40 protein-coding genes (2 of these 40 running past the window's edge) are annotated in these 57,671 nt (G+C 67.8%); 20 read left to right on the top strand and 20 right to left on the bottom strand.

Going from position 1 to position 57,671, the window contains the following annotated elements:
- The 4 genes from ACFFGN_RS05275 to ACFFGN_RS05260 all read right to left on the bottom strand — a co-directional run.
- Nucleotides 1-316, bottom strand: the beginning of a protein-coding gene (locus ACFFGN_RS05275) for an enoyl-CoA hydratase/isomerase family protein (RefSeq protein ID WP_380044161.1). It extends 452 nt beyond the left edge of the window; 316 of the gene's 768 nt are visible here — the first part of the coding sequence; it begins with the start codon at nucleotides 314-316; its stop codon lies off the left edge, out of view.
- Between the two features lie 10 nt (nucleotides 317-326).
- Complete coding sequence (locus ACFFGN_RS05270) at nucleotides 327-1,520, bottom strand: FNR domain-containing protein (RefSeq protein ID WP_380044160.1); 1,194 nt, start codon at nucleotides 1,518-1,520, stop codon at nucleotides 327-329.
- Nucleotides 1,517-3,067: an amino acid adenylation domain-containing protein gene (locus ACFFGN_RS05265; protein ID WP_380044159.1), complete on the bottom strand. Its 1,551-nt coding sequence runs from the start codon at nucleotides 3,065-3,067 to the stop codon at nucleotides 1,517-1,519. The genes ACFFGN_RS05270 and ACFFGN_RS05265 overlap by 4 nt, the downstream gene beginning before the upstream one ends.
- Before the next feature lie 645 nt (nucleotides 3,068-3,712).
- Entirely contained in the window at nucleotides 3,713-4,807 is a 1,095-nt protein-coding gene (locus tag ACFFGN_RS05260; protein WP_380044158.1) for a glycoside hydrolase family 5 protein, read from the bottom strand.
- A 588-nt stretch (nucleotides 4,808-5,395) separates the two neighbouring features.
- Between ACFFGN_RS05260 and ACFFGN_RS05255 the strand changes: the two genes are divergently transcribed.
- The 5 genes from ACFFGN_RS05255 to ACFFGN_RS05235 all read left to right on the top strand — a co-directional run bounded on the left by ACFFGN_RS05255 (nucleotide 5,396) and on the right by ACFFGN_RS05235 (nucleotide 14,495).
- Nucleotides 5,396-6,892, top strand: a complete 1,497-nt coding sequence (locus tag ACFFGN_RS05255) for a glycoside hydrolase family 10 protein (RefSeq protein WP_380044157.1) — start codon at nucleotides 5,396-5,398, stop codon at nucleotides 6,890-6,892.
- A 15-nt stretch (nucleotides 6,893-6,907) separates the two neighbouring features.
- Complete coding sequence (locus ACFFGN_RS05250) at nucleotides 6,908-8,419, top strand: non-reducing end alpha-L-arabinofuranosidase family hydrolase (RefSeq protein ID WP_380044156.1); 1,512 nt, start codon at nucleotides 6,908-6,910, stop codon at nucleotides 8,417-8,419.
- A 50-nt stretch (nucleotides 8,420-8,469) separates the two neighbouring features.
- Nucleotides 8,470-11,289 carry a PQQ-dependent sugar dehydrogenase gene (locus tag ACFFGN_RS05245; RefSeq protein ID WP_380044155.1) on the top strand — a complete coding sequence of 940 codons (2,820 nt, stop codon included), beginning with the start codon at nucleotides 8,470-8,472 and terminating at the stop codon, nucleotides 11,287-11,289.
- A gap of 32 nt (nucleotides 11,290-11,321) precedes the next feature.
- Nucleotides 11,322-13,061 (top strand): ThuA domain-containing protein, encoded by a 1,740-nt coding sequence (locus ACFFGN_RS05240; RefSeq protein WP_380044154.1) that lies wholly within the window; start codon nucleotides 11,322-11,324, stop codon nucleotides 13,059-13,061.
- Nucleotides 13,062-13,196: 135 nt separating this feature from the next.
- Nucleotides 13,197-14,495 (top strand): ricin-type beta-trefoil lectin domain protein, encoded by a 1,299-nt coding sequence (locus ACFFGN_RS05235; protein ID WP_380044153.1) that lies wholly within the window; start codon nucleotides 13,197-13,199, stop codon nucleotides 14,493-14,495.
- Nucleotides 14,496-14,556: 61 nt separating this feature from the next.
- Here ACFFGN_RS05235 and ACFFGN_RS05230 read toward each other — a convergent pair whose 3' ends face one another.
- Genes ACFFGN_RS05230 through ACFFGN_RS05210 form a run of 5 tightly spaced genes read right to left on the bottom strand, consistent with a single transcriptional unit; the run spans nucleotide 14,557 to nucleotide 19,461 of the window.
- Complete coding sequence (locus tag ACFFGN_RS05230; protein WP_380044152.1) at nucleotides 14,557-15,648, bottom strand: Gfo/Idh/MocA family protein; 1,092 nt, start codon at nucleotides 15,646-15,648, stop codon at nucleotides 14,557-14,559.
- Nucleotides 15,641-16,417 (bottom strand): ThuA domain-containing protein, encoded by a 777-nt coding sequence (locus ACFFGN_RS05225; RefSeq protein ID WP_380044151.1) that lies wholly within the window; start codon nucleotides 16,415-16,417, stop codon nucleotides 15,641-15,643. The genes ACFFGN_RS05230 and ACFFGN_RS05225 overlap by 8 nt, the downstream gene beginning before the upstream one ends.
- Nucleotides 16,418-16,440: 23 nt before the next feature.
- Complete coding sequence (locus tag ACFFGN_RS05220) at nucleotides 16,441-17,256, bottom strand: carbohydrate ABC transporter permease (RefSeq protein ID WP_380044150.1); 816 nt, start codon at nucleotides 17,254-17,256, stop codon at nucleotides 16,441-16,443.
- Between the two features lie 13 nt (nucleotides 17,257-17,269).
- Entirely contained in the window at nucleotides 17,270-18,229 is a 960-nt protein-coding gene (locus ACFFGN_RS05215; protein ID WP_380044149.1) for a carbohydrate ABC transporter permease, read from the bottom strand.
- A gap of 5 nt (nucleotides 18,230-18,234) precedes the next feature.
- Nucleotides 18,235-19,461, bottom strand: coding sequence for a sugar ABC transporter substrate-binding protein (locus ACFFGN_RS05210; RefSeq protein ID WP_380044148.1), 1,227 nt, complete (start codon nucleotides 19,459-19,461; stop codon nucleotides 18,235-18,237).
- Nucleotides 19,462-19,644: 183 nt separating this feature from the next.
- On the opposite strand from ACFFGN_RS05210, the gene ACFFGN_RS05205 reads away from it, so the two are divergent.
- The 3 genes from ACFFGN_RS05205 to ACFFGN_RS05195 all read left to right on the top strand — a co-directional run bounded on the left by ACFFGN_RS05205 (nucleotide 19,645) and on the right by ACFFGN_RS05195 (nucleotide 22,667).
- Nucleotides 19,645-20,661 carry a LacI family DNA-binding transcriptional regulator gene (locus ACFFGN_RS05205; protein WP_380044147.1) on the top strand — a complete coding sequence of 339 codons (1,017 nt, stop codon included), beginning with the start codon at nucleotides 19,645-19,647 and terminating at the stop codon, nucleotides 20,659-20,661.
- Nucleotides 20,662-21,665: 1,004 nt separating this feature from the next.
- Entirely contained in the window at nucleotides 21,666-21,962 is a 297-nt protein-coding gene (locus tag ACFFGN_RS05200; protein ID WP_380044146.1) for a DUF1905 domain-containing protein, read from the top strand.
- A gap of 102 nt (nucleotides 21,963-22,064) precedes the next feature.
- Nucleotides 22,065-22,667, top strand: coding sequence for a LysE family translocator (locus ACFFGN_RS05195; protein WP_380044145.1), 603 nt, complete (start codon nucleotides 22,065-22,067; stop codon nucleotides 22,665-22,667).
- A gap of 121 nt (nucleotides 22,668-22,788) precedes the next feature.
- Here the strand turns inward: ACFFGN_RS05195 and ACFFGN_RS05190 are convergent, their stop codons facing one another.
- Complete coding sequence (locus tag ACFFGN_RS05190) at nucleotides 22,789-23,247, bottom strand: SRPBCC family protein (protein ID WP_380044144.1); 459 nt, start codon at nucleotides 23,245-23,247, stop codon at nucleotides 22,789-22,791.
- A 156-nt stretch (nucleotides 23,248-23,403) separates the two neighbouring features.
- Here ACFFGN_RS05190 and ACFFGN_RS05185 point away from each other — a divergent pair, with 156 nt between their 5' ends.
- Entirely contained in the window at nucleotides 23,404-24,066 is a 663-nt protein-coding gene (locus ACFFGN_RS05185; RefSeq protein WP_380044143.1) for an SGNH/GDSL hydrolase family protein, read from the top strand.
- Nucleotides 24,067-24,077: 11 nt separating this feature from the next.
- On the opposite strand, the gene ACFFGN_RS05180 is transcribed toward ACFFGN_RS05185, so the two are convergent.
- Nucleotides 24,078-24,236, bottom strand: a complete 159-nt coding sequence (locus tag ACFFGN_RS05180) for a hypothetical protein (RefSeq protein ID WP_380044142.1) — start codon at nucleotides 24,234-24,236, stop codon at nucleotides 24,078-24,080.
- 248 nt (nucleotides 24,237-24,484) lie between these two features.
- Here ACFFGN_RS05180 and ACFFGN_RS05175 point away from each other — a divergent pair, with 248 nt between their 5' ends.
- The 4 genes from ACFFGN_RS05175 (at nucleotide 24,485) to ACFFGN_RS05160 (ending at nucleotide 29,661) form a co-directional block, all read left to right on the top strand.
- Nucleotides 24,485-26,107: a cellulase family glycosylhydrolase gene (locus tag ACFFGN_RS05175; protein ID WP_380044141.1), complete on the top strand. Its 1,623-nt coding sequence runs from the start codon at nucleotides 24,485-24,487 to the stop codon at nucleotides 26,105-26,107.
- A gap of 59 nt (nucleotides 26,108-26,166) precedes the next feature.
- Entirely contained in the window at nucleotides 26,167-26,514 is a 348-nt protein-coding gene (locus tag ACFFGN_RS05170) for a TetR family transcriptional regulator C-terminal domain-containing protein (RefSeq protein ID WP_380044198.1), read from the top strand.
- Between the two features lie 207 nt (nucleotides 26,515-26,721).
- A complete protein-coding gene (locus ACFFGN_RS05165; RefSeq protein ID WP_380044140.1) occupies nucleotides 26,722-28,410 on the top strand; it encodes a discoidin domain-containing protein in 1,689 nt (562 codons plus the stop codon).
- 36 nt (nucleotides 28,411-28,446) lie between these two features.
- On the top strand, nucleotides 28,447-29,661 hold the full coding sequence (locus ACFFGN_RS05160) for an alkaline phosphatase (protein WP_380044139.1): 1,215 nt from the start codon (nucleotides 28,447-28,449) through the stop codon (nucleotides 29,659-29,661).
- A 95-nt stretch (nucleotides 29,662-29,756) separates the two neighbouring features.
- On the opposite strand, the gene ACFFGN_RS05155 is transcribed toward ACFFGN_RS05160, so the two are convergent.
- A complete protein-coding gene (locus ACFFGN_RS05155) occupies nucleotides 29,757-30,443 on the bottom strand; it encodes a TetR/AcrR family transcriptional regulator (RefSeq protein WP_380044138.1) in 687 nt (228 codons plus the stop codon).
- A gap of 71 nt (nucleotides 30,444-30,514) precedes the next feature.
- Between ACFFGN_RS05155 and ACFFGN_RS05150 the strand changes: the two genes are divergently transcribed.
- Nucleotides 30,515-31,753 (top strand): MFS transporter, encoded by a 1,239-nt coding sequence (locus ACFFGN_RS05150; RefSeq protein ID WP_380044136.1) that lies wholly within the window; start codon nucleotides 30,515-30,517, stop codon nucleotides 31,751-31,753.
- Here ACFFGN_RS05150 and asnB read toward each other — a convergent pair.
- From asnB to ACFFGN_RS05120, 6 genes are read right to left on the bottom strand one after another with little or no spacing between them, the layout of a single operon-like run.
- The gene (gene asnB / locus ACFFGN_RS05145) at nucleotides 31,750-33,585 is read right to left on the bottom strand and encodes an asparagine synthase (glutamine-hydrolyzing) (RefSeq protein WP_380044135.1); all 1,836 of its coding nucleotides are present in this window, start codon (nucleotides 33,583-33,585) and stop codon (nucleotides 31,750-31,752) included. The genes ACFFGN_RS05150 and asnB overlap by 4 nt on opposite strands.
- 15 nt (nucleotides 33,586-33,600) lie before the next feature.
- On the bottom strand, nucleotides 33,601-34,794 hold the full coding sequence (locus ACFFGN_RS05140) for a cytochrome P450 family protein (RefSeq protein ID WP_380044134.1): 1,194 nt from the start codon (nucleotides 34,792-34,794) through the stop codon (nucleotides 33,601-33,603).
- A gap of 43 nt (nucleotides 34,795-34,837) precedes the next feature.
- A complete protein-coding gene (locus ACFFGN_RS05135; protein WP_380044133.1) occupies nucleotides 34,838-36,352 on the bottom strand; it encodes an ABC transporter ATP-binding protein in 1,515 nt (504 codons plus the stop codon).
- On the bottom strand, nucleotides 36,349-37,158 hold the full coding sequence (locus tag ACFFGN_RS05130; RefSeq protein ID WP_380044132.1) for an ABC transporter permease subunit: 810 nt from the start codon (nucleotides 37,156-37,158) through the stop codon (nucleotides 36,349-36,351). The genes ACFFGN_RS05135 and ACFFGN_RS05130 overlap by 4 nt, the downstream gene beginning before the upstream one ends.
- On the bottom strand, nucleotides 37,155-38,123 hold the full coding sequence (locus tag ACFFGN_RS05125; RefSeq protein WP_380044131.1) for an ABC transporter permease: 969 nt from the start codon (nucleotides 38,121-38,123) through the stop codon (nucleotides 37,155-37,157). The genes ACFFGN_RS05130 and ACFFGN_RS05125 overlap by 4 nt, the downstream gene beginning before the upstream one ends.
- A complete protein-coding gene (locus ACFFGN_RS05120; RefSeq protein WP_380044130.1) occupies nucleotides 38,120-39,655 on the bottom strand; it encodes an ABC transporter substrate-binding protein in 1,536 nt (511 codons plus the stop codon). Before ACFFGN_RS05120 ends, ACFFGN_RS05125 begins: the two co-directional genes overlap by 4 nt.
- Nucleotides 39,656-39,979: 324 nt before the next feature.
- Here ACFFGN_RS05120 and ACFFGN_RS05115 point away from each other — a divergent pair, with 324 nt between their 5' ends.
- Genes ACFFGN_RS05115 through ACFFGN_RS05100 form a run of 4 tightly spaced genes read left to right on the top strand, consistent with a single transcriptional unit; the run spans nucleotide 39,980 to nucleotide 50,096 of the window.
- The gene (locus ACFFGN_RS05115) at nucleotides 39,980-40,675 is read left to right on the top strand and encodes a thioesterase II family protein (RefSeq protein WP_380044129.1); all 696 of its coding nucleotides are present in this window, start codon (nucleotides 39,980-39,982) and stop codon (nucleotides 40,673-40,675) included.
- 48 nt (nucleotides 40,676-40,723) lie between these two features.
- Nucleotides 40,724-47,980 carry a non-ribosomal peptide synthetase gene (locus ACFFGN_RS05110; protein WP_380044128.1) on the top strand — a complete coding sequence of 2,419 codons (7,257 nt, stop codon included), beginning with the start codon at nucleotides 40,724-40,726 and terminating at the stop codon, nucleotides 47,978-47,980.
- Nucleotides 47,977-49,008: a saccharopine dehydrogenase family protein gene (locus ACFFGN_RS05105; RefSeq protein WP_380044127.1), complete on the top strand. Its 1,032-nt coding sequence runs from the start codon at nucleotides 47,977-47,979 to the stop codon at nucleotides 49,006-49,008. Before ACFFGN_RS05110 ends, ACFFGN_RS05105 begins: the two co-directional genes overlap by 4 nt.
- A complete protein-coding gene (locus ACFFGN_RS05100; RefSeq protein ID WP_380044126.1) occupies nucleotides 49,005-50,096 on the top strand; it encodes a Gfo/Idh/MocA family oxidoreductase in 1,092 nt (363 codons plus the stop codon). The genes ACFFGN_RS05105 and ACFFGN_RS05100 overlap by 4 nt, the downstream gene beginning before the upstream one ends.
- On the opposite strand, the gene ACFFGN_RS05095 is transcribed toward ACFFGN_RS05100, so the two are convergent.
- Complete coding sequence (locus tag ACFFGN_RS05095) at nucleotides 50,089-51,420, bottom strand: class I SAM-dependent methyltransferase (protein WP_380044125.1); 1,332 nt, start codon at nucleotides 51,418-51,420, stop codon at nucleotides 50,089-50,091. The genes ACFFGN_RS05100 and ACFFGN_RS05095 overlap by 8 nt on opposite strands.
- 131 nt (nucleotides 51,421-51,551) lie before the next feature.
- Between ACFFGN_RS05095 and ACFFGN_RS05090 the strand changes: the two genes are divergently transcribed.
- On the top strand, nucleotides 51,552-52,235 hold the full coding sequence (locus ACFFGN_RS05090; RefSeq protein ID WP_380044197.1) for a VOC family protein: 684 nt from the start codon (nucleotides 51,552-51,554) through the stop codon (nucleotides 52,233-52,235).
- Here ACFFGN_RS05090 and ACFFGN_RS05085 read toward each other — a convergent pair.
- Nucleotides 52,214-53,563 (bottom strand): FAD-binding oxidoreductase, encoded by a 1,350-nt coding sequence (locus ACFFGN_RS05085; protein WP_380044124.1) that lies wholly within the window; start codon nucleotides 53,561-53,563, stop codon nucleotides 52,214-52,216. The genes ACFFGN_RS05090 and ACFFGN_RS05085 overlap by 22 nt on opposite strands.
- 104 nt (nucleotides 53,564-53,667) lie before the next feature.
- On the opposite strand from ACFFGN_RS05085, the gene ACFFGN_RS05080 reads away from it, so the two are divergent.
- A protein-coding gene (locus ACFFGN_RS05080; protein ID WP_380044123.1) for a non-ribosomal peptide synthetase crosses the window boundary here: on the top strand, nucleotides 53,668-57,671 show its 5' portion. It continues 1,357 nt past the right edge of the window; the window shows 4,004 of its 5,361 coding nt (coding positions 1-4,004); it begins with the start codon at nucleotides 53,668-53,670; its stop codon lies beyond the right edge, outside the window.

Here is a 57,671-nt window from a genome sequence, read left to right as displayed (position 1 = left end):
CACCGCCGAGCGCGTATCCGTCGACGCACGCGATGACCGGCGCGGGCACGCGCTCCAGCAGGTTCATCACATCCTGACCGAGTCGGCCGAACTCCGCGCCTTCGTCCGGGGACATGGCCGCCATCTCGCGGATGTCCGCACCGGCGACAAACGCAGGTCCAGCTACGGCGGTGAGAATCATCGGTTTGAAAGCAGTGCGGAGGAAGTGCCGTAGCTCGGTCAGCACCTGCGCGGACAAGGCGTTGCGGGCGGCCGGGCGGGTAATGGTCAGCGTCACGATGTCGCTGTCCTCGACGTGCAGGTTCGAATAGTCCATGGTGTCTCCCTCACGAGTCCCAGATGGCGCCAAAGGCCGGAATGCCACGCATTTCCAGCTCCTCGACGATGTGCCAGGTGGTTCTTTTGTTCGAGATGCAGATGACCGCTTCGGCGCCGGACCGCAGATACGCCTGATAGGCCAGCGCGAGCAGATCGGGTTTGCCTTCCGCATCGGTGTCCCAGATGACGGCATCAGGCTGAACCGCCAGAATTTCGTCGACCAAGGCATCGCCGTACGTCTGCCGTGGATGCCGGGTCGACCAGACCAGCAGCGACGGCGTATCACCCGCGAGCAGATGCGGCAGGCACGGGCCGATGCCGCTGCCGGTCGCGACCCACACCACCTTGCGGAACAACTTGTCGATGTTGCCGACGCCCGCGGTCGGAATGCCCTTGACCCACACGTACGGCGGAAGGTCGTCGATGAGCGCGCCGGTCCAGTCCCCGGCGCGCGAGATCGTCAGGCGGAACCCGGCGTGCCCTGGTGCCGGTACGTTCGCGAAGGAATGCCACTCGAGCAGAGGATTCCGGCTCACGGCGGTGGACGAACCGGCGAACGGCGTTACCCCGTAGTCGAACCGGACGATCGCGACATGCCGGGACGGTCGCTCGATTCGGACCGGGACCCGGCGCAACCGCAGCCAAGGCAGGACCACGCTGAACACCACAACCGCGAGTACCCACAGACTCGCCGTACTGGCCGTTTCCATCGCGTGCAGAGCGAAGAGCGCGAGTACGGACCAGCCGCCGAAGCGATGGGCTCGTTCGAACCAGTCGTGCTGGCGGGCTCGTAGCGGCGGTAGCGCCAGCACGATCATCGCCAGCAGCAGCGCCACGATCACCCAGGTGAGGGGGAGGGAAGGCGCGGTGAAAGGGAACCACGCGGTGGCGCAGATCGAGGCGCCGACGTGCAGGCCACCGAAGTGGTACACCTTGCCCATCGTCCACCGGAGCCGCAACGGCCAGTGCGTGGGCACGCTGGTCGCCAGCCGGAACAGCAGGTTGATCACGTACTGCTGGCGGATCAGGACGGCAAGAGCGAAGTTGGCGAGCACCATCGACGGCGCGTCGGCGATCGGGATCAGCGCCACGTTGACCAGTACGACGGCGACGGCGAGCCGGTTGTGATGCGTGAACGGGCGGCGCTTGACCTTGGCGCGTAGCGACTGTCCCGCGGCCGGGAGGACGAGCTGTGTTGTCATGCGACGGTGTCCAGCCGGGATACCAGCGCGCGCCGGTCGATCTTGCCGCGTTCGGTCATCGGCAGCTTGTCCACCGGCACGATCAGCGTCGGCCAGCAGTAGTACGGCAGTAGTTCTTCGACAACTCGGCGAACCACCTCCGGCTGGACCGTGGCCGGGCTGACGAAACCGACCAGCCGATCCTCGTGCAGTACGGCGGCGGCGCCGGCGCAACCGGGACTCTGCTCGAGCGCCGAAGTGACCGCGTCGAGTTCGACCCGGAATCCCCGGATCTTCACCTGGTCGTCGGTCCGGCCGTGGTGTTCCAGCTGACCGTCCGGCGTCCACCGGGCCAGATCCCGCGTACGGAACATCCGGTTCGTACCGCCGAGGAAGGGATCGGGCCGGTACCGTTCGGCGGTAAGCGTCTCGTTGCCCACGTATCCGTCGGTGACACACGCGCCGCCCGCCCACATCTCGCCGATTTCGCCGATCGGGCAGGGCTGGAGCCGGTCGTCGAGGATGTACACCGTCGTGTTCGGCACAGGCCGGCCGATGGTCAATGCGCCGTCGTAGCGCTGCACGGTATTCACGATGGTGACCTCGGTCGGGCCGCAGCAGTTGTGGAAGGCCGCGTGCCGCGACCAGGTGTCGGCGAGGGACTGCGGGCACCGTTCACCGGCGACCGCAACGGTGTGAACGCCCGGGCATGCTGCCGGATCCAGCGTGGCCAGGATGCTCGGCGTCGCGACGATGACGTTCAGGCTCTCCGCCGTACCCGCGAGGTCGTTGCCTCGAACAACCAGTGTGCCGCCGTGTGCGAGCGTGCCCAGGATCTCCCAGGCGGCCATGTCGAACGCGATGTTCAGCAGTTGCCCGACCCGATCACCCGGCCTGATTCCCAACGATCCCGGCTCGGTGAGCAGCACGTTGCAGAGGTTGGCGTGGGTCACCTGGACGCCGTTCGGCTTACCGGTCGTTCCGGAGGTGAAGATCACCACGGCCGCGTCGCCACCCCGATCGGCTCGGGGCGGTTCGGCCTCGGTGGCGATGGTGTCGAGGCAGACGATTTCCCCGAGCTCCGCGGGCACCTCGTGCTCTCGGGTGGTGAGGATGACGCGGATTCCGGCCGTGCTGACGACGTGGCGCAGGTGCTGTGGCGGGGTGATCCGGATGTCCTGCGGCACATAGGCGGCTCCGGCCTTGAGGATGGCCAGGATCCCGACCACCATATGCGCCGACCGCCTGAGGAACAGGCCGACCCGATCGCCCCGCCGGACGCCGCGGGCGGCCAACTGGTTCGCCAGGCAATCGGCCAAGCGGTCGAGCTCTTGGTATGTGAGGCGAACGCCGAGGTGCTCCACCGCGGTGGCCTGAGGACGCATGCGGGCCTGGGCTTCGATCGCGTGGTGGATGCGGCTGAAGGCCGGCCTGGAAACTCGGGCGTGACCGTAACGCTGGAAGAGGATTCGGTCAGCGGGAGGGAGTCCGTGTAACGCGGAGAGCTGAAGCGGTGGGTCCACCTCGTACCTGTCCAGGTATTCGGTTGTCGCGCGGTTGATGCTCATGAGACCTCCTTGGTCAGTACGTCGTGTAGTCGAGCGATCACGAACGGTGTTGGCGAGTGGGCGTGGGGAATCGGCGCGCGTGGTGGCGCGCGCGCCGATTGGCTGCGATCCGCCGGTGTCCGGCCTATTTGGGGCGGTACGACGACCGTCTGCCGGTCGTCGCGCGACGACCGGAACCGCCTGAATGGCGCCGGCCTGAACGGCCCGGATGGATCCGGCTGTGACCGGCCGGACCCATCCGGGAAACTACGCGTATTCGGGTGCGGTTAGACCGCCGGCGGGTTCAGTTGATACCCGCGATGTCGAAATGGGCAATGTCGATAAACACTGTCGAACGCATTACGACCTCCGGTGTGGGGCGGTTCCGCGATCATTGCCATAAGTAGTGAGCTCACTAATCATGGCGACCGGGAAGAACACCGTGGAACTATGGTTGAAAATCAAGCTAGCACAGCGGGATCTCGGCTCGCCATGGTTATCCAAGGGTTTACCTACATAGCAAAGAGGGCAGATCGGCCGGCGCCGATCTGCCCTCTTCTTTCATATTTGTTTGTTATTCGCGCATTGTTGTCAGCGGCCGTGGCGCTGGTCCGCGACCGTACTGGAATCGCCGGCTCGTTTACCCGGCCTGGGCGTCGTGTCTGCTCACAACCCCCAGCCGTACCTGATCCGGTCCCGACCGGAGTTGTTGCGAACGGTCAAGTTCAGATTGGTGCCGCTGCCACTCAAGGCGAACATCGAATACCAGTCGTAACTGCCGCCGTTGGTGCGCTTACCGCCCAGCGCGGGCCAGTAGGTGCCGCCCATTTGGTTGTCACGCATGACCTGGGTGATGGCGCGAATATAGCGGACGAAATTGTCGGTGCTGCTCGCGTTGGCGTAGTTGAGGCCGTTCGACATCGGCGCGCCGTACTCGGTCAGAACCGCGCGGGAAGCGCAGTTGCCCAGCCGCGTCTGAATGTGGCTCCGGAAGCCGTCGTACGTCATTGGGCCGTAGAAGAAGGCGTAGTAGTGGAAAGACAGCAACGTGCCACTGAAGCGGCTGTCGTTGCAGATATCCCGCAGATCCTGGCTCAAGCCGGTGCCGCCGATGAGCACCCGGCTGGGTACCGCCGAATAGTGGTAGCGGAGCCACTCGGCCGCGACGTTGCGCCATTCCGACGAGCTGTAGCCGTGCGGCTCGTTCATCGGCTCGAAGTACACGTTGGCGTTGGAGCCGTAGGTGCTGGTCACGCGGGACCACATCGTGTTCCACGCGCCGTAGTTCGTGACCTTGCCGCCCGAGGCGGCGCCGTCTTCCCAGTAGGCGAGAATGACCTTGAAACCGCGTGCGGTCGCGGCGTCGATCGCGCCCCGGTAGTTGTTCCACCAGGTCGTGCCGACGGTGTGGGTGTTGATCGGCAGCCGGACCGTGTTGACGCCCATCGCCGCCATGTCGTCGTAGAGGGCATTGGCCTTGGCCCGCACGGTCGCGTTGCTGTCGGTCTGGCTGAGGCCTGAAATGACGAGTGGGCCGCGGCTGAAGTTGTCGCCTAGCACGGCCCAGTTCATACCGCGGAACTGATTGGTGGCTGCAGTGGCCGGCGCCGGGCTGACGACGGCGCCTCCCAGCGCGAGTGCGCTCGCCATCACGACGGTCAGTAGTCGGCGCAGCGGCCGAATGCGCCGCTTTGGTGCGGAGCGATTGCCAGTGGACGGCCTGGCGGTCGCGGTACGGAACTCGTGCGGTCTTCCGTTCATGTCTTCGCCTCTCTGAGCGGATCGAGGGCAGCGCCGCTTGGGGCTGACGGGCGGCGCGATCGTTATGCCTGACCTGGACCGGAGCTGGTCCGCCCGGGTCGGACGCCGTGCGATGTGCAAGAAATATGGCGTGGGCGTCAGACCGTGTCCATCAGCCGATCAGAGGTGGGCAAGAACGTTCAGAAGCGAACAAACGCACCCGATTGCAGCAATCTGCGGCAAGGCCGTTCAGCTTGAGGGCACGGACGATCCGCGCGACTCCCGCCACTAAGACGGACTTATTTGCTGAGCCAAAAGTGGATAAGACTGAAGCATTGCGCCCTCCGTAATGTGTCGCGTACGGTCTGCAACTGACCGATCTGGAACGACACCCCCGCCCGGGAGTCACATGGTTCACTTCCGAACTGCTGCTGGCGCATTCGGCGCCAGATTCCCGTCCTGCTCGAAGGACGGCCGCCAGGCCGGCTGAAACAGGCCTGGGCGATTCGTAGTCCTGCTCCGCCCCAGCAACAACGTCCAGGTTCATCGCACTTTAGCTTGGGAGCGCTCCCACTGGCAATGCCAGTTCCCAGCGACAAAGGAGGAAGTATGACCCCGAATTCCGCCCACCGGTGGCGCCGGCCACTGCTCCGCACGGCGATCGCCGCGCTCGCCGTGACCAGCGCCGTCGCGCTCGTTCCGGGCCCGTCCGCCACCGCTGCCGGTCGCGCCACCGAAACGGTTGACGCGATGGCAGCCACTACCCTCGGCGCCGCAGCAGCCCAGTCCGGCCGGTACTTCGGCGCCGCGGTCGCCGGCGGCAAGCTGAGCGACTCGCAGTACACGACGATTCTCAACCGCGAGTTCAACTCGATCACCGCCGAGAACGAGATGAAGTGGGACCACACCGAGCCGTCCCGCAACAACTTCACCTTCGGCTCGGCCGACCGGATCGCCAACCACGCACGCAGCCAGAACAAGCAGTTGCGTGGCCACACCCTGGTCTGGCATTCCCAGTTGCCCAGCTGGGTCAGCGGCATCCGCGACGCGAACACCTTGCGCAGTGTGATGAACAACCACATCAACGTTGTGGCGGGCCGGTATCGCGGTCAGATCCACTCGTGGGACGTCGTGAACGAGGCGTTCGCGGACGGCGGCAGCGGCCAGCTTCGTCCGTCGGTGTTCCGCGACGTGCTCGGCACCGGGTTCATCGAGGAGGCGTTCCGCACGGCCCGCGCCGCGGATCCCGCCGCCAAGCTTTGCTACAACGACTACAACATCGAGGACTGGAACGCCGCCAAGACCCAAGGCGTTTACCGGCTGGTTCGCGACTTCAAAGCCCGCGGTGTGCCCATCGACTGCGTGGGCCTGCAAGCGCACTTCGGTAGCGGCGGTGCGCCCGCCACCTTCCAGACCACGGTGGCCAACTTCGCCGCGCTCGGTGTCGACGTACAGCTCACCGAGCTCGACATCGCGCAGGCGTCGCCGACCGCTTACGCCAACACTGTTCGGGCCTGCCTCAACGTCCCGCGTTGCACCGGTATCACCACCTGGGGTGTACGGGATATCGACTCGTGGCGGGGGAGCGAGAACCCGTTGCTGTTCGACCGGAGCGGCAACAAGAAGCAGGCGTACGACGCCGTACTCAACGTGCTGAACAGCGGAAGCAGCGGCAGTCCGATTCAGGTCGGGGTCAACTACCGGCTGGTGGCGCAGCACAGCGGTAAGGCCGCCGACATCACCGGCGCGTCCACCTCCGCCGGTGCCGTACTGCAGCAGTGGTCGGCCAGTGGTGGGACCAACCAGCAATTCGACTTCCTCGACGCAGGCGGCGGCTACTTCCGGATCCGGGCGCGGCACAGCGGACTCGTGCTGCAGGTGTCGGGATCGGCCAGCGGTGCGGACGTATCGCAGCAGCCCGACACGAACGCCACTGGCCAGCAGTGGCAGGTGACCGATCACGGCAACGGTTCGGTGAGCCTGGTCAACCGGCTGAGCGGCCTCGCGCTGGACGTGTGGGCGGCGTCCGCTGCCGATGGTGCGCGCATCTCGCAGTGGACCTACACCGGCAACGCCAATCAGCGCTTCCAGCTCCAGCGCTCCTAGCCGAAGGAGAAGCCCATGCATGGCATGAAGAGGACTCGGCAAGGCCGGCTCGCTACGGTGCTCGCCCTGGTGACAGCACTCGTGGCCGGCTTGCTTGCCGCGGTCGGCGTAATGCCGGCGCAGGCGGCGACGGTCGACCCGAACGCTTGGTACGTCTTGGTCAACCGCGCCAGCGGCAAGGCGTTGGACGTGTCGGGGGCGAGCGCCGCCGACGGCGCCGCCATCCAGCAATGGTCTCGGCACGACGGCACCAACCAGCAGTTCCAGTTCGTGGATTCCGGTGGCGGGTACTACCGGCTACGGGCGCGCCATTCCGGCAAGGCGCTCGACGTGCTCAACGCCTCGACCGCGGACGGCGCCGGCATCGCGCAATGGACCGAGCACAACGGAACGAACCAGCAGTTCCGGCTGGCCGATTCCCCCGACGGCAACGTCCGGCTGATCAACCGCAACAGCAACAAGGCCGTCGAGGTCTCCAGTGGTTCGACCGCGGACGGCGCGAGAGTCGTACAGCGCACTGACAGCGGCGGGACCAACCAGCAGTGGCAACTGGTGCCCCTGGCAGGCGGTTCGTTGCCGTCGACCTTTCGGTGGTCTTCCAGTGGCGTGCTCGCCGGGCCGAAGGCCGACGCGCAGCATCCCAACCGGTACTCGATCAAGGACTTCTCGGTGGTACGCCACAACAACCAGTGGCTCGTTTACGCCACGACGGCGGGTGCGAACGGTTGGGGGTTGGTGAACTTCAACTTCGGCGACTGGTCGCAGGCCGCGGCGGCCCCGCACACCTACCTGGATACTGCCTCGGCGATCGGTCCCGGTTATCGCGCCGCGCCGCAGTTGTTCCATTTCGCGCCGAAAAACCTTTGGTACCTGGTCTACCAGACCGCCCCGCCGACGTACTCCACCAGCACGAACCCGGCGGACCCGCGATCGTGGTCGGCGCCGCGCACCTTCATCGCGACCGAACCCGACATCGTGCGGGAGAACAAGGGCGACGGTACCTGGATCGACTTCTGGGTCATCTGCGATAGCGCCAACTGCTTCCTGTTCTTCAGCGACGACAACGGCCACATCTATCGGGCCCAGACCACCCTGGCCAACTTCCCGAACGGATTCGGCAATACCCAGATCGTGCTGTCGGATTCGAAGTTCGCGTTGTTCGAGGCGACGAACGTGTACAAGGTGGCTGGTTCCAACCAGTACCTGTTGATGCAGGAGGCGATCGGCAGCACCGGCCGGCGGTACTTCCGGTCCTTCACCTCCAGCAGCCTTACCGGCAACTGGAGCCCGTTGGCCGCAACCGAAAGCCAGCCGTTCGCCGGCCGTAACAACGTCACGTTCCCGAACGGTGCCTGGACCCAGGACATCAGTCACGGCGAGCTGGTCCGGGCCAGCAATGACCAAACGCTGACGATCAATCCCTGTCGCCTGCAGTTCGTCTACCAGGGCCAGGACCCCGGCGCCGGTGGCGACTATCTGAGGCTGCCTTGGCGAATGGGCCTGCTCACCCAGACCAACTCCTGCTGAACACCTGATCCTCCCGCCCCGTCTCGCTGAGCTCAAAAGGTGTGACTGCCATGAAGATTCGACTCAGAGCGGCGATCTCCGTCGCCATCCTGCTAGCCGCCGGTTTGACGGCGGATGTGATCAGCACGGCGCCGCAGGCCGCCGCGCATGCGGTCGATCCGGCCGACTTCCAGCAGGTCGAACTCGCGCGCGGGGTGGCCGAAATGGGTGAACCGATGTCGATGGCGGTGCTACCGGATCGCTCGGTCCTGCACACCGCCCGCAACGGGACCGTACGGCGAACCACGGCGGGCGGGGCGACCAGCGTGATCGGCACCTTGCCGGTGTACACCCACGACGAGGAAGGCTTGCAGGGCATCGGCGTCGACCCGAACTTCAACACCAACCGGTTCATCTATCTGTACTACTCGCCGCCACTTTCCACGCCGGGAGGTGACGCCCCGGACAACGGGACGGACTTCTCGGCGTGGAACGGTGTGAACCGGCTGTCGAGGTTCACCCTCAACGCCAACTTCACCTTGAACACGGCCAGCCAGGTCACCGTGCTGGAGGTGCCGACCAGCCGGGGTGTCTGCTGTCACGTCGGCGGCGACATCGATTTCGATGCCGCAGGCAACTTGTACCTGTCGACCGGGGATGACTCGAATCCGTTCGCCTCGAGCGGCTACACCCCGATCGACGAACGCACCAACCGCAATCCCGCGTTCGACGCGCAACGCAGCTCGGGCAATACGAACGACCTGCGCGGCAAGGTCCTGCGCATCAAGGTGAACGCCAACGGGTCGTACTCGATCCCGCCTGGCAACCTGTTCCCGCCCGGCACCGCGCGGACCCGTCCGGAGATCTACGCGATGGGCTTCCGCAACCCGTTCCGGATGAACGTAGACAAGGCCACCGGAGTGGTCTACCTCGGCGACTACGGACCGGACGCCGGTACGGCGAGTAACAGCCGCGGTCCGGCCGGCATGGTGGAGTTCAACCGGATCACCTCGGCGGGCAACTACGGCTGGCCGTACTGCGTGGGTTCGAACACCACGGCAGAAACCTATGTGGACTACACGTTCCCGTCGGGGCCGTCCGGAGCCCGGTTCAACTGCGCCGCGCCGGTCAACAACTCACCGCACAACACGGGGTTGACCAACCTGCCCGCCGCGCGAGCCGCGTGGATCAAGTACGACAACTGTTCGCTGGCGGCGTTCGGCTGCGGGTCCGAGTCGCCGATGAGCGCTCCGGTCTACCGGTACGACGCCGCCAATCCGTCGTCGGTCAAGTTCCCGCCCGCCCTGGACGGCCACGTCTTCGCGGGCGAGTTCGGCCGGCGCTGGATCAAGGTCATCGACGTGAACTCCGACGGGTCGGCCGGCCAGATCAACCCGTTCCCGTGGCGCGGTACACAGGTGATGGACTCGGCCTTCGGTCCGGACGGTGCGCTGTACGTGCTCGACTACGGCACCGGCTGGGGGAGTGGTGACGCGAGCTCGGCGCTCTACCGCATCGAGTACAACCCGCAAGGCAACCAGGCACCGGTCGCTCGGGCCAGCGCCAACCGGACCTCCGGAGCCGCGCCGCTGGCCGTGACCTTCTCGTCGGCCGGCTCCTCCGACCCGGAGGGCGGTGCGCTGTCGTACTCGTGGAACTTCGGTGACGGAAGCACTTCCACGGCGGCGAACCCGAGCCATACGTACACCGCGAACGGCCAGTACACGGCCACGCTCACCGTGACCGATCCCGCCGGCCGCTCCGGCAACACCAGCCTGATCATCTCCGTCGGCAATACAGCTCCGACGGTCACCCTGAGCAGGCCGGTGAACGGCAGCTTGTTCAGCTTCGGCGATACGGTGGCGTACACGATCACGGTGTCCGATCCCGAGGACGGCACGATCGACTGCAGCCGGGTCAAGCTGAGCTATCTGGTAGGCCATGACAGCCACGCGCACCTGATCACCTCGAAGAACGGCTGCTCGGGCACCCTGACGATTCCCCCGGACGGTGAACACGACACGGCAGCGAACCTGTACGCGGTGTTCGACGCCGAATACACCGACCTGGGCGCGAACGGCCAGCCGCCCGTGACCACCCACACCCAGCACGTCCTGCAGTTGCGGCATCGCCAAGCGGAGCACCACTCCAGCCAGTCGGGCACCGCCCTGTACGACAAGGCGGTCGCGGAGGGCGGCAAGACGGTCGGCGACATTCACAACGGCGACTGGATCGCCTTCCAGCCGTACGCGCTCAGTGGCGCGACGCGGTTCAGCGCCCGGGTCTCGTCGGGCGGCGCGGGCGGCACGCTGTCCGTGCGGACCGGATCGCCGACTGGGGCTGTAGTCGGCACGGTGACCGTCCCGGTGACCGGTGGGTGGGAGACCTTCACCGAGGTGTCCACGACCCTGTCGAACATCCCGAGCGGAGCCGGCACGCTCTACCTGACCTTCGCGGGCAGTGGCTCCGGCTATCTGTTCGATCTCGACGCCTTCACCTTCAGTACGGCGACAAGCGGTGGTGCCGGTCCGATCACCGGGATCGGTGGCAAGTGCGTTGACGTGAGCGGAGCCAGCTCCACCGACGGCGCCAAACTCCAGCTCTGGACCTGTCACGGCGGCGCCAACCAACAGTGGACCCGCAGTGGCAGCACGTTCCAGTCCTTGGGCAAGTGCATGGATGTCACTGGCGGCAGCTCGGCTGATGGCACGCCGGTCCAGCTGCTCACCTGCAACGGGTCCGCCGCGCAGAACTGGACCGTGCAGACCGACGGGACCATTCGCAACGGCACGAAGTGCCTCGACGCCACCGGCGCCAGCTCCGCCGACGGCACCCAGCTCATCATCTGGACCTGCGGCGGTGGCACCAACCAGCGCTGGACCCAGTCATGAATCACCCGCACAGGAAAGCGAAGTGATTTGAGATGAAGTACTCCTCGACCCGGCGCGCGCTGGGCCTGGCTGTCGCGGCGCTCGCCGTCTTCGCGGCCAACGCCGTTCCACCGGCCGGTGCCGCCGACCTGCCGCCCGGGACCGCTAACCCGATGGCCGTCGCCGCGGACGTGCCGTACGACGTGCTGGTCTTCTCCAAGACGGCCGGCTTCCGGCACGACTCGATCCCGCCGGGCATCCAGCTGATCCGGGACCTGGGCGCGGCCAACAGTTTCACCGTCACGGCGACCGAGGACGCGAACGCGTTCACCGCCGCGAACCTCGCGCGGTACGAGGCGGTGGTGTTCCTCAACACCACCGGCGACGTACTCAACGCCACCCAGCAGAGCGCGTTCGAGTCCTACATCCGCGGCGGAGGTGGTTATGCCGGTATCCACTCGGCGGCGGACACCGAGCACGACTGGCCGTTCTACGGCGAACTGGTCGGCGCGTATTTCGCCTCGCATCCCGCGATCCAGCAGGCGACCGTGCGAGTGGAGAACCGGGCGCATCAGGCGACCCAGCATCTCGCTCCCGCCTGGGTTCGCACCGACGAGTGGTACAACTACCGCACGAACGCCCGGACCAGCGCTCGCGTGCTGGCCACCTTGGACGAGTCGACGTACTCCGGTGGCTCGATGGGCGCCGACCATCCTCATACCTGGTGCAAGACGATCCAGAGCGGCCGGTCCTTCTACACGGGCAGCGGCCACACCCAGTCCACCTTCGCCGAGAGTGGCTTCCGGGCCATGATCCTCGGCGGCATCCGGTACGCGGCCAACCGCACGAAGGCGGACTGCCGACCGGAAACCGGCTACACCACGCTGTACGACGGATCCACCACCGGCTGGTCGCAGGCCGGGCCGGGCGGTTTCGCCAACAGCGGTGGCACGCTGACCTCGTCCGGCGGGATGGGCATGCTCTGGTACGGCGCCAAGGAGTTCCGCTCGTACTCGCTCAAGCTGGACTGGCGAGTGGCCGGCGACGACAACTCCGGCGTGGTTCTCGGGTTCCCGGCAGGCAGCGATCCAGCCACGGCGCTCAGCCAAGGGCACGAGGTGCAGATCGACGCCACGGACACGGCTGACCGGACCACCGGCTCGGTCTACGGGTTCAAGGCCGCGGACCTCGCCGCGCGCGACGGCGCGCTCAATCCGCCGGGGGAGTGGAACACCTACGAACTGCTCGTCGAGGGCGAGCGGCTGCAGGTATTCCTGAACGGCGTCAAGATCAACGACTTCACCAACACCGACCCAGCGCGCTCGCTGACCTCCGGGCACATCGGCGTGCAGAATCATGGCACCGGCGACGAGGTGTCCTTCCGCAACATCCGGATCAAGGAACTGGGCGGCACAAGCGCGGGACCGATCACCGGCCCTGGCGGCAAGTGCGTGGACGTCAGCGGCGGCAGCACCGTCGACGGCACCAAGATTCAGCTCTGGACCTGCACCAACGGCGCCAACCAGCAGTGGACGACGAACGGCACCACGCTGCGCGCCCTCGGCAAATGCATGACCGTCGCCGGCGGTAGTACGGCGAACGGTGCACCGGTGCAACTGTCCACCTGCAACGGCAGCGGCGCCCAGAACTGGACTGCCGGTACCAACGGCTCTCTCGTCAACCCTCAGTCGAGAAAGTGCCTCGACGCCAATGGAGCCAGCACGGCCAACGGCACCCAACTGATCATCTGGACCTGCCACGGCGGCACCAATCAACGCTGGACCAGGCCATGACCCCGCCCAGAACAGGAGCATGCCCATGAGAACGAGGCGCCACGAATGGTTCAGCCGTAACCGTCGCGTCCTGCGCCAGCAGCGCGAATCAGCGCTGGACCCGGTCATGAATTCAGCAGAGAACAGGAGCGATTCATGAAACAAAACCGCCTACTCACCTGGTGTTCGGCCCCGATCGCCACCGCCGCACTGGTTCTTACCGGCACCACCGCCGCCGAGGCCCAACCTGTCGCCGTGACCACGGACGCGGCCGTGCTTGCCGCCTCGCCGGGGTGCGGCAAGGCGCCGACGCTGCGCAGCGGTACGCACACGATTCAGAGCAACGGCAAGACCCGCAGCTTCATCTTGAGCGTGCCGGCCAACTACGACAACACCCGGCAGCACCGGCTGGTGTTCGGGTTCCACTGGCTGGGCGGTACCGCCCAGCAGGTCGCCGGGGGTGGCAGCGACGGTGCCGTCTACGCCCACTACGGCCTGCAGGCACTGGCGAACAACACCGCGATCTTCGTGGCGCCACAAGGCCTCAATAACGGCTGGGGGAACTCCGGCGGCGAGGACGTCACCTTCACCGACGACATGATCCGGCGAATCGAGAACGACCTCTGCGTCGATACCGCACAACGCTTCGCCCTGGGCTTCAGCTACGGCGGCGCCATGAGCTACGCCCTCGCGTGTGCCAGAGCAACGACCTTCCGCGCGGTCGCGGCGATCGCGGCACCCGGCGGGATCAGTGGCTGCAGCGGTGGCACCCAGCCCTTTGCGTACATGGGAATCCACGGCATCAACGACAACATCGGGGCCGGCCGGGGTATGCGCGACAGGTTCGTGCGGAACAACGGCTGCACCCCGCAGAACGCGCCCGAACCGGCCGCGGGCAGCCGCACCCACATCACCACGACGTACTCGGGATGCCGTGCGGGCTATCCCGTCGTCTGGGCCGCCTTCGACGGAGGTCACCAGCAAGGTCCCGTCGACGGATGTGCCGGGTGCGAGAGCGGCGCCCGGAGCTGGGTGAAGAACGAGGTGTGGCGGTTCTTTACGGGCGGTACGACGCCGACGCCGACAACGTTCCGGTTGCGTAGTGAGGCGGCGGGCCGGTGCCTGGATGTGAGTGGAGCGAACTCGGCCAACGGCACGGCGACGCTGGTATGGGCCTGCCACAGCAACAGCAACCAGCAGTTCACACGAAACGGCCAAGCCCTGCAGGTGTTGGGCAAGTGCCTTGAGGTGCCGATCAACGCTGCCAGTGGTACGCCTTCGCGGATCTGGGACTGCAACGGTGGTTCTAACCAGCAGTGGAACCTCAACGACAACGGCACGATCACCATTGCCCAGAACGGACTGTGCCTGACCGCCAGCGGCACCAACAACGGCTCCGCGGCAACCGTCACGACCTGCAACGGCGGCGCCAACCAGCGCTGGACCCGGGCCTAACCGAGGGGGAGGAAGGACGGCGGTCCCGATCCACACCGGGACCGCCGGTCCTCTCTGGCTATCAGGGTTCCAGGCCGACGACCTTGAGCACGTCAGGCCACGCTTGCAGGGCCGCGAGCAACGTCGAATCCTCGACCGTCGCGACGGCCTCGGCGTACGCATCGGTGATCACTTCGGCGATGCGGACCGGGGTACCGAGCGTGGTGGAACGTACGGCGGCTTCGACCATGGCGAGACTGATCACGTTGGTGTGCGCCTCCGACTGCGGCACCGTCGACGAGCGGACCGCGTTGACGAACTCCACGAGGGAACCGGCGATCTGCTCGGGGTCCTCCGGGAGAACCACCGGCACGACTTCGCCGGACGCCAGCTCAACGACGGGTGCGTTGTCGCCGTCCCAACTCGCCGTACCGTTGGCAGCGGACGCCCGCCAACGGCCGTTCCATGACGTCTCCAACCCCGGCGCGCACCAACTGCCATCGAAGGAGAACCGCGTCCCGTCGGCGAACCGGAAGATCGCGGACGCGGCCGCGTTACCGTCGAACCAGCTCCACGCCGGGTTGTACGACTCGCAGTAGACCGACACCGGCTCCGAGCCGATCAGCTTGCGAGCCAGGTCGAACTGGTGAATCGCCATGTCCACCAGCAGCGGTTCGGCCATTTGCTCGCGAAAGCCTCCGAAGTGCGGCGCCTTGTAGAACTCGCACGACAGCGCTCCGATCGTGCCGAGCTCGGCGAGCTGGCCGGCAAAGGCGGAGCCGGTCCGGAAGTACCGGCGCGACTGCGACACCATCAGCAGCTTGCCGCTCACCTCCGAAGCGGCGACCATCGCCAGCGCCTCCCGCACCGTCTCGGCCAACGGCTTCTCGCAGAGCACCGGAAGGCCGCGCAGCAAGGCATCCACGCTGACCTTGGGATGAGCCACCGGCACCGTCACGTCGATGACCGCGTCGACTCTGTCGGCGAGCTCGCCAAGCGAGGTCGCCACCGGGACGGCGCTGTAGCCGTGCTCGTCTGCGGCCGCCCGGGCCACGTCGAGATCCAGGTCGACCAGGCCGGTCAGGACGACGTCCGGGTTCTCGGAGATGGTCTGAAGCCAGGCCCGGCCCATGCCACCGGCACCGACCTGCACAAGCCGCAAGGGTTCAGGCATCCGTGGGCTCCTCGATCGGCCCCGCGTAGCCGTGACCGTTGAAGAAGTCGCCGGTCTCGTACCGCAACAGCGTTGGCACCGACCGCTCGGGCCGCTCGCTGTTGACCCACCCGACCCCGTTCGCGATCACCTTGCGGACATCCGGGTGGTGATAGACCGGGAAGTCCTGGTCGCCGGGGGAGAAGTAGAAGATCTTGCCGTGGCCCCGGCGGAACGTGCAGCCGGAGCGGAACACCTCGCCGCCGGAGAACGACGAGATGAAGATCAGCTCGTCCGGTACCGGGATGTCGAAGTACTCGCCGTACATCTCCTGCTGCTCGATCACGATCGGGTGCGGTACACCTTGCGCGATCGGATGAGTCGGGTTGACCGTCCAGACCAGCTCGCGGTCCCGCTCGCTGCGCCAGCGCAACGTGCACGACGTGCCCATCAGTTTGCCGAAGATCTTCGACCAATGGCCGGAGTGCAGGACGACGAGTCCCATCCCGGCCAGTACCTGCTGGTAGACCCGCTCGACCACCTTGTCGTCGACCTCGCCGTGCGCCGCATGGCCCCACCAGACCAGTACGTCGGTTGCCGCGAGCACTTCGTCGGTCAGTCCGTGCTCGGGCTCGTCGAGGGTCGTCGTAGCGACCGTTGCCCCGGCGCCGAGGTTGTCGCGGACGCCGGCGGCGATGGTGTTGTGCATGCCGTCGGGATAGATCTCCGCGACGTGCGGTTCGACCTGCTCGTGCCGGTTCTCGCCCCAGACAAGTACGCGAATCGTCATATTTTCCAGTCCTTTGAGGTCGGTCATTTCACGGCTCCGCCGATGGCGCCGGCGGCGATGTACTTCTGCGCGGCGAGCAGCAGCACAACCGCAGGGATTGCGGAGAGCACCGCGGTGGCCATCACCGCGTTCCAGTTCTGCACCTGGGTGCCGAGATACTGATAGATCCCGAGCGTCACCGGCCGTACGTCGCCCTTGGTGGTCAAGGTGAGTGCGAACAGGAAATCGCTCCAGGAGAAGAGAAAGCTGAACAGGCCCGCGGTGATCAGCGAGTTTTTGCTGATCGGCAGCACGATCGCGACAAACGCGCGGAACAGTCCGGCGCCATCCACCCGCGCGGCCTCCACCAGCGACGGCGGCAGCGAGAGCATGAAAGAGCGAAGGATCAGGATCGCGAAGGGGATCGCGCTGCTGCAGTTGGCCACGATCAGACCCGGAATCGAATTGAGCAACCCGATTCGTTCGTACGCCGTGTAGAGCGCGTTCGCGATCACGATGCCCGGGATCATCTGCGAGACCAGGATCGCCAGCAGCCCGACGGACACCCAGCGGGACCGGAACTGCGAGAGCGCGTACGCACACGGGGCTGCGATCACCAGGCTGAGCACCACGGTCCCGGCCGCGATGAGCATGCTGGTGAGCAGGTTGCCGCCTTGTTCGCTGAGCGCTCGCCGGTAGCCGGCGAACGTCGGGTCGAGCGGCAGGAAGCCGGCCGTCAACGTGTTGCCGGACGGCTGTAACGAGGCGTTCAGCATCCAGTAGACCGGGAAGAGCATCACGCCCAGGATCACTACGCCGATCACGGTGTACGTCGCGCGACGGGTAGGAGAGTCGGTCATCGTCGTACTCCGCTCACTCGTCGACGGCGCGACGGGTGGCGCGCAGGTAGAGGACCGCGAACAGCAGCGAGATGGCGATCAGGATGTTGCTCAGCGCGGCGCCCTCACCGAACTTGAAGTCGATGAACGACCGCTCGTACGACTGCGTGGCGATCGTCTGGGTGGCGTTGGCCGGTCCGCCGCCGGTCAGGCCGAGAATGATGTCCAGCACCTTGATCGTGTAGACGACGCCGAGCATGAGCAGCACGCTCGCCACCGCGCGCAGGTTCGGCCAGGTGATGTACCAGAATGCGCGCCAGCCGGTCGCGCCGTCCAAGTGCCCGGCCTCGTAGAGCTCGTTGGGGATTTCGGTCAGGCCCGAGTACAACAGCGTCACGTTGAACGGGATGCCGATCCAGATGTTCACTCCGATCACGACGATCAGCGCGACCGACGGCGAGTTCAGCCACGGCACCGGATCGTTGATGAGCCGAAGCCCGATCAGGGTGCGGTTCAGGATGCCGCTGTCCTGTTCGAGGATCGCGCGCCAGGTCGCGCTGGACACGATCAACGGCAGCAGCCAAGGCAACAGCAACAACGATCGCAGTACGCCGCTGAGCGGGAACCGCCGGCGGAAGAACAACGCCAGCGCGAGCCCGATGCCGAACTGGAAGACGATCGATCCGAGCGTGAACAGCACCGTGTTGAGCATCGCCTGCGAGAACAGCTGATCCGTCACGACCGCGGTGTAGTTCTTCAGGCCGACCCATGGCGCCTGTCCGGTGAAGAAGGTCCGCAGGCCGTAATCCTGCAGGCTCATCAGCAGGTTCTTCACCACCGGATAGCCGAACAGCGCGGCCATGGCCAGGACGGCCGGCAGCACGAACAGCAGCTTGGTCAGCTCCTCACCGCGGTGGCGCCGGCCGCGAGGCCCGCGAACGGGCTCCGGGCCGGACGCCGCGGCGTCGTTGCGAGTCAGCGTCGCATTGGCCATCGCGATCAGCCGCCGGAGGCCTGCTTGAAAGCATCCTGGGCGGAGGCCTTACCGGTCAGAGCCAGCGCGATCGCCTGGTAGATCACCTTGGCGGCATCCGGCCACTTGTCGCCCAGCTTGCCGGTCCTGGCCCGCGCGTTCACCACCTGCTCGGTGAAGGCCTTCATGGCGGGGACCTCCTTGACGTACTGATCGAGCAAGGCCGTTTTTGTCGGCACCGTGAACCGCGACTTGGCCCAGGCCAGCTGGTTCTCGTCCGAGCTCAGGCACTTCACGAAGTCGGCGGCCTTCTGCTGCTTGGCCTGGTCCTTGTTGAGCGGAACCGTCCAGGCCTCACCGCCGAGCGGCGCGGTCGGAGTCTGGCCGGCCTGGTTCACCGGGAACTGGACCACATCCCACTTCACCTTCGGGTTCTTCTCCAGCGCCGGGATCTGCCACGGGCCGTTGACCATCATCGCGGCCTTGCCGGCGACGAACTGGTCCTTCGCGTCTGCCTGCGTCCAGTTGATGACACTGTTCGAGGCCGAACCCGATCGCACCAGATCCACCCACAATTGCAGGGCTTCCGCCACCTGCGGGGTAGTCAGGTCGGTCTCGTCACCGCCGTTGGTCCACATCGCCGGCAAGAATTGCCAGGCACCTTCGTACGTCGAGTTCGCGTTGAAGGCGATCCCGTAACGGCCGGGCTTGGTGAGCTTCTTGGCCGCGGCCTTCAGCTCGGCCCAGGTCTTCGGCGGTTCAACGCCCGCGTCGGCGAGCATCTGCGTGTTGTAGAACACCGCGATCGTGTTGACCACCGGGGCCAGTCCGTAAAGCTTGCCGTCGTACGACGTGGCGTCGACGATGCCCTTGGCGAAACCGTCGGCGCTGATGCCCATCTCGTTCAGCGGCGCGAGCGCTCCGGTAGCGGCGATCTGCTGAACGTCCGGGTTGTCCAGCATCAGCACGTCGGGCAGCGTTTTCGAGGAGGCCTGCTGCAGTACCTTTTGGATCAGGGTGTCGCCGGGCACCGTCTCCCGCTGCAGGGTGATACCCAGCTGGTCGGCGCAGGTGTCGAGCCCCTTCTGCACCAGCGACTTATCCGGATCGTTGTTGTAGTAGTCCAGCACCGACAGGCTCTTGACCGCCTCGCCGGACGAAGACGACGCCGAGCCGCCGCCGCCGCAGGCCGCCAGCACGAGCGACAGGGACGTCGCACCCGCCAGCACAGCGGTGATCCGCTTGCTGATCATGACATTGCGCTCCTTCGGTGGATGGTCGATGGCCACAGAAGTACGCCGATCAAAGCGCTTAACTACGGCCCGGGAGGAGATGTCGATCGCTTGTAGAAAGGGGGGTAAAACGCTTAACTGAGATTGGCAAGGACTATGTTCCTTGGGTCACACTGCTGTCAAGAGTTCGGGAGGGCCGAGTCGATGGTGACCATGCGGGACGTCGCGGATCGCGCGGGCGTATCGATTGCGACCGTCTCCTTCCTGCTGAACGACACCAAGCCGGTGACCGAGGCCACCCGGGCGCGGATCGAGCAGGCGATGGCCGAGCTCGGTTACAGCCGCAACATGGTTGCTCGCGCGCTGGCCAGTCGCCGTACGCGCATCATCGCGATGGCCTATCCAGCCCTCGACCATCGCTTCGGCTTCTCGGCGGCGGAGTTCTTCACCAGTGCGGCGACCGCGGCACGCAAGCAGGACTACCACCTGGTGCTCTGGCCGGTCGGCAACGACGGCGCCGAGCTGCACGAGCTGGTGGGGGAGAGCCTGGTCGACGGCGTCGTACTGATGGAGGTCCAGCTCGACGACCCCCGGGTGGCCATCCTGCAGAGGACGCGGACGCCGTTCGCGATGATCGGCCGGACCACGGAACTGGAAGGCCTGTCACACGTCGACATCGACTTCGACAAGACCGTGGCAGACGCCGTCGCCTATCTCTATGGCCTAGGCCATCGCAACCTCGTCCTGGTCGCGGGAGATCTCGCCGATCCGCGCTTCCACAACCACGGGCCGTACGTGCGCACCGAGGCGGCGTATCGCCGGATCTCCGCGGAGTACGGCCTGCAGACCATCGTGGTGGTATCCGCGGACAACACCCAGTCCGGCCAGGAGGCCGCGGCACGGCTGATGCGCGACCACCCGGACACCACCGCCGTACTGGTCATCAACGAGTACGCCGGTCTCGGGGTCGCCTCTGGCCTCAACCGCCTCGGCTACGACGTACCAGGGGAGGTCTCGGTGCTCCCACTCTTGATGGCACCCGAAACCGCGGCCCTGTCAAACCCCGAACTCACCATCATGCGAGCCCCAGGTCCGGAACTGGGTCAACTCGGCACCGAAGCCCTCATCCGCCAACTGGAAGGCGCCGCCGCCCTCCCACCCCAACTGATCCCCGCCAAACTCCAACCCGGCTCCACCACCGCCCCACCCCGCCCGACCTGACCGCCACCGTGAACGGCCCACGCCGGCAGCGGCGCCGGCCGGTATCACGCCCCGGGGGCGAACGCCGGCCGGAATGAGAGTGGCTGGCCATCGGCACGGTGGGTTCCCACCCCGGAATCCCAGGTGGTAACCCACCGTCCGAGTGGCCAGCCACTCGCAGGGCCACGCCATCGCGGCGCCTTGGATCACGGGACGGTGAGGTCTGCCCGGGTTCCACGATTTCCGCACGCTGCGCGTCGGGTTCTCCTGCACGCTCCGCACAAGGTCGTCCCGTGCGCTCTGCACCAGATTGCCCCGCACGCTGGCGTCGGGTGGTCCGGCACGCTGGGTGTCGGGTGGTTCGGCACGCGTCGACGTCGGCGTCGGCGTCGCGTGGCTGGTGGGCGGGCGGCGGTTGGTAGTCGTACCAACTGGCGGCCACGAAAGGCCCGGCTGGGCAGTCCAGCCGGATCGGCTACCGACTTTTGGTACGACTACCCAGCTGCAACCGGGTAGCGGTCAAACAACTCGGCAGCGGGCCCACCACAACCCGGTAGCCGAGCGAAAACCCGGTACCGGGCCCACCACAACCGGGCAGCCGAGCGAAAACCCGTTAACGGCCCCACCACAACCGGGTAGCCAAGCGAAAACCCGGCAACCGGCCGCCCGAAGCACCCAAGCCGTCGAGTTGAGCAGCTCCCCGGCAGCGACTGGCCCCTCCGACGGCGAGTTGAACGACACCTGGCACTGGCTGCCCTCCGGACGGCCGGTCGAGCGGCCCCCTGGGAGTGGCTGGCCCTTCGGAAGGTGGGTTACCACCTCGGAATCCCAGGTGGTAACCCACCATCCGAGTGGCCAGCCACTCGCCGGCCGCCGGGAGCAACCGCCACCTTGACCGGCCCACGCCGGCGTTGGGTGACGGGATTTCGCACGACTGCCCGGTTGGCGGACCTCTTCGGCCGGGAGATCTGCGCGATGGGTACTGAGCTCGGAGGAATGTCGGGCCCGGTCACTAGCATCTGGATATGGATGTGGAGTTTGTTGCTGAGGTGTTCGAGTGGCGCGGGCCGGCGCCATACCACTTTGTGGCAGTGCCGGAGGATCAAAGCGCCGAACTGCGGGCCGCGGCTTCGGTGACGAGTTATGGCTGGGGAATGTTGCCGATCCGGGCTCGGATCGGCAAGACGGAGTGGAAGACTTCGCTTTGGCCGAAGGACGGCACCTACCTGCTGCCGATCAAGGACGCGGTGCGCAAGCCCGAAGGCCTCGAGCTCGGTGATCAGGTGGCCGTTCGGCTGACGGTTGATGGGCTTCCACGGTAGGCCCGGACGTTAATGGACCTATGAGTCAGGGGGGTTATGGCCCTGTTGTTGGGACCACAAACACGTCAAGGTGGTTGGACCTTGAACCTGCGGAGGTCCCCGTTGAGCATCGCGTTCCTGCTGACCACGTTGGCCGTGGTCGCCACCCCCGGCACCGGCGTCGTCTACACCCTCGCCGCCGGGTTGTCCCACGGTCGCCGTGCGAGCATCGTGGCCGCGCTTGGCTGCACCCTCGGCGTCGTACCCCACCTGGTGGCGTCGATCACCGGCCTCGCCGCCTTGCTGCACACCAGCGCCGTCGCCTTCGAAGTGCTGAAGTACCTCGGTGTCGGCTACCTGCTCTACATGGCATGGGCGACGCTGCGCGACAAGGACGCCCTGACCGTGCAGGAGGCCGAGCCGCGAACGCCGGCACGGGTGATCGCCTCCGGCGTGCTGGTGAATCTGCTCAACCCCAAGCTGACGATGTTCTTCGTCGCGTTCCTGCCTCAGTTCGTGCCGGCCGGTGAGCCAGGTTCGCTGGGCACAATGCTGGAACTCAGCGCTGTCTTCATGGTCCTGACGTTCCTGGTCTTCGTCCTGTACGGCCTGTGCGCCGCGGCGGTCCGGGACCAGGTGCTGGCTCGGCCGCGGGTGATGACCGGCATTCGCCGGGTGTTCGCCGCGTCCTTTGTCGCACTGAGCGCCCGGCTGGCGGCCGCGTAAGTCCTCGCGGCCACCTCGTGATACGAAGGGAGCCGCCGTCGTTGCCCTGAGCAACGATGACGGCTCGCAGTCGTACGACGTGTCTACTCTGCGGATCTAGTGCGCATGGTGGTTCTGTGTGTCACTGGCCTTCGGCTAGGGCCGCGAGCCGGTCCAGCGATTGCTGAAGCTTGTCCGCGGTAGTTGCCCTGGCGCGGGTCATGCGGTTCTCGTCGGTCAAGTGCGTCCAGTCGTAGGTGTGGGTAACCCGCGTACTCGACGCGTCGATCGGATCGAGCTCCCATCGCCACAGGTGGCCGGGCGGTTCCTTGCCCGGCTCGGAAGGCCGCCAGGCGATACGACGGCCCTCGTCGAACTCGACCACGTGGTTCTCGCGAACCTGGCCGCCGGTGAGGGTCATGGTGAACACGTCGCCGGTGGCACGGACTCGTTGCCCGGCCGGTGCCTCCGACAGGTTGGCGTTGCCGTCCCAGCCGGGCTGCTGAGACGGGTCGGCGATGAGCTCGAAGATCTGGGCGGCACCGGCCGAAATGTCCCGGCTGGCGCTGGCTACGCGCAACTCCTGGTCTTCACTGGTCATGAGCCCATCGAAGCACAGCAGCTAGTGTCCTGAGTCGGGTGTCACCGACCGACTGCCGGGGCCGATCCGGCGAACGACTAGCTAGACTTCCCGCGTGGCGACGAGGGCTGGGACTCGGCTGTTGACGGCCAGTGTGGCCGAGGACGTGGGGCGGCGTTGAACATCACCGGTGAGCTGTTGCCGGCGGGATCCCTTGTTGTGTTCCAGGGCGACTCCATCACGCACGGCGGCCGCGGGACCACGGACGACCCGAACCACATTCTCGGGCACTCGTATCCGTTCCTGATCGCGTCCGAGGCTGCCGCGCGGTACCCGGGCCAGGGTTGGCGTTTCATCAACCGCGGTGTGAGTGGCGACAAAGTGTCAGACCTAGCCGCGCGTTGGCAGCAGGACACGCTGAATCACCGGCCGGACGTGCTGAGCATTCTGGTCGGCGTGAACGACGCAAATGCCGTGTTGCAAGGGACTTCGGCCGACTCCGGAACCGGCTTCGAGTCGGCGTACAGGTCGCTATTGCAGCGGACTGTCGCGGAGCTGCCGGCTGTGCGGCTGGTGCTGGGGGAGCCGTTCTACCTGCCGACCAGTCCGGTGGAGTCGCTGCGCGAGACCTGGGGCACCGCGGTGCAGATCCGCGCCGACATCGTGCGCGAACTGGCCGATTCGTTCGGCGCGACTTTTGTGCCGTATCAAGCCGCCCTGGAGGCCGCCGTTGCGTTGGCCCCCGCCGAACACTGGATCTGGGACGGCGTCCACCCGACGTACGCCGGCCAAAGAATTCTCGCCGACACCTGGATCAACGCAGTCACCCGCCAGCCATAGACCGCCGATCCCTAGCCCAGCGAGCCATCGGTGGTGCTGGCTGCTGACAGCAGGCGGACGCGCTCGGTAAGACGCTTCGGCCAGTAGAACGCCTGCCACCCCAACACCCCGGCGCATCCGGTCGCCGCGACCAAAGGCGATCGAGGGCCGGTCAGCATCGAAGTGCGCATCGAACCATCCTCAGGTATCACCACCTATTGGCGCCAGCCCTGAATTTTCGCTTGCTTCCCGGCAACTGGCAGGGCGGGAAAATACGCGCTGAATTTTCACGAGGACTTGTTACTGAACCGGGCAAGTGCCACTCTGTGTTTTCGGGTTCGCACCCGGAGTCATCGACAGGCGGTGGCTTTGTGCGGCCCTGTGTCGTATTCGCCCCGGCCGCCCCCGGTTGCGCGCCAGTAGACCCCAAGGAATGACCATGAGACTTCGCTTGACGGCGATGGGAGCGCTCCCGGCGCTCATCGCGTCGCTGCTCGTCCTCCTCCCCGCACCGCCGGCCACCGCCGAGCCCGCCGCCCCCGCGCCGGGCTTTCACATCAGCGGCCAGAAGCTGCTGGACGCCAACGGCAACCCCTTCGTCATGCGCGGTACGAGCCACCCGCACGTCTGGTACCAGGGCGAGACCGGGTCGTACGCCGAAATCGCCGGCCTGGGCGCGAACACCGTCCGGGTGGTCCTCGGCAGCGGCCAGCGCTGGGGTCCGAGCCCTGCCGCCGACGTCGCCAACGTGATCAGCTTGTGCAAGGCGAATCGGCTGGTCTGCGTGCTCGAGGCGCACGACACGACCGGCTATGGCGAGGACGCTGCCGCCGCCACGCTGGACCAGGCCGTCACGTACTGGAACAGCATTCGCGATGTCCTGATCGGCCAAGAGGCCTTCGTCCTGATCAACATCGGCAACGAGCCGATCGGCAACACCAATCCAGGGCAATGGACGACCGCCACCGCGAACGCCGTACAGCGGATGCGCACTCTCGGGTTCGAGCACACGCTCGTTGTGGACGCGCCGAACTGGGGTCAGGACTGGAGTAACACCATGCGCGACAATGCGCAGACGGTCTGGAACGCGGACGGCCAGCGCAACACCCTCTTCTCCGTGCACATGTATCAGGTGTACGGAACCGCGGCCACGATCACGAGCTACTTCGACGCGTTCGCGAAGGCGGGTCTGCCTTTGATCGTCGGCGAGTTCGGCCACGAGCATCAGGGCCAGAATGTCGACGAGGACACCATCATGGCCGAGGCGCAAACGCGTGGGATCGGCTGGGTGGCCTGGTCGTACAGCGGTAACACCGAGCCGTATCTCGACCAGACGGTGGCGTTCAACCCGGCGCAGCTGACGCCCTGGGGACAGCGGGTGTTCACCGGACCGAACGGTGTCTCCGAGACCTCGCGATGCGCGACGGTGTTCACCGGTTGCGGCCCTGGTGGCACGGCTCCGGCAGCGCCAACCGGCCTCGCTGTCACCGGTGCCACCTCGAGCTCGGTCTCGCTGTCGTGGACCGGCTCTGCTGCAGCGACGCAGTACCAGGTGCACCGGGCCGCTGGCGCCTGCACCGCTCAAAGCGCCTTCAGCCAGGTCGCCAGTACGGCCGGCCTGACCTTCACCAACACGGGGCTGGCCGCGAACACGTCCTACTGCTACCGGGTCACGGCCTCGAACGCGGCCGGTACGTCCGCGCCCTCGGGAACGGTGACGGGCACTACTACTGGTGGCGGCGACCCTGGCAACGGATGCTCGGTCGTGCCGACCGTGCAGAGCCGGTGGGACAGCGGGTACGTCGTACAGCCGGTAGCGGTGACGAATACCCGGACGTCGGCGATCAGCGGCTGGCGGGTCACCTTCACCCTGCCGGCCGGGCACACGATCGCCGGTTCCTGGAACGCGTCATTGTCCGGGACCAGCGGCACGATCACGGCAACAAACGTGCCCCACAACGGCAATCTGCCCGTCGGTGGAAAGACCAGCTTCGGTTTCCAGGTCAACAAGCCCAGTGGGAACTCGCAAAGCCCGAGCGGCTTCAGCTGCACCGCCTCCTGATCCCCGCGTCACTGCGCTGACACCGAACGCCCTCGGCCGCGTGGCCGGGGGCGTTCGGCATCCCCGCCATCCGCGACTTCTTCGACCGGCTCGTAACAGTGCGCTGCACCGGTAAGTTCGCCGGCTGGGGATGCCTGGTCTCGAACGCCCATCTCGAGCAGCCAGCTGGCGAGGCGCAAGCAGTGCTCGACAACCACCAAGCCAGCCTCCGCGATGCCCTGCAGTCCGCGCTCACCACTGCCGGCGGCCTCGGTCAACTGGGCCCCGGTCTCGACCTGAGCGCGACGGCAGAACACTTCACCCTGCTCGCCTACGCCATCAACCTCCGCTCCCGCGCCGGCGCCCAACCCCAAGCCCTCCGCGCCGCCATCAACGCCGCCCTCGCTCCCGTCTCCCGGACCCCCTGAGCCCCCTCGACTCTGACAACAGACAGGCTGCGACGCGTCGCGCGTCGTCCGGCCAGGGGCGGGCGACCGCCAGCAGGCGTGCGGCGGTTGGCGTTGACCGTTGCCTCTCCGGAGTCGGGTCGCTACAGTGCATGAACTGTTAGTAACGTTTACTAACAGTTGACGCTGTTCACCAGGCCCCGCCAAGTTGGCCGGAAGGAGCGCGACGTGCACCTGTTCCGCCGTACCACCCTGTCCGCCGCAGTCGTAGCGGTGTTGTTCTCGTCCGTGTGGGTGCCGCCGGCAAGAGCCGCGGACGTTCTGCTGTCACAGGGGAAACCCGTGACGACGTCCAGTATCGAAGACAGTGCGTTCGTCGGCGCGAAAGCGGTCGACGGCTCTGGTACGACCCGGTGGGCCAGCGTGGAGGGCGTCGACCCGCAGTGGTTGCGGGTGGACCTCGGCGTGGTGGCCACGGTTCGCCGGATCAAGCTGGACTGGGAAGCCGCGTACGCATCGAAGTACCGGCTGGAGATCTCCGACGACGACGTCACCTACAGCACGGTTGTTGCCGTCGACAACGGTGACGGCAATACCGACGACCTGACCGGATTCACCGCGCGCGGCCGATACCTCAGGTTCGTGGGACTCACTCGCGGCACTCCGTGGGGCTACTCGTTGTGGGAACTGCAGGCCTTCGGTACGACGGACTCCACCGGCGATACCCAAGCCCCGACCGTGCCGACCGGGCTCGCCGCCGGTACCGTCACCGCGACGAGTGCCGCGCTGACGTGGTCGCCGTCGACGGACAACGTTGGCGTGACCGGTTACGAGGTGCTCCGCAACGGCAGTCCGGTCGCGACGGTGGCGGGCACGTCGTACCAAGACAGTGGGCTCGCCCCGGATACGTCGTACAGCTACACCGTCCGTGCACGCGATGCCGCAGGCAACAGTTCCGCCGCCAGTACGGCGGTGGCCGTTCGTACCAAGGTGAACCAGACCACCTGGCCAGGCGACGCCACCGTCACCATCGCCGACGGCAGCAACGTGTTCGGTCAGAATCTCAGCGGTCTTTCGTTCGAGAATCCCGACGTGCTCTGGGCAGCGAAGAACGGACCCAGCACGTTGTACCGCCTCGTTCGTGATGGTTCCAACTGGCGCCCCGACTCGATCGGCGGCCGTACGTTGAACTATCGCAACGGCAGCGGTGACCCCGACGCCGAAGCCGTGGTCCATACGCCCGACGGGCTGCTCGTGGCGACCGAGCGCGATGGTGACAACAGTGGAACCAGCCTGGCGAAGGTGCTGCGATTCGATCCGAAGTCCACGGCGCGCACCCTCAACGCGACCGCCGAGTGGGACCTCACGCGTGACCTGCCTGCGGTGTCGGCCAACAGCGGCCCCGAAGCGATCTCGTGGATCCCGGACTCCGTCCTCACTGCACGCGGTTTCCGTGACGAGCGGACGAACACCGCCTACACGCCCAGCTCGTACCCGAACCACGGCACCGGGCTGTACTTCGTCGGCCTCGAAGCCAACGGCATGGTCTACGCATATGCGCTGAACCAGTCCGGTGGCACGTTCACGCGCGTCGCCGCATTCCCCGGCGGGCACTCGTCGATCATGGACCTCGAGTTCGAGCCGGAAACTGGTCTGCTCTGGTCGACCTGCGATGACACCTGCCAAGGACGCAGTACGACGCTGTCGATCCTCGGCGGCAAATTCACCGTGACGGGCACCTACGACCGGCCCGCGCAGTTGCCCAACTACAACAACGAGGGTTTCGCGATCGCGCCGCAATCCACCTGCGCGAACGGGCGTAAGCAGGTCGTCTGGGCCGACGACGGGAACAACGGCGGGCACGCGCTCCGCGCCGGAACACTGCCCTGCACCGCCGTACAGCCGGCCGGTCGCTGAGGCGTCGGCTCACCATCTCTTGCTAGGAGATTGAACGTGCGCAGTCTTGCTCTGACCATGGCTTTGTTGCTCGTCGGCGGCGGTACGGCCGCCGTCGCGCAGACAACGGACAAGGAGGCGGCAGGCGCCCGCGTCGCGAAGAACATCATCTACATCCAAGGTGATGGCTTGGGACTCGGGCAGCGCGACCTGATCCGCTTGGCCACCAAGGGCAGGTACGGCGAACTGGAGCTCAACAAGTTGCCGGTCGCCGGCCTGGTTCGTACCACCTCGGCGGACCCCGATGAGATCGTGACCGACTCGGCGGCTTCGGCTACCGCGCTGGCCACCGGCCACAAGACCAACAACGGGGTGGTCGGCATGGACCGCCACGGCCGGCCGGTCGAAACGATCATGGAGCGGGCGAAGCGTGCCGGGAAGTCGACCGGCCTGGTCACCACCGCCACGGTGACAGCCGCTTCGCCCGCTTCCTTCGCGGCACATGTACCGAGCCGGGACCTGCAAAGCGAGATCGCGATCCAGTACATCGAGAAGCTCCGGCCGGACGTGATGCTGGGCGGTGGTGAGGACTGGTGGTACCCGAAGGGGAACCCGGGCCACTATCCCGACAAGCCGGGGGAGGAGAGCAGCAGTCCGTACGGCAACCTGGTCGAACGGGCGCAGCGCAAGGGCTACACGTACGTGCGCGACGCGACTGAACTCCAGAACACGCGCGCGAACCGGCTGCTCGGGCTCTTCTCGAACGAGGACATGATCGACTACGGCCCGGACGGCGTCGGCAAGTACGCCCCGCGGGTCCCGCTGAAGCAGATGACACGCAAGGCGCTGGACGTGCTGTCCAAGAATCCGCGCGGCTTCTTCCTGTTCCTGGAGGAAGAAGGGATCGACGGCCTGTCCCACGAGAACAACGCGCACGGGGTGATCGACGCGGGCCGTGCGCTCGATGAGACCGTGGCCGAGGTGATGCGCTTTGTCGCCGCGAACCCGGACACGTTGGTGATCATCAACGGCGACCACGAAACCGGTGGCCTGAGCATCGAGAACCACGACACCGACGAGACCGATCCCAAGCAGGACGGCCCGTTCGCCATCCCAGGGTCGAAGCTGAAGTTCACCGTCGACTGGACCACTCACGGCCACACTGGCTCCGACACTCCGCTCACCGCGGTCGGACCGGGCTCGGAGCGCCTCGGTCGCGTGCTCGACAACACCGAGGTCTACCACGCGATGCGAGCCGCGGCCCGGATCTGAGAACACTGGTGGGGGTAGCCGCAACTGTGGCTACCCCCACCGGTGACTGGCGTCGCCAGCGAACTGTCGGCGGCCACGCCTAGCGTGCTGGGCTGTCAGTGAAGGTGGGTTGCGGCGCCGTCGAGGCAGAGGTCGATGATGTAGCGGTAGGCCCGTTCGTCATCGCTGGTGATCTCTTGCGGCGTGCGTCCGCGCTTGCCCAGCTGCGCGGCCATGGCGGCCAGGCCCGGAGTCTCCTCGCGGTTGCTGTGGGCAAGGAACGCGTCGCGAGCGTCGAGCCGTTCCTCCAGTCGCTCGGCCCGATCGTCCTCGAGATCGACGTGCAGGAATCCAGTGCCGACGAGGAAGCTGTAGATGTCGACGGACTCGTCGCCGAAGCCTGCTCGCTGCAGCACTGTCACGCCACGGTCGATGATGCGCATCGCCGACGGCACGGTCGGCCCGGCCAGATAGAGCCGACGGGCGACGCCTGGGTATTTGCGCAGCACCTTGCGTCCCTCGCAGAGGAACTCGATGAACCACTCGCGCCAGGGCAGTTCGACCGGCGGGCAGGGCATCTGCGCGACCACCCGCTCGGTGACGGCCTGCAGAACCGCCTCGCGACCGCCGATGTGGTGGTAGATGACCGCGGGATACACGTCGAGTTCGCCGGCGAGGTCGCGCACGCTCCAGCCGTCCAGGCCTTTACGGGCGGTGAGAGCCGTCGCGGCGGCCGCGACCTTGGCCGCGGTGATCGGCGGCAGGCCGGCCGCTGTTCTCGACTTCGGCGAACTGGACGTCATGCGATCAGAGCTAATCATGCCTCCTGGTGCTAAGGTGATCCTAACCTCTTGAACACTGTACAAGGATCGCGATGAATGAAACCGCCCGTCGTCCGCTCGTGCTGGTCTACCTCGCCGTGTTCGGCGGCTATTTCGGCCAGCAAATGATCATGCCGATCCTCCCGCCGCTGGCCCGCGAACTCGGCCTCAGCGAGGTACAACTCGGGCTGGTGATGACCGTCGCCGCGGCGATCGTTGTCCTGGCCAGCCCGTTCTGGGGTCGTCGCAGCGAGGCCCTCGGCCGCAAACCCGTGATCGTGACAGGGCTGGTCGGCGCGATCGCCGGCCTGGCCGGTTTTGCCGTCGTCACCCAGCTCGGCCTGGACGGGCGTTGGTCGCTGCCGGTGCTGTTCGGGCTGATCCTGGTCAGCCGGAGTCTGCTCTTCGGCGGCTTCATGGCGGCGATTCCCGTCTCCGCCCAGACGTACGTCGTTGACGTCACGAGCGATGAGAAGGCCCGGGTGCGAGGGCTGTCGCTGATCGGTGCCGTCACCGGCCTCGCCCTCGTTCTCGGCCCGGCCATCGGCGGTCTGCTCGGGCGGTTCGGTCTGTTGGTGCCGCTGTACGTCGCCCCGGCCGCCCTCGTGCCGTTGGCCATTGTGGTGGCGTGGCGCCTACCGGCCGAACCGCGCCATCGGGACAAGCCGGAGGTGCCGCGTCTGCGGCCGTTCGATGGCCGGATCTGGCCGTTCCTGCTGATCGGGTTCGGGTTGTTCCTCTCGCTGGCGCTGATGCAGATGACGATCGGGTTCTTGCTGCAAGATCGCCTGGAGCTGTCGGCCGAGCAGACGGCTCGCACCACGGGCTTTGCTCTCTTGTGCGCCGGCTTGCCGATGCTGGTGATGCAGGCGGCGGTGGTGCCCAAGCTCGGCTGGCGACCGGCGCGCATGCTGCGAGTCGGCATTCCGATCGCCATGACCGGTTTCCTCCTGGCCGTGCCCGATCTGGGTCAGTGGCCGATCTTTTTGGGGGTGGCCCTGACCGGCATCGGCTACGGCCTCGCCGTTCCCGGCTATACGTCAGCTCCGACCCTCCTGGTCGATCGGAACGAGCAAGCGGGGCTAGCTGGTCTTCTCGGTGCCACCACTGCCTTGACCTTCGTCTTCGGCCCAGTCCTCGGCACGTCCCTCTACCAACTAGCCCCTGCCTTGCCCTACCTCCTTGCTGCTGCGCTGCTCGCCGCGCTACTGGTCTTCGTCCTGACACACCGCGCCCTCCGCGCTGTCGCCGCGGTTCCGCTCGCTACCGCCGACAGCGCCACGGGACACTAGAGCCGAAGGTGAGGCTGGTACAGGTCGAACCAGTGGTAGAGGTCGAGGACCCGTTCCAAACCGTTCCGGGCGGCGCTCGGCAAGGTGGCCGGGTCGTGCGCGACTGTCGTTGTCAGCCAGGTGGGGGAGACGATTTCGAAGACCGGGCTTCCGGTTTCGGCGAGTACGTCGGCCGCCTGCCGCTGCAAGGCGGCCGCGTAGCGCGGGTCTTGTGGGGTCGGGTACGGATTCTTCACCCGGTGGACGACTGACTCGGGTAGTTGGTCGTTCACCGCCGCCCGGAGCAAGGACTTCTCGCGACCGTCGAAGGTTTTCAGCGACCACGGCGTGTTGTAGACGTACTCCACCAGCCGGTGGTCCGCGAACGGCACGCGGACCTCCAGACCGACCGCCATCGACATGCGGTCCTTCCGGTCCAGCAGCGCCCGTACCAACCGAGTGAGGTGCAGATGGCAACTTGTGCGCATCCGTCGTTCGAGCGGGTCCACGCCGTCCAGGTGGTCGACCCCGGCGACGGCTGTCGCGTACTGGTCGGCGATGTAGGTACCGATATCCAATGTGGAGCGCAGACCGGGCTGAAGCAAAGCCGTCCGGTCGATCGTGTGGGAGTTCTGGAAGGCCAGCCAGGGAAAGGTGTCCGCGTCACGCGCGGCAGGATGGTGGAACCACAGGTAGCCACCGAACAGCTCGTCGGCGAACTCGCCGGACAGTGCAACGGTGGAGTCGGCCCGGATCGCCTGGAACAGCAGGTACATCGAGGAGTCGATATCCCCGAGACCGATCGGCATGTCCCGGGCCCGGACGACCGCCCGCCGCAGGTCTGGATCGGCCAGCGTGGCCGGGTCCAGTACGACGTCCTGGTGCTTCGAACCGGTCCAGGCGACGACATCGCGAATGAACGGTCCGTCCGGAGTGGTACGCATCTCGTCACGCTGGAACGTCTCCTCCTGGCCGGCGAAGTCGACCGAGAACGTGCGCAACGGGCCGTCCAGCGACGACCGCGCGGCGAGGGCCGTGACCGCGCTCGAGTCGAGACCGCCCGACAGCAGAACGCATTGCGGTACGTCGGACACCATCTGCTTGTCCACCGCGTCGGCCAGCAACGAGCGAACCGTCGCGACCGTGGTCTCCTGGTCGTCGGGATGTTGCCACGTCGGCAGCCGCCAGTACGTACGTTGCCGAAGGCCCGCATCGTCGAGGGTGACGACGGTGCCGGGTTCGACTTCGGTCATGCCCTTCCACAGGGACCAGCCGGGGGCCTTGGTGAAGCCGATCAGCTCCCGCAGGCAGTCCACGTCCACCACCCGTGCCGCGAGCGGATTCGCCAGGATGGCCTTTGGTTCGGACCCGAACAGCAGGCCGCCGTCCGGTGTCTCGTACAGATAGAGCGGTTTGACCCCCATCCGGTCCCGGACCAGCGTCAACCGGTCGTACCGCTCGTCCCACAAGGCGAACGCGTACATGCCGACGAGCTTCTCCGCGACGGCCGAACCCCATTCCAGGTAGCCTTCCAGCACCACCTCGGTATCACTCGCGGTCCGGAACTGGTGGCCCAGCGCAACAAGCTGCTGGCGCAGTTCACGGTAGTTGTAGACCTCGCCGCTGTAGACCAGAACCACCGTGCCGTCCGGTGTACTGGCGGTCATCGGCTGCTGCCCACGAGCCAGGTCGATGACCGCGAGCCGGCGGTGGCCGAGGGCAACCTTGCGGCGGAGCCAGGTCCCACTGGCGTCAGGTCCGCGGTCTGCCATCGTGCCGGTCATCTGCTCGACGATCGGGCGGCGGGTGGTCAGGTCGGTGTCGTACGACACCCATCCGGTGATGCCACACATGGTCGTCTCCGCGGGTCAAAGAAGTACGGGCAGGGTTTCGAGCGCGCGCATCGCCGTACTCGGGCGCCAGCGCAACTCGGTGACGTCGACGGCCAGCCGGATGCCGGGATAGCGGGCCAGCAGCCGGCCGATCGCGATCTCACCTTCCAGCCGGCCCAGCGGAGCACCCACACAGAAGTGAATGCCATGGCCGAAACCCAGGTGGTGTCCGTTGGCGGGCCGCCCGATATCGAGCCGTTCGGGCGCGTCGAAGCGGGTCGCGTCGCGGTTGGCGGCGAGCAGGGAGATCATCACGAACTCCCCGGCCGGGATCTGCACCCCGCCGATCTCGATAGCCTCAGTGGTATACCGCGGCGACGAGAGGTGATTCGGCGTCTCGTAGCGCAGGAACTCCTCGATCGCGTTGCGCAGCAGCGACGGATCAGCCTTCAGCCGGTCCAGTTCGCCCGGGTTCGCCAGCAGCGCGAGCACCCCATTGCCGATCAGGTTCACCGTCGTTTCGTAGCCGCCGATCAGCAGCACGAACGTCATCGCGATCAGCTCGGGCACGCTCAGGCTGTCCCCGTCGTCGGCCGCGTGGACCAGCGCCGACAGCAGATCGTCCGAGGCCCGCGCGCGTTTGGCCTCGATCAGTCCGTACAGGTACGCGCCCATCGCGGCCGAGGCCTCGCCGATCTCCTTCGGGCCGGCCGTCGACACCAGCGATCCCGACCATTGGCCGAAGCGGTCATGGTCCTCGACCGGAATTCCCAGCAGCTCGCAGATCACCGTGATCGGCAACGGATAGGCGTACGTCGCGAGCAGATCCGTGCCCGGTTCGCCCGATATGCCGTCGAGCAGTTCGTCGGCGATCTGCTCGATCCGGGGCCGGAGGCGCTCGACCACCCGGGGAGTGAACGCCTTGTTCACCAGTTTGCGCAGGCGGGTGTGGTCCGGTGGATCGGTGTTCAGCAGGTGCCTGGCCAGGTCGGGGGAGAAGCTGCTCGGCTCACCGGTGGCGGCCTCCCGCAGCTTCTCCAGCCGGTCGTATACACCGTTGCTGCTCAGACGTGGATCGGTGAGCAGGGCCCGGGCTTCGGCGTACCCGGTGACCAGCCAGGCAGGCATTCCGGTCGGCAGGATGACGTGCTGGACCGGGCCCGCTTCCTGCAACAGCTGATAGACCCGCAAGGGATCGTGAATGTAGTCGTCGGACAGTACGGTTGGCATGGCGGTGCCTTTCCATCAAGGGACTTCAGTCCGTCAAGGGACTTCAGGAATTTGCCAGCAGGTGCCGGACGCGTTGCTCGGGTGATTCCGAGGGCGGTAGCAGTTCTGCCGTTGGGCCGGTCCGGGTGACGCGCCCACCGGTCAGCACCAGCAGGCGGTCGGACACGGTGGCGGCCACTTCCGGGTCGTGCGTGATCAGCACGATGGCCAGGCCCAGTTCGGCTCGCAGTTCGGTCAGCATGCGCAGGACGTCGGACTGAGTGACGGTATCGAGCGCTGAGGTGATCTCGTCGCACACGATCACCTCCGGCCTGGCGGCCAGTGCGCGTGCGAGCGCGACTCGTTGCCGTTGGCCCCCGGACAGTTCGCCGGGTAGCCGGTCGGCCAGTTCGGCCGGCAGCCGGACCGCGTCCAGCAGCAGCTTCACCTCACCGGCGTACTCGCTCTGCGGTAGTGCCCGCAACCGGACCAAGGGTCGTTCGAGCGCCGTCCGCACGGTCTGCCGAGGATGCAGCGCCTCTGCCGGGTTCTGCCCGACAAGTTGTACGGCGGCACGCTGCGCCCGGCTCCGGCGATGGATGTCCCACGCAAGGCTCTCGCCCTGCAGCATGAGCGTTCCGGCGCTGGGCCGGTGGAGTCCCGCGAGGGTGCGGGCCAGAGTGCTCTTGCCCACGCCGGAGGCCCCGAGAACCGCGAGGCATTCGCCGGCCCGGACGTCCAGCCCGACGTCGGTCAGGACGGGCGCGTGCCGTCCGTAGGCCGCGACGATGCCCGCGGCACGGAGCACCGGTGGACCGGTGACCGTGGTCGAGGCCGTCGTGCAGGCGCTGGTCAGCAGGTGCTTCGCGGCGGAGGAGACCGGCCGGTCGAGAACGTCGGCGACAGGTCCGTCCTCGACCACCCGCCCGCCGTCCATCACGATCACCCGGTCCACCACGGACCGGACCGAACCGAGATCGTGGGTGATCCACAGCAGCGCGACGCCTTCAACCGATCGGCGGCGCAGTTCCGCGACCACCTCGGCCTTCGCGACCAGGTCGAGCGCGGTGGTGGGTTCGTCGAGGACAAGCAGGCGTGGATCGCGTGCCAGCGCGGCCGCCATCACCACGCGTTGCTGCTGGCCGCCCGACAGCTGATGCGGATATCGCGTGCCAAGATCGGGAAGGCCGACCCGATCGAGCAGTGCCGCGACCACCCCCGCGCGTTCTCGCCGGGCCACCCGGCGACCAGTTGCCTGTAGCAACGTCTTGCCGATCCGGGCGTACGGATTCAGCGAGGAGCCCGGGTCCTGGCCGACGTACCCGATCAGGCCGCCGCGTAGCCCGGGCGGTGGCACGGGCAGGGAGGCCAGTCCATCGACCACTACGGATCCGCCAGTGTGGGTGACGCCCTCGCGCAGGTGGCCGAGAATGGCCATCGCCAGGCTGGTTTTGCCGGAGCCGGATGCGCCCGTGATCGCGACGGCCTCACCGGCGGCAAGAGCGAAGGAAACCCGCTCGACGATCGGCCGTGCACCCGCCACCAGGGTGAGATCGGTTGCCTGTAGCAACGGGGTCATGCGAGCAGCCCTCGTGATCGGTGTGCCAGCCGGTCGGAGCTGAGGTTGGCGGCGACGGCAAGCAGGGCCACACCCGCGACCGGCATCAGCAGGGCCCACGGCTGCAGTGCCGCGCCTGGCAATGCCTCAACGATCAGCAGGCCCCAATCCGAGTCCGACGTACTCAAGCCGAGGAAGCCCGCTGCCGCGACCAGGTACACCGCGGCGACGAACCGTACGCCGAGATCGGCGAGCAGCGGCCCGGCGACGAGCGGCAGGATCTCCCGGCCGAGCAGCCAGGTCCAGCTTTCACCCCGGGCGATCGCGTTCTCCACGTGAGCGCGACCCGTCACCTGGGCCGCGGCCGCCCGGGCAACCCGCGCGGACAACGGCGCGCTCGTGATCGCCACGGCGAGGATCAGCCCGGTCCGGTTCGGCATCACGGTCAGGCACAGCAGCAACAACAAGATCGGCGGTACGGCGGCGATCGCGTCGAGCGGTCGCATCAGGACCGGTTCGAGCCAACGCCGTCCGGAACTGGCCAGTGCGGCTAGCAGGCCGGCGAGCGTGCCGGCCAACGTCCCACCCAGAGCGGCGGCAAGGCTCGTTACCAGCAAGGGCCGGCCGCCATGGAGCAGGCGTGACAACACGTCGCGGCCGAGGTGGTCCGTGCCGAGCAGCGCGTTCCCGGACGGCAGGGAGAACGGTGGTCCGACCGGATGTGTCGCGGTGTGCGGCGCGATCATCGGACCGACCAGGATCACTACCAGCACAACGGCGAACACCGTCCAGCCACCGGTAACCGCCCAACCGCGAAGGCGCTTCATGCGGCACCTCCCGTGCGCAGCCGCGGCGTCAACGCGATGATGGCGAGATCGGCCAGGACCAGCACGGTCAGAGTCGCCGCCCCGAGAATGAGGACGAGCGCCTGCACCACCGGCAGATCCCCGGTCTGTACCGACGTGACCAGTAGTTCACCGATACCCGGGTAGCCGAACACCTTCTCCACCAGCACCGCCCCTCCGACCATGCTCACCCCGGTCAACAGCCAGACCTGTACGGCGACCGGCAGAACCGAAGGCACGACGGCGGTCCGAATCACCTCGGCCTCCGAGCGCCCGCTCAATCGCAGGAACTCGATGTACGGCGCGCGCAAGGTGGTCGCCGCGGCCGCTCGGATGACCCGCGTCGCGTAGGCCAGACCGACAAGCAGCAGGCTCAGCACGGGCAGGACCAGCACCGACGGCCGGGCCAACGGGCTCGACCCTGCGGGGACCAGCGACACCGCGGGCAGCAACCTCAACGTCACGGCCAGCACCAGTACCAGGAATCCCGCCACCACGAACTCGGGCAGCGATACCAGCAGCAGCGAACCTGACGAGATGACCCGATCGGCCGTTCGGCCCCGGCGCCACGCGGCCAGTACGCCGAAACCGAGTGACAGCGGTACCAGGAACGCGATGGCCAGACCGGCGAGCAGCGCGGAGTTGCCGATCCGGCTGCTGAGCAAGGTGGTGACAGGCTGCCCGATCGAGGACGTGCCGAGATCGCCGTGCAGCACTCCGCCCAGCCACTCGCCGTATCGCGTCAGTACCGGGCGGTCGAGGCCGAGTTCGGCACGGATGGTCGCGATGCGTTCGGGGGTCGCGGTCGGGCCGAGCCGGCTGCTGACGGGATCGCCGGGCAGAAGTTCCACACCGACGAACACCAGGAACGACAGGCCCGCCAGCAGGCAGAGGCTGGTCACCAGCCGGCCCGCGACGTGCCGCAGGACCGGATGGGCCGTCGTCACGCCAGGCCGGCCTTGCCGAGGTACGGGTACTTCGCCTGTCCACGGACCTCGACCCCGGCGACGTTCTTGCGGGCGAGGCTGAGCGTGTCGGCCAATCCCCACACCACCGTGTTGCCGCGATCGGCCATCACCGTCTGGACCGAAACCCAGGCGCGCTGCCGTTGCTTCTCGTCGGTGGAGGCCAGGGCGGTCGACACGGCCGCGCGCAGTTGGTTGTCGGGCAGCCCGAGGGTCGGGTACGCCGCGAGCCGGGTGTACGCGACGAGCAGCGGGATCGCGCCGATCGAGAAGACGATGCCGTCGGTCTGGCCCAGAGCCTTCACGTCGAAGAACTCGGGCACACCGACGACGTCGGCCTTGACGGTCAGCCCGATGTCCTTGAGCTGTTCGGCCACCAGCTGGGTCGAGGCGTTGTAGCCGATCTCGTACTCGGCCGTGCGGAAGGTGACCGTGGCGCCCTCGATGCCGGCGGCCCGCACCAGCTTGCGAGCCTCGTCGACATTGCGGGCGAGCGGTTCACGCGCGTCGAAGTACTTGCTGCCGGCCCCGAACAGGTCGTTGCCGGGCCGCCCGTAACCGAGTAGCACGCTGTCCACCAGTGCCTGCCGGTCGATGCCGAGTCGGACGGCCTTTCGGGCCCGGGGGTCGCGGAACGGCGCCTTGGTGGCGTTGAGCACGAACCCGAAGCCGACCCGGCCAAGGTCGCCGGCCGTGCGGATCTCCAGGTCGTTGCTGTTGGCACCGGTCTTGGCGGAGGTATAGGGAATGTCCGCGGTGTAGTCGGACTGGCCCGTCAGTACGGCGTTCACCTTGGCCTGCGGATCGGTCAGGCTCGTCAGCACGATCTCATCGGCATACGCCGGGCCGTTCCAGTACTGCTCGAACTTCTTCAGCCGAGTCTCGCGCCCGGCCGCGAAGGCCTCAACGCGGTACGGGCCGGTGCCGATGGCCTTGGTGGCCGTCACGCCGCTCTTCACGATCTTGGCGGGAAACGCCGCCAGCAGCAGAGCGGGATCACCCACGGCCTGGCGGGTCGGCACCGACAGCGTCAGCTCGTCCACGACCTTGGCCGCGCTGAAGTCGAAGTAGGCGGAAAGCTCACTCGGGTAGGGCCGTTGCGGCGCGGACATGTACTGGAAGCTCGCCAGCACATCGCGCGCGGTGAACTTCGAGCCGTCGTGCCATACGACGCCTTCGCGCAGCTTCAGCAGGAACGATCGCCCATTCGCGGCGGGCACCGCCGATTCGGCCAATGCGGGCGCGAGCTCGTTGCCCCGGAAAGTGAAGAGCGAGTCGAAGACCACGTCATGGCGAACCAGGTCGACCGGGGAGCCGCCGGCGAACGGGTCGAGCGACTCGGTGGCGCCGCCGCCGGTGAACACGGCTCGCAACGTTCCGCCGGTACGAGGGGTGATGGCGGCGCCGGCGCGTACGGGTGCGGCGGCGGGCTCGGCGGAACTGCAACCGGTCAGCAGCACACCGGCGCCCGCGGACAGGCCGGCGGACAGCAGCAGCTCACGGCGGCTGAGCATGGGGAACCTCCAGGGCGGGGGAGAGGCAGATCAGCTGAACCTCTAGATGATAATGGTTTTCATAACCTATAGTGCTGCAGGCGGCCGGCGCCACCCGGTATCCGGCCTGTGAGCATCCCCATGGTTGCACGCCGTTCAACCAAAAGTTAGGTTAACCTAAGTCGATTGTGCCCGCAATGCAATGGCGCGGATTCCCGCCTGAGGAGCCGTTGCAGACGCGATGCCGTCGCGATTCACCCTGCCGAGGAGTCGCCCAAAATGCCGCCCGCCGCTGCCGTCACCGCCCGTTGGTTCCGATGTCGGGAGCCGCGTCCGTTCGCCCGGATGCGGCTCGTCTGCCTGCCTCATGCCGGTGGGTCCGCGAACTTTTTCGCCGACTGGTCCGCCGCCTTGCCGGCCGATATCGAGGTCAGCTCCGTGCAGTATCCAGGCCGGGCCGACCGGATCTCGGAGCCGTGTCTGGAGTCGATGGCGGTGCTGGCACCGGCGGTGGCCCGGGCACTGCGGCCGCTGGCCGACCGGCCGATCGCGTTGTTCGGCCACAGCATGGGGGCGGCGGTCGCGTACGAGGTGGCGCGGCAGCTCGCGAAGTGGGGAATCGAGCCGTGCCACCTGTTCGTCTCCGGGCGGCACGCGCCCGGCGAGGTGGTCGAGGGCGACGTGCATCAACGCGATGACGACGGCCTGGTGGCGGATCTGACCCGATTGGGCGGCACCGCGCCGGAGCTGTTCAGTTCGCCAGAGCTGCGGGCGTTTTTCCTGCCGGCCATCCGCTCCGATTACCGGTTGGCCGAGACCTACCGCTGGTCCGCGGGTCCGGAACCGGCCTGCCCGATGACCGTGCTGCTCGGCGATGCCGATCCGGAGGTCACGCCGGCTCAGGCCGAGCGCTGGAGCGCGCACGCCGCAGGGGAGTTGCGGATCGAGCGGTTCCGTGGGGATCACTTCTATCTCGTTTCCGAGCGGGACGCCGTGCTCGAACTCGTCGCGGACTCGTTGCGCGACGCCGCCGCGGCCTGACCGGATCAGACCGAACCGCCGGGCTGCCGTCCAGTCCGGTCAATCCAGATGAGGGTGGGGAACCAGTTGCCGTACGAACGTGAGGCCGTCGCGACCGCTGTCGCCGAACTACCGGCCCGGGTAGCCGCCGTACTCGAGGTCGATCCGGCATCGATCGGCGCCGGGGACAACCTGATCGAGCTGGGGCTGGACTCGATCGCGCTGATGCGGCTGGCCGGCGCGTGGCGCAAGGCGGGTCTCGACATCGCCTTCGCCGACCTGGCCGGTACGCCGACCCTGGCCGCCTGGCGTTCCTTGCTGGAGGCAACTTCACCCGCGCAGGCGGCCGAACCGTCGACCCCGGTGGACGAGTTCGAGCCGTTCGAGCTGGCTTTGATGCAGCACGCGTACTGGGTGGGTCGGGCGGAGGGCCAGCAGCTCGGTGGCGTCGCGGCGCACTTCTACGACGAATTCGACGGCAGGGACGTCGACCCGCGACGGCTGGAAAGCGCCGTACGGAAGGTGCTGAACCGGCACGGCATGTTGCGCGTTCAGGTGCTCGACGACGGCCGTCAGCGGATTCTGCCGGAAAGTCCTTGGCCCGGTCTGCGGGTCCACGACCTTCGCGAGACGAACGACGCCGAGGCGGCGTTGGACGAACTCCGCGCCAGCCTGTCCCATCGCACGCTCGACATCACCGCGGGCGAGGTCTTCGACGTTCAGTTGTCGCTGCTTCCGGCCGGGCGGACCCGAGTGCACGTCAACCTCGATATGGTCGCCGCCGACGCCCTCAGCCTGCGGGTACTGCTGGCCGATCTCGCGAAGTTCTACCAAGGCGAGGCGCTGCCCGCGATCGCCTACAGCTATCCGCAGTACCAAGCCGATCGCGGACCGGGCGAATCAGCTGCCGCGCGCGACTACTGGCAGGACCGGCTTGGCGATCTTCCGGCCGCGCCCCAGTTGCCGGTCCGAAACGACGTCAGTGCCGCCACCACGGTGTTGCGTCGGCATCGATGGCTGGATCCGGAGGGGCTGCGCCAGCTGGAGCGGTTGTCCCGCAAGCACGCGCTGACCCCGGCGATGTCGCTCGCGGCGGTCTTCGCGGAAACCCTGACCGGGTGGAGCGCGGAGCCCGACTTCATCCTGAACCTGCCACTGTTCGATCGCGAGCCAGTCCATGCCGAGGTAGGCCGGCTCGTCGGCGACTTCACCTCTTCGGTTCTGCTCGCGTGGCACGGCGCCACCCCGGGGACCTTCGCGGAACGGGCCTCCCGGCTGCAGGAACGCTTCCACGCGGACGCCGCCCACACGTCGTACTCCGGGGTCGAGGTGCTCCGCGACCTGAGCCGGGCCAAGGGCGAACGCGTGCTCGCGCCGGTCGTCTACACGAGCGCGCTCGGCCTGGGTGAGCTCTTCCCGCGCGAGGTGCGCGAGTGCTTCGGCGAGGCGTCCTGGATCATCTCACAAGGCCCGCAGGTCTGGCTCGACGCGCAGGTCACCGAGCTGAACGGTGGCCTGCTGGTCAACTGGGACGCTCGCGAGGACGCGTTCGCGCCGGGTGTGCTGGACGCGATGTTCGAGGCCTACAGCACCTTGCTCGATCGCCTGCTCTCCGGTGCCGAGGCCTGGGACGAGCCGGTTCCAGCCCTCCTGCCCGCGGCCCAGCTCGACGTACGGGCGAGCGCCAACGACACCGCCGTCCCTGAGGGGACCGATCGTCTGCACGACGGGTTCTTCCGGCAGGCCGTGGCCAATCCGGACGCGCCAGCACTGTTGTGGGGTGACGAGGGGCAGCTGACGTACGGCGAACTCGCCGCGCAAGCGCTCGCCGTAGCGGGCCATCTCGTTGCTGAGGGCATCGAACCCGGCGACCTCGTGGCGGTGAGCCTGCCGAAAGGGCCCGAACAGGCTGTCGCGGTGCTCGGCGTACTTGCGGCCGGGGCGGCGTACCTGCCGATCGGGGTGGATCAGCCGGCCCTGCGCAAGGAGCGGATCTGTACCGCGGCGGGCGTCCGGCTCGTGCTGGACAGTCTGGTCTCTGGTCAACCGCCGGCCGAGCCACGGGCCGGCTCCGAGCTGGCCTACGTCATCTACACGTCGGGTTCGACCGGCACGCCGAAGGGCGTCGAGCTGACGCACGCGGCGGCGATGAGCACGATCGCCGATCTCAACCAGCGGTTCGAACTCACGGCGAACGATCGCGCGCTGGCCGTTTCGGCGCTGGACTTCGACCTGTCGGTGTTCGATCTGTTCGGCCCGCTCTCGGTCGGTGCCGCGGTGGTCTTCCCGCGCGAGCACGAACGGCGCGACGCCACCGCGTGGGTCGACCTGATCACCCGCCATCGGGTCACCGTGCTGAACTGCGTGCCCGCCTTGCTCGACATGACGCTCACCGCCGCCGAAGGCGCGACGCTGCCGCTGCGGGTTGTACTGCTCGGCGGCGACTGGGTCACGACCGATCTGCCCGGCCGCCTTCGCCAGGTTTCGCCGTCGGCCCGGTTCGCCGGTCTCGGCGGTACGACGGAAACGGCGATCCACTCGACCGTGCTCGAAGTGGCGGACGTACCCGCGCACTGGACCTCCGTGCCGTACGGCGTGCCGCTGGCGAACGTGGTCTGCCGGGTGGTCGATCCGCTTGGCCGGGATTGTCCCGACTGGGTGCCAGGGGAGCTGTGGATCGGTGGCGCGGGTGTCGCGCGCGGCTATCGCGGGGACCCGGAGCGGACGGCCGACCGGTTCGTCACGGTTGACGGCACCCGTTGGTACCGCACCGGCGACCGGGCCCGGTATTGGGCCGACGGCACGCTGGAGTTCCTCGGCCGGGCCGATCACCAGGTGAAGGTTCGCGGTCATCGGATCGAGTTGGGCGAGATCGAGTCAGCGCTGACCGCGTTCCCGGCCGTTGACCAGGGCATCGCGGCGGCCCTTGGCCCGCGTACGTTGGGCGCCGCCGTGACCGGCCGGCCGGACCTGGCGCAGCTGAAGGCCTTCCTGGCCGAACGCCTGCCGAGCGCGATGATCCCGGACCGGATCGCCGTACTGCCGGCGCTGCCGTTGACGCCCAACGGAAAGATCGATCGCCCGGGTGTTCGGGCCGCCTTGCTGGCGCTGGACCTCGGCGATGACGCCGTGAGCCCACCGGAGGGCCCGGTCGAGACGGTTGTCGCGGCGGCGTGGTCGGAGTTGCTCGACATCGCCGGGGTGGGTCGCGAGCACGACTTCTTCGCGATCGGCGGCGACTCCCTGCTGGCCACTCGCCTGGTCGGCAAGCTGCGAGCCGCCGGGCTCGAGGGCGTCACGCTGTCGGCGTTGTTCGCGCATCCGGTGTTGGCCGACTTCGCCGCCACCTTGCACTTCGGCCAGGCCCGGACCGAGCGCGCGCTGGTCGCCGATCCGGATGCCCGGTTCGAGCCGTTCCCGCCCACCGAGGTGCAGCGGGCCTACTGGCTCGGCCGCGGCGAGGGATTCACCCTCGGCAACATCGGCTGCCACTTCTATCGCGAGTACGAGGTGACGGAGCTGGACATCGCCCGGCTCGAAGCGGCGGTCGATCAACTGGTACGACGGCACGACATGCTGCGCGCGGTCTTCGATGCCCAGGGCAACCAGCGGGTGCTGGCGGAGGTACCGCCGTTCAAGGTCGAGGTCATCGACACCACGGCGGAGGGCCTTCGCGAGGCGGCATCGCATCAGGTCTTCGATCCCGCGCAGTGGCCGTTGTTCTCGATCAAGGTGGCTGGGAACAGGCTCGCCGTCGGAATGGACAACCTGGTCCTGGACGCCTTGAGCATTCTGCGCTTCTACGCCGAACTCTCCAGCCTGTACGAGGGCGCTGCGCCGCTGGAGCCGGTCGGAATGACGTTCCGGGACTACGTCGTCGGCGCGCCACCCGAACCGGCCGCGCTCGAAGCCGCGCGCGCCTACTGGGCCGATCGGGTCGAAGACCTGCCGCCGGCGCCCCGGCTGCCGCTGCGGATCGACCCCGCCGAGGTGGTCACACCGCGCTTCACCCGTCGCGAGACCCGTCTCGACGCGCGTCGCTGGCAGACGATCACCGACCGGGCCAGGCACCACGGTTTGACCCCATCCGGGGTGTTGCTGGCCGCGTTCGCCGAAGTGCTCGGCCGCTGGAGTACGAACCGCGAGCTGACGCTCAACCTGACCCTGTTCGATCGCCGCGAGGTTCACGCGGACGTGAGCCGCGTGATGGGCGACTTCACCTCGTTGCTGCTGGTCGGGCATCGACCCGAGCCCGGCGAAGACTGGCTCGCCACTGCTCGCCGTACCCAGGGGGAGCTTTGGGCCGCACTTGATCATCGTGAGGTCTCGGCTGTGCAGGTGCAGCGCGATATCGGCCGTAAGACCGGCGACGCGGGTTTCACCATTCCGGTCGTGTTCACCTCCGCGCTGGGGGTGTCCGGTGGTGACCTGGCCGCACCGGGTGCGCCGTTCACCAACCAGGTCTGGGGTGTCTCGCAGACTCCGCAGGTGTGGCTGGACCACCAGGTGACCGAGGTCGACGGTGGTATCAGCCTGAACTGGGATGCCGTCGAGGAGTTGTTCCCCGCGGGCCTGCTCGACGACATGTTCGCGGCGTACGGCGAGTTGCTCGACTGGCTGGTCGAGACGGACTGGCACGGTGACGCGCCCGACCTGCTGCCCGACGCGCAGCGCGCTATCCGTGCCCAGGTCAACGCCACCGACGGCCCACGTCCCGAAGGGCTTCTGCACACGGGCTTCTTCGACCTCGCGAAGGCCACGCCGGACGCCACGGCGATCGTTTGGGACGACGGCGAGTTGTCGTACGGCGAGCTGGCGCGAAAGGCGCTCGCAGTGGCCGGAGGCTTGCTGGAGCAGGGGGTTCAGCCTGGCGAGCCCGTCGCGATCACCCTGCCCAAGGGTCCGGACCAGATCGTCGCCGTGCTGGGTGTCCTGGCCGCGGGCGGCACGTACGTCCCGATCGGCATCGATCAACCCGCCGTCCGGCAAGAGCGGATCCGCGACCTCGCGGGCGTGCGCGTCGTGCTCGACCAGCTGCCGACCGGTACGCCGCCGACCGCGCCCATCGAGGTCCACCCGGACCAGCTGGCGTACATCATCTTCACTTCGGGTTCGACCGGCGCGCCGAAGGGAGTGGAGATCAGCCATCGCGCCGCACTCAACACCGTTGCCGACATCAACGACCGGTATGGCGTAGGGCGGGGCGACCGGATTCTCGCGGTTTCGGCGCTGGACTTCGACCTCTCGGTGTACGACATCTTCGGGCCGCTCTCGGCCGGAGCGGGCATCGTCACGATCGAGGAGGACGGCCGTCGCGACGCGCGACGCTGGTTCGACCTCGTCAGCCGGCATCAGGTCACGCTCTGGAACACCGTGCCGGCGCTGCTCGACATGCTCCTGGTCGTCGCCACACCGGGTCCGGCGCTGCGTGTGGTCCTGGTCTCCGGCGACTGGGTGGGGCTGGATCTGCCCGGGCGGGCGCGGGCCCTCTGGCCGCACTGCCGGTTCATCGCGATGGGCGGCGCGACGGAGGCGTCGATCTGGTCGAACGCCTTCGAGGTGCACGAGGTCGATCCGGCCTGGCCGTCGATCCCGTACGGCTTCCCGCTACGCAACCAGGCTTTCCGGGTCGTCGGGCCCGATGGCCGGGACTGTCCGGACTGGGTCGCGGGCGAACTCTGGATCGGTGGCGCCGGCGTGGCCGAGGGATATCGCGGGTCTCCCGAGCAGACCGCGCGGCAGTTCGTTGCGCTAGGCAACGAGCGGTGGTATCGCACGGGTGACCTGGGTCGCTATTGGCCGGACGGAACCCTGGAGTTCCTCGGCCGGGCCGACCAGCAGGTCAAGCTCCGTGGCCATCGGATCGAGCTCGGCGAGATCGAGGCGGCGCTGATGGCGCACCCGGGCGTGGGAGCCGCGGTGACCACCGTGGTCGGAACCGGCTCGGCTCGCCGGTTGGCCGCGGCCGTCGTACCGGCTGTCGTCCCCGCGCTCCCTGCGGGCGGTGTCGAGGCCACCGGTGAGACCCAGGCCTTCCGCTCGAACGCGTTGGAGCACGAGTCCCGCGCGGTCGAGGCGTTTCTGGTTCGCTTGCTCGAACCGCAGTCCGGCACCTTCGCCGATTTCGCGGACCGCCTCGGCCTCGCGGACGAGTTCGACGGCGTACTGCGCCTGTGGCTGGACTGGCTCGTTGGCCGGAAGGTCCTCGGCACGACCGGCGGGACCTACACGGATGGTCCCGAATTGCCCGCCGCGCGGGACCGCGAGCCGACTGGCGCGACCGAAGGTTACGAAGGCCTGGTCGATCGGGCGCACCGGCGTCTGCTGGACCGCCTGGACGACTACCGTGCGATTCTCGCCGGCCGTCGGGACGTCGCGCTGCTGCTGGATGACGACATCCTCGCGCCGTCGAACCTCGCGGCGGCCGACGCCGGTGCCGCTCACGCCTTCGATCGGCTGACGGCTGGGCTGGACCGCTCGCTGACGATCGCCGAGCTGGACGGAGACGGCCGCACGACGGCGGCGCTCGTGAGCCAGGGGTACGACGTCACGCACGTGCAGGTAAACGGGCGGGTGCCGGCGGAGCGCCTGCACATGTTCGACGTGGCGATCGTGGCGAACTCGCTGCACCGCTACCGTGCGCCGGGTCAGGGGCCGGCTCTTGCGGCTCTGCTGGTCAAGCCCGGCGGGCGGTTGATCGGAATCGAACGAGTCGAACTGACCCCGATCGCGATGCTCACTGCCGCATTGCTCGACCGCCTGGACGCCTCGCCGATGCTGCCGGGCGCGGTATGGACCGATCGTCTCGCGGAGGCGGGCTGGATCGAGGCCAGGCATGAATCGATCGAGAAGTCGTTCCTGGTGATGCTGTCGGCAACCAAGCCGTCGGCTGCGGCAAGCCTGGACGGACTGGCCGAACACGTCGCGGCGCGAGTCCCGGCCCACATGGTGCCCGAAGCCTTTGAGGTGCTGCCGTGGCTGCCGCTCAGCGCGAACGGCAAGGTGGATCGATCGGCGATCGCCGCGCTGTGGACGGACCAGCCGATGGCCGAAGGCAGCAGCATCGACCAGCCGGTGGGCGAGCTCGAGGAGACCATCGCCGGGCTGTGGTGCGAGCTGCTGGGTGTTGCCGGCTTCGGACGGCAGCAGAGCTTCTTCGATCACGGTGGCGACAGCCTGCAGGCGACGCGGTTCATCGAGCTGGCCCGCCAGCGGCTCGGCGTCGAACTGCCGCTACGAGAGATGTTCACCGCGCGCACCCTCGCGGCCGTGGCCGCGGTCTTCGCGGATCTGCTGGGCGAGGACACCGAGGAAGGCGTGCTGTGATCGGCATTCTCGGTGGCTACGGCGAGGTCGGTCGTTCGGCCGCGTCGATCCTGGCCGGCCGCCAGATTCGGATCGGCGGGCGGGACGCCAGTCGCGGATTCGCGGTGGACGTGACGGACGAGCAATCCCTGGATCGCTTCATCGCGGGCTGCGAGCTGATCGTCAACTGCACCGGGCCGTCGCATCTGCTTTCCGCGACGGTCGCCAAGGCGGTCTTGCGCGCAGGTGTGGATCTTGTCGACGCCGGTGGGGACGAGACGCTGAGAACCTCGCTGGACGACGAGGCCAGGGTGGCCGGCCGCACGGTCATGCTCGCGGCCGGGGCCTTGCCGGGACTGTCGGGCATCGTGCCGCGATGGCTGGCGGCCGACCTCGGTGGACTCGACCACCTCACGGCGTACTTTGCTGTCGCTGACCGCTTCACCAAGGCGGCGGCGGAGGACTATCTGGACGGCGTGCTCGGCATGGGCAACGAACCGCTGGCGGCCTGGCGGGACGGCGGCGCAGTACCAGAGGCATTACATCGCCGGCACGACGTGATGCTGCCGTACCTCGCCACCCCGGTGTCAGCCTTTCCGTTCCTGGACGACGAATCCCGCCAGGTGGCGCGCGACCTGGATCTCAGCAGCGGCGCCTGGTACAGCGTGATCGAAGGTGAGCGCCTACTGGCCGCCCTCGATCGCGCGCGCGGTACCTCCCGCGCCGAGGCGGTCGAGGACGTGTGCCGCTCGGCCGCGCTCGACCTGGCGGGCAGGACCGGCCGGACGACGTTCGTGGTGCAGGGTCGTGGTGGTTCACGGACGCGGACGGCTGTCGTGCGTGGCCCGGGTATCTCCGTTCTCACCGGCGCGGTCGCGGGCCTGGCGGCCACGGCCGTGCTCGAGGGCAACGTTCTACCTGGGGCGTGGAGTGCCGCGACGGCGCTCGACCCGGTGGCCACGATCGACCGGCTTCGCGCGGTGGCGCGTTGCTCCGTACTGCCGGCCTCGATCGAGGACCTGACGGTGGTCGAGGAGGGCGTGCTGTGACCAGGCGCCTGCGGGTGGTCGTCTGCGGTACGACCTTCGGGCAGTTCTATCTGGCCGGTATTCAGGCACTTCCGCAGGAATACGAGCTGGCCGGAATCGTTGCCCGCGGCAGCGACCGTTCAACCGCCTGCGCCGAGCGCGTTGGGGTGCCGCTCTACCGCACACCCGCGGAGGTTCCGGCCGACGTGGATGTCGCGTGCGTCGTCGTGCGCTCCGGCGCGATGGGTGGCCCGGGCAGCGAGATCGCCCGCGAGTTCCTGGCGCGAGGCATCCACGTGCTGCAGGAGCAACCCGTGCACCAAGGCGATCTGGCCGACTGCTACCGGGCGGCCCGCGCGGGCGGTGCGACGTACCGGCTGGGCGATCTGTACGTGCACCTACCGGCTGTACGACGATTTGTCGCGGCGGCCCGCGTACTGCTGGCCGACCGGGCGGCGTCGTACGTGGACGCGGCCTGCTCGATGCAGGTGGCCTTTCCGCTGCTGCATATTCTCGGTGACGCCCTGGGCGTCCTGCGGCCTTGGCAGGTCATTGCGGTGGGCAACGAAGGACCGCTGTCGGTACTGCACGGCACGATCGGCGGAATTCCGCTCACCCTGCGGATCCAGAACGAGGTGGATCCGGACGATCCCGACAACCACATCCACCTGCTGCATCGCATCACCATCGGTACGGCGAGCGGCAGCCTCGGCCTCACCGACACCCATGGCCCGGTGGTGTGGAACCCGCGGCTGCACATCCCGGCGGCCGTGCGCGACCGATACGACTTCGCCGGTGAGGGTACGGGCCACCTGGGTACGGCGAGCTCGCTCGCGCTCGGTCCGGCGCAGCCGCCGAGCTACCGCGAATCGCTCTCGCGGCACTGGCCCGCCGCGATCGGCGCGGATCTGCTGGCGTTGCGCGCCGTCGTACTCGGGTTGCCTGGCGCGGACAGGCCCGAGCAGTACCACCTGACGTTGAGCCGGATGTGGCAGGACGTGACGAGTGCCCTCGGCTATCCCGCGTTGCGCCCTGGGCAGGACCACGAGCCGCTGCCGGTGGCGAGTCTGGCCGGAGCGGTCGCGGGTATCGCGGACGGGATCAGCTGACGTGCCTACGCGCAAGGAAGAGGCGCTGCCCCAACGGTGCCAGCGCATGATCCTCGGCCGGCAGCACGGCGACGACCTCGGCCCTGGCCCCGGCCAGCACGTCAAGCCACTGCTCACGGGTGAGGAACATCGCCTCGTCGGCGCTGTCCCGAACGTCGGTCGTCTCGGTCATCATGAAGGCCTGCGAGATGAGGATCTCGTAGTGCTCGCGGGTCGGCTCGGTGATGATCATCGCGCCGCCCGGCACCAGCAGACCGGTCAGCTCGCGCACGGTGTCGTTGGCGTTGCGCGCGTTGTTCAGCACTCCGGCGGCGATGATCAGATCGAAGCCGCCGGCCGCGACCGCCGGCTGCCCGGCAGCAGGCTGATCGATGTCGAACAGCCCGAACCGCAGCCACGGGTGCTGCCCGAGCCGTTCACGGGCGATGCCGAGGAAGAAGTTCGACACGTCGGTGAAGACGTACTCCGTGGGGGCGTTGCCGATGGCGGCGATGACCGCGTCGGTGGTGGCGCCCGTGCCGGCGCCGACCTCCAGGACGCGCAGCGGCCGGGGCAGAGCCTGTACGGCGGCGGCCACCGCGGTGTTCAGATAGCGTGCGGTGATCGTGTCTCGGTAGACCGCGTCGGCCAGGTCGGTGCGGCCTTCGGGAAAGAGGATCAGCGCGGCCTGTTGCTCGCCGGAGACCAGAGCCGGCAGCTGATCGGCGTTGGCGCGCAGGTAGTCCACGAACGCGGCCGATCCCAATCCACCGGACCACGCGGCGCGAGCCCGGTCCCAAGCGGCGGTCACTACCTGCGGATCGCTGGACCGGCCCGGGTTCTCCCGGAGGGCCTTGAGCCAGCGCTCGAGCACGATCCGGTGCCGTGGCGGCGCGTTCAGCGCGGACATGGCGGTGTCGATGTCGGTTGCGTCGGTGGTCAGCAGCATCGACCCGAGCACGGCGTCGTCGAGGGCGGTCAGGAACTCCCGAACGCGATCCGGATCGACCGGCCCGACAGCCGCCTCGGCCGCCGCGGACATCTGCTCGGCCAACGGTGTCTGCGCCACCGGCACATGCTCGATCGTCGCGCCGAACACCTCGGCCGCGCGGGCTTCGGCGCCGGGCGCGGGAACCGGCCCGTGATGGCTGATGTGCCGCAGCGCGGCCAGATCGGTGATCGGTGCGGCCGGTTCCTCGCACAGCTGCCACAACAGGCCCGACGGCAGGCTCAGCCGGGTCGCGCCCACCCGCTCCAGCAAGGCCAGCACGCGAGCTGGGCGCTCGTCGGCGGCAAGGCGGTGAAAGGTGCCGTCGCCGGCCTGCAGGGAAATCTCTGTGCGCACTGGGAAAGCTCCTGGAAATCGGCCGTCTTTGGTCACACCTTAAGCCGCCGGTCAGTTCGTGACAATGCTTTGCCCGCGCCGGGAAATGCTTATTCAGCGCGATTCCCGGAATTGAAGGAGAAGGTGCTGTGATGCTCCGATGCAGTCATATTCTTTGCAAAGTCGACGATATTCGGGCGGTGATCGCCGACTACACCGACCTGGGGTTCACGATGACCTGGGGCAGTCGGCCGGACAAGGCGCACAACGCCTTGCTCTGGTTCGGTGCGGGGCCGTTCGTCGAGTTCTTCGAACTGCCTTCGCGGGCTTCGGCCCTGCGCTGGCCGGTGGGGCTGGCCTTCGGCGCGCCCGCGGGCCGGCGTATCGCCGACTGGGCCCGGCCAGGTGAGGGCTGGCGGGATGTCGCACTGGAGACCGACGCTCTCGATCTACGCGCGGAACACGCCGAGCTGAAGGCGTTGATGCCGGTCTCCCGGGTGCTGAAAGGCCGTCGAACCCGGCCGGACGGCCAGGTCGTGCGCTACCAGTTCCTGGCCCCGGATCCGGTCGGCCTGCCGTTTGTGGTCTCGTCGTACGACCCGCCGCAACGCCCGGCCGTGATCACCCACCCGAACGGCGCCACCGGTATCGCGAAGGTGCACATGACCGTCGCGCCCGCCGACCGCGCGGCGTACGACGCGTTGATCGCGGACGATCCCTGGCTGGTACCGCAACCGGGCGAGCGCACCGGCGTGACCGGGGTCGAGTTGGCCGGCACGACCGCGCTACTCGACCCGGCCAAGCTGCACGGCGCTCAGCTGATCGGCGCGTCGTGAAGTGGTACGCCGAACCGGAACAGGTTGTCCGGATCCCACTCGCGCTTGATCGCGACCAGACGGTCGTAGTTGCGGCCGTAGGCGGCTCGCGTCCACTCGGCCTCCGGGTCGGGCAGCAGATTCACATACGGCCCGAGGGTGACGGCCTGGAGATCGCGCCAGCCCTTACGGGCGGTCTCGACGTGCACCGGGTTGGCGGCCGCGCCGTACCACTGAGCGCAGATCTCGATGAACCACTGCGCCTCGCGATGGGCGAAGGCGGTTTCGCCGGCAGGCGCCCGGTTGATCGCGCCACCGAGCGCGCCGAAGACAACGGAGTAGTTCGGGCCGGAAGCCTGCCAGTGCGCGAGAATTCCGTCGAGCACGTCGTCGGTGAGCGCCGGCAACAGTTCGCCCCGGTTGTACACGTGCTGCTCGGCGAAATCCGGCGGGGACTGCAGCAGCCGCTGGTACTCGACGTACGTCATCGGGCTGATTCCGTCGCAGACCGGCGCCGGATCCACGCGCAGCGGCGCGAGCACCTCATCGGCCCGGGCGGGATCGCCGAACCAGGTCGGAATGAGCAGTGCGCCGCGCTCGTACTGCAGTGCGGGCGGAATGAACGGCAGCGGCGGCGCGGTCCAGGCGATCGCGATCAGCGAGGCCTCGTCCGGTGCGGTGGCGAGCCAGTCACGCGCTTTGCGCAGCGCGGCCGGTACGGCTTCGCGCGGGTGCACCAGGGCGCCGGCGACAACGCCGCGGACCGGGTTCAGCCGGAAACCGAACGACGTCACCACACCGAGGCCCACGCCACCACCACCGCGCAGCGCCCAGAACAGCTCGGGCGACTCGTCGGCGCTGACACGGATCACCCGGCCGTCGGCGGTGACCACCTCGGCGTACACCAGGTTGTCGCTGGTCAGCCCGAACTGGCGGGACAGGTCGCCAACACCCCCGCCAAGCGTGTGCCCGGCGATGCCGACACCGGTGTTGCGAGCCCCAGGCAGTGCCAGCCCGTACGGCGCGGTGCCGGCGTCGAACTCGCCCCAGGTCAGCCCGGGCCCGCCCTCGGCGATCCGGGTCGTGGGATCGACCCGCAGGTGCTTGATCGGGCCCACGTCCAAGACCAGACCGCCATCGCAGGTGGCCCAGCCGGCCACGTTCGCACCGCCACCGCGGACCGCCACGCCGAGATCGTGCTCGCGGGCGTAGCTCAGCGCGGCGAGCACGTCGGCGGTGGACGCGCAGCGGGCCACCACGGCCGGGCGGCGGTCCACCCGGGCGTTGCGAACCCGCCGGGCGGCGTCGTAGCCGGCCTCACCGGGAAATACCGCGCCAGGTACGGGCATGTCTTTTCCTCTCGTCGGCCAACGCCGCCGAGGAAATCACGCCGGTGCCGCGTTTGCCAAGTTCCACCAACCGCCGGAAAAGAGCTGTACAAGGGGAGGATCGCGTGACCACCGAGGAATTCATCGCGGAATTACAGGGAATTGGTGTCCAGCTCTGGGAGGAGTCCGGCCAGCTCCGTTTCCGCGGGCCGAAGGGCGCGATGACGCCCGAGTGGCTGGCCGCACTGAAGGAGCGGAAGGCCGAGGTACTGGCCGCGCTGCAGGCTGTCCGGACGACGGTTGTCGCGGCGCCGGAGGATCGGTTCGAGCCGTTCCCGCTGACCGATGTGCAGGGTGCGTATCTGCTGGGCCGCAACGACGCCTTCGGCTACGGCGGCGTAGCCTGCCATGTCTACCTGGAAGTCGGCTATGCCGAGCTCGATCCGGACCGGACCGCCCGGGCGTGGAACCAGTTGATCCAGCGGCACGACATGCTCCGGGTGGTCGTCTCCACGGACGGCTATCAGCAGGTACTACCGACAGTGGAGCCGCTCGTCATCGGGGCTGGTAGCGGAGCCGAAGAACTCGAGCGGGTTCGCGCGGACTTCGGCCACCGGATCTACGCGCCGGACCAATGGCCGCTGTTCGGCCTGCACGTGACCCAGCTGGCCGATCGGGCCGTGCTGCATCTGTCGATGGACTTTCTGGTCGCCGACTGGGCCAGCCTTTGGATGCTGCTGGGGGAGTTCGAAACGCTGCACGCCGATCCGTCGGCCACGCTCGCCCCGCTGGAACTGACCTTCCGGGACTACGTTCTGGCCGAGCGGCAGCTTCGCGAAGGGCCGCGCTATCAGCGGGACAAGCAGTACTGGTGGGATCGAGTCGATTCGTTGCCGGCCGCGCCGGAACTACCGTTGACCGAGCAGGTTGGTGCCGGATTCAAGCGGCGGTTCCTCCGCCTCGGCGCGGACGAGTGGGCCGCGCTTGGCCGACACGCGCAACGGCGTGACCTGACGCCGTCGTCGGTGGTGCTCTCGGCGTATGCGGCCACGCTGGAACGGTGGAGCCGGACCTCCGCGTTCACCCTCAACCTCACCGTGCTGAACCGCCTGCCGCTGCATCCGCAGGTGCAGGACGTCATCGGCGACTTCACCTCGGTCAGCCTGCTCGCGGTCGATCTGGCCGCGGGCAAAACCTTCGCCGACCGGGCCGCGCTCGTCAGCACTCGCCTGTACGACGATTTGGACCACCGGCTCTGCTCCGGGGTCGAGGTGCTCCGCGAGGTCGCCCGGCGCCGGGGCCGCGAGGCGGCGCTGATGCCGATCGTGTTCACGAGCGCTATCGGCTTGGGCGGCGGTGTGCAAGGGCGCTTCGACGGTTTCGGCATCACCCAGACGCCGCAGGTGTTCATCGACTGCCAGGCGATGGACGACGCGGACGGCCTGCAGGTGAACTGGGATGTCCGGGAGGGCGTCTTCCCGCCAGGTCTGGTCGACGACATGTTCGCCACCTTCGAAAACCTGCTCAAGGCGCTCGCCGCGGGGGACGAAGCGTGGGAGACGACCGAACCGCTTTCCCTGCCGGAGTGGCAGCACACGGAGCGAGCCGAGGCGAACAACACCCGAGGCCCGCTGCCGACGGAACTGCTGCACCACGGCGTACTCGTCCAAGCCGGGAAGACCCCGGGCGCTCCGGCGGTGATCGCGGGCGGTATCACGCTCACCTACGCCGAGGTGGTGGCCAAGGCGGCCGGGGTGGCCGAGGCGCTGCGGCAGGCCGGTTGCGCCAAGGGTGATCACGTCGCGATCGTGATGGACCGCGGCCCCGAACAGGTCATCGCCGTACTCGGCACTTTGCTTGCCGGAGGCATCTACCTGCCGATCGACACCAGCCAGCCCACGCTGCGCCGGGAGGCGATTCTCGCCGACGCGGACGTACGGCACGTGCTGACCCAATCATGGCTCGAGGTGCCGAACGCGATCGCCGTCGACCAGCTGCCATCGGCTGATCCGAAGGACACTCCCGGCGATCCGGATGACCCGGCGTACGTCATCTACACCTCGGGCAGTACCGGCAAACCCAAGGGCGCGATCCTCAGCCACCGCGCGGCGGCGAACACGATCGCGGATGTCAACCGCCGCTTCGGTATCGCCGCCGGCGATGTCGTACTGGGCCTGGCCAATCTCGGGTTCGACCTTTCCGTCTACGACATCTTCGGTCCGCTCGGGATCGGCGGCACACTCGTCATTCCCGACGCCGATCGACGCGCCGACCCGTCGCACTGGGCCGACCTGATCGCGACGTACGGCGTGACCGTGTGGAACTCGGTGCCGGCGCTGATCCAGATGCTGTCCACCTACGCGGCCACCGAACCGGCGGATCTGTCCACCCTGCGCGTCGCGCTGCTGTCGGGCGACTGGATCCCGATCACCCTGCCGGACGAGCTGACCGCCCGCGTGCCTGGGCTCGAGATCATCGCGATGGGCGGTGCCACCGAGGCCGCGATCTGGTCGAACTACCACCGCTACAGCGGCTTGCGGCCCGGCTGGAAGAGCATTCCGTACGGCGTGCCGCTGACGAACCAGGCCTTCCACGTGCTCGATCCGGCGGGCCGGGACTGCCCGGTGTGGGTGCCGGGTGAGCTGTACATCTCCGGTGCGGGTCTCGCCCAGGGATACCTCGGCGACGACCAGACCACGGCCTACCGGTTTGTCACCCATCACGACGGCACCCGGCTGTACCGAACCGGTGACGTCGGCCGGTACCTGCCGGGCGGGGAGATCGAGTTCCTCGGCCGCGAGGACAATCAGGTCAAGCTGCGTGGGCACCGGATCGAGCTCGGCGAGATCGAAGCCGCGCTGCTGGACCACCCGGCCGTCGCCAGCGCGGGCGTGGTGGTTGACGGCACGAGCGACGACCGCGCCCTGTTCGCCGCGGTCGAACCCGCTCGTCTGGCCAGCCCCGAGCCGGTCGACCTGAATCGGATGACCGCCATCGTGCGGACGGCGGCGGATCAGGCGGTCGGGCCGGTCGACGCCGAAACCGTGCGTAGCTACACCGAGAATCTCGACCAGGCCGTCGGTGCCGAGATGCTCGCCGCACTGCAAGGCCTGGGCCTGTTCGCCACCAGTAACACCGCTGAGGAGGTCGTCTCGGCCGACGGGATCGCCCCGCGCTTTCGCTGGCTGGTCCGCCGCTGGCTCGCCGTTCTGGTCGAGCTGGGCCAGCTCGCGTACGCCGATGGGCGCTACTCGCCGGCAACGCGGGTGGACGCCGGGACAGCCTGGGCGAAGGCCGAGAGCGAATGGTCCAAGGGCCTCGGCGATCCAGCGTTCATCGCTTATCTGCGCAGCAACACCGAAGCCCTGCCCGGGTTGTTGTCGGGCGAACAGGACCCCGTCGCGTTGCTGTTCCCGGAAGGCCGGTTCGACACGGCTGACTCGCTCTACCGCGGCAACATCGCCGCGCGGTACCTGAACAAGGCCGTCGCCACGATGATGCACCGGATCGCGGCCGTCGCGGACCGCCCACGCTTGCGAGTCCTGGAGGCCGGCGCCGGTACCGGCGGCACCACCGAGGGCGTCGTCGAGGTGCTGCGCGGGTTCGACGTGGACTACCTGTTCACTGATGTGTCGCCGTTCTTCCTGCCGCAGGCTCGCGGCCGGTACGGCGACCTGGGCTGGATCCGGTACGGCGTCTTCGACGTGGACGCGGAACACCGGGCGCAGGGCATCGCGCCGGGCTCGTTCGACGTCATCCTCGCGGCCGGGGTGCTGGAGAACGCGCGCGACATCGACGCGGCCCTGGCCGGGCTGACCGAGTTGCTCGCGCCCGGCGGCTGGCTCGTGATCACCGAGCCGACCCGCGAACACCCGTGGATTCTCGCCTCGCAGGCGTTCATGATGACCGAGCCCGGCGATTCCCTGCGCGCGGACGGCCCGTCGTACCTGGATCGCGACGGCTGGCTCGCGGCTCTGGCTCGAGTAGGCGCCGGTGAGGTGATCAGCCTGCCCGACGACGACCATGCGCTCGCCGCCCAGAATCTGCACCTCTTCGCGGCGCGGTTCAAGGCCGACCGAGCCCTGGTGACGGAGGAGGAACTGCTCGGCTTCCTCGGCGATCGGCTCCC

Origin of the sequence: Kribbella deserti (assembly GCF_042434725.1) — a bacterium.
Taxonomy (GTDB): Bacteria; Actinomycetota; Actinomycetes; order Propionibacteriales; family Kribbellaceae; genus Kribbella; species Kribbella deserti.
Note: the sequence above shows the minus strand (reverse complement) of the source record. Positions and strands in the feature narration are given on the sequence as shown.

Bases quoted from the DNA above. Each gene is read 5' to 3' on its own strand.
- ACFFGN_RS05255 (WP_380044157.1), top strand. From the start codon at position 5,396: ATGACCCCGAATTCCGCCCACCGGTGGCGCCGGCCACTGCTCCGCACG.
- ACFFGN_RS05250 (WP_380044156.1), top strand. From the start codon at position 6,908: ATGCATGGCATGAAGAGGACTCGGCAAGGCCGGCTCGCTACGGTGCTC.
- ACFFGN_RS05135 (WP_380044133.1), bottom strand. From the start codon at position 36,352: ATGACCCCGTTGCTACAGGCAACCGATCTCACCCTGGTGGCGGGTGCA.
- ACFFGN_RS05240 (WP_380044154.1), top strand. From the start codon at position 11,322: ATGAAGTACTCCTCGACCCGGCGCGCGCTGGGCCTGGCTGTCGCGGCG.
- ACFFGN_RS05120 (WP_380044130.1), bottom strand. From the start codon at position 39,655: ATGCTCAGCCGCCGTGAGCTGCTGCTGTCCGCCGGCCTGTCCGCGGGC.
- ACFFGN_RS05115 (WP_380044129.1), top strand. From the start codon at position 39,980: ATGCGGCTCGTCTGCCTGCCTCATGCCGGTGGGTCCGCGAACTTTTTC.
- asnB (WP_380044135.1), bottom strand. From the start codon at position 33,585: ATGTGTGGCATCACCGGATGGGTGTCGTACGACACCGACCTGACCACC.
- ACFFGN_RS05245 (WP_380044155.1), top strand. From the start codon at position 8,470: ATGAAGATTCGACTCAGAGCGGCGATCTCCGTCGCCATCCTGCTAGCC.
- ACFFGN_RS05260 (WP_380044158.1), bottom strand. From the start codon at position 4,807: ATGAACGGAAGACCGCACGAGTTCCGTACCGCGACCGCCAGGCCGTCC.
- ACFFGN_RS05205 (WP_380044147.1), top strand. From the start codon at position 19,645: ATGGTGACCATGCGGGACGTCGCGGATCGCGCGGGCGTATCGATTGCG.
- ACFFGN_RS05200 (WP_380044146.1), top strand. From the start codon at position 21,666: ATGGATGTGGAGTTTGTTGCTGAGGTGTTCGAGTGGCGCGGGCCGGCG.
- ACFFGN_RS05210 (WP_380044148.1), bottom strand. From the start codon at position 19,461: ATGATCAGCAAGCGGATCACCGCTGTGCTGGCGGGTGCGACGTCCCTG.
- ACFFGN_RS05225 (WP_380044151.1), bottom strand. From the start codon at position 16,417: ATGACGATTCGCGTACTTGTCTGGGGCGAGAACCGGCACGAGCAGGTC.
- ACFFGN_RS05230 (WP_380044152.1), bottom strand. From the start codon at position 15,648: ATGCCTGAACCCTTGCGGCTTGTGCAGGTCGGTGCCGGTGGCATGGGC.
- ACFFGN_RS05150 (WP_380044136.1), top strand. From the start codon at position 30,515: ATGAATGAAACCGCCCGTCGTCCGCTCGTGCTGGTCTACCTCGCCGTG.
- ACFFGN_RS05110 (WP_380044128.1), top strand. From the start codon at position 40,724: ATGAGGGTGGGGAACCAGTTGCCGTACGAACGTGAGGCCGTCGCGACC.
- ACFFGN_RS05155 (WP_380044138.1), bottom strand. From the start codon at position 30,443: ATGACGTCCAGTTCGCCGAAGTCGAGAACAGCGGCCGGCCTGCCGCCG.
- ACFFGN_RS05085 (WP_380044124.1), bottom strand. From the start codon at position 53,563: ATGCCCGTACCTGGCGCGGTATTTCCCGGTGAGGCCGGCTACGACGCC.
- ACFFGN_RS05140 (WP_380044134.1), bottom strand. From the start codon at position 34,794: ATGCCAACCGTACTGTCCGACGACTACATTCACGATCCCTTGCGGGTC.
- ACFFGN_RS05190 (WP_380044144.1), bottom strand. From the start codon at position 23,247: ATGACCAGTGAAGACCAGGAGTTGCGCGTAGCCAGCGCCAGCCGGGAC.
- ACFFGN_RS05215 (WP_380044149.1), bottom strand. From the start codon at position 18,229: ATGGCCAATGCGACGCTGACTCGCAACGACGCCGCGGCGTCCGGCCCG.
- ACFFGN_RS05235 (WP_380044153.1), top strand. From the start codon at position 13,197: ATGAAACAAAACCGCCTACTCACCTGGTGTTCGGCCCCGATCGCCACC.
- ACFFGN_RS05175 (WP_380044141.1), top strand. From the start codon at position 24,485: ATGAGACTTCGCTTGACGGCGATGGGAGCGCTCCCGGCGCTCATCGCG.
- ACFFGN_RS05220 (WP_380044150.1), bottom strand. From the start codon at position 17,256: ATGACCGACTCTCCTACCCGTCGCGCGACGTACACCGTGATCGGCGTA.
- ACFFGN_RS05270 (WP_380044160.1), bottom strand. From the start codon at position 1,520: ATGACAACACAGCTCGTCCTCCCGGCCGCGGGACAGTCGCTACGCGCC.
- ACFFGN_RS05265 (WP_380044159.1), bottom strand. From the start codon at position 3,067: ATGAGCATCAACCGCGCGACAACCGAATACCTGGACAGGTACGAGGTG.
- ACFFGN_RS05180 (WP_380044142.1), bottom strand. From the start codon at position 24,236: ATGCGCACTTCGATGCTGACCGGCCCTCGATCGCCTTTGGTCGCGGCG.
- ACFFGN_RS05090 (WP_380044197.1), top strand. From the start codon at position 51,552: ATGCTCCGATGCAGTCATATTCTTTGCAAAGTCGACGATATTCGGGCG.
- ACFFGN_RS05130 (WP_380044132.1), bottom strand. From the start codon at position 37,158: ATGAAGCGCCTTCGCGGTTGGGCGGTTACCGGTGGCTGGACGGTGTTC.